This is a genomic window from Metabacillus idriensis (assembly GCF_050483325.1).
Lineage (GTDB): Bacteria > Bacillota > Bacilli > Bacillales > Bacillaceae > Bacillus_P > Bacillus_P idriensis_A.
Genome location: NZ_JBCMYF010000031.1, coordinates 57,672 through 115,342, shown reverse-complemented (window position 1 = coordinate 115,342; position 57,671 = coordinate 57,672). Strand labels below are relative to the sequence as shown.

Below are 57,671 nucleotides of genomic sequence, written 5' to 3'. Positions count from 1 at the left end.
GGAAAACCTGCAATACACACAAATCATTCCTTATACTGACCGCATGGATTATCTGTCTGCGATGACGAACAATTATGTCATCTGTCATGCTGTGGAAACGATGACAGGCATTCAGGTGCCGGAGCGGGGAGAGTATTTGCGGGTCATTGCGATGGAGCTTGGACGAGTCGCAAGCCACCTTGTCTGGTGGGGCACCTATTTGCTTGATATCGGGGCAGTCAGTCCATTTTTATATGCTTTCCGCGAGCGGGAAATGATTATTAATCTGCTGACGGAGCTTTCAGGAGCGAGGCTGACCTTCAATTACATGCGGGTCGGCGGCGTGAAGTGGGATGCGCCGGAGGGCTGGATTGATAAAGTGGCAGAATTCATTCCTTATATGCGAGAGCAGCTGAAAGGCTATCACGATCTCGTATCAGGAAATGAAATCTTTTTAAACCGTGTAAAAGGAGTCGGCATTTACACGAAAGAAGAGGCGCTTGCTTACTCCTTAAGCGGGGCAAACCTGCGCTGCACAGGCGTGAAATGGGACCTGCGGAAGGATGAACCGTATTCGATTTACGACCGGTTTGATTTTGACGTTCCTGTCAGGACAAAGGGTGATGCCTTTGCCCGCTACGAATGCCGGATGGAAGAAATCGAGGAATCTTTGAAAATCTTAGAGCAGGCAGTAGAACAATTCCCGGCTGATGGACCGATCATCGCAAAAGTGCCGAAAATCATTAAAGCACCTAAAGGAGAGGCGTATGTCCGAATTGAATCTCCGCGCGGTGAAATCGGCTGCTATATTGCAAGTGAAGGGAAAAAAGAGCCGTACCGTCTGAAATTCAGACGCCCATCCTTTTACAATCTGCAGATCCTGCCAAAGCTTCTGGAAGGAGAGAACATGTCAAATCTCATTACCATTCTCGGGGCCATCGACATCGTACTTGGGGAGGTGGACGGCTGATGGTGGAGGGCCTGCTTCAATCATCGCCGGGGATAGGCAACTTTGCAATCTTCTTTGGGCTTGCAACAGCCTTCCTGTTCGTTGTCCTCGGCTTCGTCACCTACGGCATCCTGGCAGAGCGCAAAGTCATGGGATTCATGCAGGGGCGCATCGGCCCCAACCAGGTTGGGGGCAGATGGGGTCTTCTGCAGACAGTGGCAGACGTTTTAAAGCTTCTGATAAAAGAAGACACGATTCCGAAGCTAGCTGACAGACCGCTGTTTATTCTCGCTCCTGTCATTGCGTTTGCTCCGGCATTCATCGTCTTATCGACGATTCCATTTACAGATGCCTTTCAGTTTGCTGATCTCGGTGTCGGCCTGCTGTTCTACATTGCCATATCGGGCTTAACAACGATCGGCATTGTTACAGGAGGCTGGGCTTCAAATAACAAATACTCGCTGCTCGGCGGCATGCGGGCAGCAGCTCAAATGATTTCCTATGAAATCCCGCTGGTTATGTCAGTTATCGGAGTTGTCCTGTTATCAGGCAGCCTGAACTTAAATACGATTGTAGACGCTCAAGAGGACGTCTGGTTTATCTTCCTCCAGCCGATCGGGTTTCTCATTTTCCTGATTGCCTCGGTGGCAGAGCTGAACCGAACACCGTTTGACTTGCCAGAAGCAGAGTCTGAGCTCGTTGCCGGTTACCATGTCGAGTACTCCGGCTTCCGCTGGGCATTCTTCATGCTTTCGGAATACGTGTACTTTTTCGCAATGGCATCCTTAACAACGGTTCTCTTTTTAGGGGGATGGCATCCGGTTGCCTTTCTCGATTTCATTCCGGGAGCAATCTGGTTCGGCCTCAAATTCTGTGTGGTCATCTTCATCCTCATCTGGTTCCGGGTCACGTTCCCGCGGATCCGCGCTGATCAGCTGATGGAATTCGGCTGGAAAGTGCTGCTTCCGGTGGCGCTCGCTAACATTTTTATCACGGCAATTGTGAAGGAGATTTTCTTTAAATAGGAGGCAGCTGGAAAAAAGAAAGTAAATCCGCCGATCCGGCAAGTAAATGAAAGATTTTGGCTAGTAAAAGAGGCATTCTGGACAGTATTTAACCTGAATTGGAAAGTAAACTTCAAAATTTTCAGCGTCGGCCAAGTTCAAAGATTAAATACCCAAAACCGTCTTCGAGAAAAGTGCCTAGATTGCATGTGGATTTAGGAGACAGCTGGAAAAAAGAAAGTAAAACCGCCAATCCGGCAAGTAAAACCGGAATTCCCGCTAGTAAAAGAGGCATTCCGGCAAGTATTCGGCCAATATCGGCAAGTAAACGCGAAAAATACCCGCCGCAGCCCGGCCAAAAGCCGGCACACCGGCACATTCTTCACAAATTAAAGGGGTGAGAGCATGCGAGGCTTAGCAAAAGGTTTAACGTATACCCTGAACAGCTTGACGAAGAAAAAAGTGACATATGATTACCCGAATGATGCTCTGGCGCTGCCTGACAGGTTCCGCGGCATTCAGAAGTTTTATCCGGAAAAGTGCATTGTCTGCAATCAGTGCGCGAATATCTGTCCGACGGATTGCATCGAGCTGACAGGGAAGAAGCATCCGGATCCGGCGAAAAAAGGGAAAATCATTGATACGTACGATATTAACTTTGAAATTTGCATCTTATGCGATCTTTGCACAGAGGTTTGCCCGACAGAAGCCATCGTGATGACGAATAACTTTGAGCTTGCGGAGTACAGCCGCGATCAGCTTTTTAAGAATCTCGAGTGGCTGGATGAAAATGATGAGAACATCAGGGAGGAGAATAAGGTGTGAGTATAACCGGAGAGTATGTAGCCTTTATCGGGCTCGCCATGGTGGCAATCGGGGGCGGCATTCTCATGCTGAATGTGACAAAAGTGGTTCACATGGTCGTATCACTGGTGTTTACGTTCGTGAGTATTGCCGGATTATATATTCTTCTTTCCGCCGAATTTGTTGCAGCTGTCCAAATCTTAATCTACTCGGGCGCGATCACGATCATCATGCTGTTCGGCATTATGCTTACACGTCATGAGGACGAGGAGCAGCCCGCAGCGGGGACCGGAAGAAAGCTCATAACGTTTCTTGGAATAGCTGCGTTTGCGCTCGTTATGTATCTTGGAATCTATGATTTGCAGCTCGGTGAGCCGACTGCCAATCTGCATGTGAAAAATACAGAGCAAATCGGAATTTCCCTTTATTCGCATTATGTCATTCCATTTGAGCTCACATCGGTTCTTTTGCTTGTGGCACTCGTTGGAGCAATCATTCTGGCGAAAAAAGATGAGAATGAGGAGGACAAAAAATGAGCTCGATTCCATTATCCGCTTTCCTTGTTCTCGCACTGATTCTTTTTTGCATCGGCTTATACGGGGCGCTGACGAAACGAAATACGGTCATCGTGCTTATTTCAATTGAGCTGATGCTGAATGCTGCCAACATTAATTTGGTTGCCTTCAGTAAATACGGGGTTGTTCCTGATATTACCGGACAGGTTTTTTCACTCTTTACGATCACGATCGCAGCAGCAGAGGCAGCCGTTGGACTTGCCATCCTGTTTGCCCTGTACCGCAACCGGAGATCCGTCAATATTGATGACTACAATTCTATGAAGCACTAAAACCTCTAAACAAGAAGGGGATGGAATACAATGATGCCATATGCCTGGATGATCCCGCTGTTCCCGCTTGTCTCATTTCTCGTGCTGCTTCTGTTCGGCAAACGCCTGAGGGAGGGAAGCGCGTATGTCGGAAGCGTGCTAATGCTTCTCGCATTTGCGGGCTCGCTCGCTGTATTATTCGAACGGTTTACACAGCCAACCTATAAAGCGGAAACCGCGTGGCTCACAATTGGCGATTTTGAACTGACAGCGGGCTTTGAAATCAATCAATTAAATGCCTTGATGCTGGTGATCGTTTCGCTTGTAAGCTTAGCAGTACATATTTATTCAAAAGGGTATATGCATGGAGACGTACGTTTTCCTGTTTTTTATGCGTATCTCGGTTTATTTACCTTCAGCATGCTCGGGCTTGTCATGACGACAAACCTGCTTCAGCTCTATATCTTCTGGGAACTCGTCGGAGTCGGTTCTTTCTTATTGATCGGTTTCTATTTTTATAAAGAAGAAGCAAAGGCAGCTGCTAAAAAAGCCTTTATCATGACCCGGATCGGGGATGTCGGTCTGTTCATCGGGATGCTCCTCCTCTTTTGGCAGGTCGGAAGCTTCGAATATGATCAGATCTTTGCGAGTGTGGCAGATGGCAAAGTACCTCTTGATATGATTACCTTGATCAGCCTCTTGATCTTCATCGGGGCAATTGGAAAGTCAGGTCAATTTCCGCTTCATTCCTGGCTGCCGGATGCGATGGAAGGCCCGACTCCTGTCTCCGCCCTTATCCATGCGGCGACAATGGTTGCGGCCGGTGTTTATTTAGTTGCTCTCATGTATCCGCTATTTGCCGCCAGTGAAACGGCCCTCCTGGCGGTAGCAACAATCGGAGCGTTCACCGCTATTTTCGCTGCAAGCATCGGACTTGTGCAAAAAGACATCAAACGCGTGCTTGCGTATTCGACTGTCAGTCAGCTTGGCTACATGATGCTGGCACTTGGTTCCGCAGGCTATGCCGCGGGTGTTTTTCATTTAATGACACATGCTTTTTTTAAAGCTCTGCTGTTTCTTGCGGCGGGCAGTGTGATTCACGCTGTTCATACACAAAACATCGATGAGATGGGCGGATTGTGGGAAAAACTGAAATTCACTGGTCCGCTGTTTCTGATTGGAACGCTTGCCATAAGCGGAGTCCCGCTCTTCTCGGGCTTTTTCAGTAAAGATGAAATTCTGATCGCAGCCTGGACACATGGAAATCCTGCCCTTTTCCTGCTCGCGCTCATCGCCGCCTTTTTCACTGCTTTTTATATGTTCAGGCTCTTCTTCCTTGTCTTCACGGGGAGGCCGAAAACAGAGCTTTCAAGTGTTAAAGAATCACCGTCCAATATGCTGATTCCAATGAGTATCCTTGCCGTTCTCGCCATTTTCTCAGGCTACAGCAACACGCCTTGGTTCGGCACGTTTCTTGGTGATTGGCTGACAGAAGGAGCGCCTCAGCTTGGCCACGGTCATATTGAAGGACCGCAGTGGATTATGTTCGCAGCAACCGCCGTCTCACTGCTTGGCATCTTGCTTGCTTACATGATGTACAGCAAACAATCCATTTCAGCTGAAAAAATAAGATCGCGGGTGCCAATGATTCATTTGGTGCTTAAAAATAAATATTACATCGATGACCTTTATGGAATGACAGTCATCTGGCTTACGAACACAATCAGCGTTTTTTGCAAATACCTTGAAAAATTCCTGGTTGAGGGAGCTGTAAAAGGTGTGGCGGGCATTGTCCGCTCAGCCGGCGCCTTCGGTTCGAAAATGCAGAACGGCCAGGTGCAGATGTATGGGACCGTGGCCTTTGTCGGACTTGCGATTTTACTCGTTCTATATGCGGTGACAGGGGGGAACTTTTTATGACATCCATTCTGCTTACAGCCCTGGTTTTCTCGCCTGTCCTTGGCATCATCGTTCTTGCTTTTATGAAAAAAGATCAGGAAACCTCGTTAAAACTGGTCGGTTTCTTGGCGACTCTGCCTGCTGTCCTTTTATCAGGCATTATGTTTGCGCAATATCAGCTCGGCAGCGACCTTGCGCGCTTTGCCGAAAAACAGAAATGGATGGCGTTTGGCCAATACAGCGACATGCAGCCTGGTGTGTTTACAGTAGATTACGAGCTTGCACTGGATGGTTTTTCGCTGATTATGGTGCTGCTCACATCGATTCTTGCGGCTCTCGCGGCTGCGGCCTCTGTTTCTATTAAGAAGAACTGGAAAAGCTATTTTATGCTGCTGCTTCTTCTGGAAGTCGGCATGCTCGGCGTCTTCATGGCACAGAATCTGATTCTTTTCTTCATCTTCTTTGAAATCACGCTGATTCCGATGTATTTCCTCATCGGAAAATGGGGATTTATGGCCCGCGAAAAAGCAGCCTATCAATTTTTGCTTTATAACGGATTTGGGTCAGCCATCCTGCTGATTGTCATTATCCTGCTCTTTTCAAAAACAGGGACAACAAATATCGATTTGCTTGGCCAATTGCTGAATACACCGGACGTTCAGCTGATCGGGCCGATCTCAAACGATTTTAAGCTTGGATTGCTGATTGCCCTCATCGTGGCATTTGGCGTGAAGCTTCCGATTTTCCCGCTGCATACGTGGATGCTGCGCGTGCATGTTCAGGCGCCGCCGCCAATTGTGATGCTGCATTCAGGCATTCTTTTAAAAATTGGAGCATTCGGTTTAATTAAATTCGGACTTGGCTTATTCCCGAACGAGTTTTCAAAGCTAAGTACGATCCTGATTGTGCTTGGGCTTGTGAATCTTCTGTACGGAGCCTTCTTGGCGCTCATTCAGAATGAGTTGAGAATGGTGCTTGCTTACTCAAGTATTTCGCATATGGGAATCGTGCTCATCGGACTTGGCGCTTTAAACGAAGCGGGAATACAGGGGGCGATTTTCCAGGTAGTTTCACACGGACTGATATCTGCACTCTTGTTTTTCTTAGTGGGAGTGCTGCTGGAACGAACGCAAACAACACAGCTGGATCAGCTTTCAGGCTTAGCGAAAGCCATGCCGCTCGCTGCGGGATTTCTGCTCGCAGGAGCAATGGCATCCCTTGGTTTACCGGGAATGTCAGGCTTCATCAGTGAATTGACGGCATTCATGGGGGTTTTCGATCAGCATCCGGAGCTTGGGGCAATTGGAACAATCGGCATCATTTTGACTGCTGCCTATCTGCTTAGGGCTGCCCTCTCAATTACCTTTGGAGCCGAAAAAAAATCAGAGCACACTCACTATGATATGAAGTGGTACGAGATTTTACCTGTAACAATTTTGATGTTCTTCATTATTTTGATTGGCGTCTATCCGAATGGACTTTCCGTTCCGCTTAAACTGACAATCGAAACCATCATGAATGGGATAGGGGGGTGATGAACAATGGATATGGAAACCTTGCTCAGCTATAAATGGAGTGTGATGACACCGGAGTTCATCATTCTCGGAACAGCGCTGCTGCTGTCGGTAATGGATCTTTTCATGAAAGAAGGAAAAAGCCGAAAGTGGCTCGGCTGGATTGGTTTTGCAGGCATTGCAGGTGCATTAGTAAGTCTTGTTTTTATGATTGGCGCTAAAGATACAATGATCCTTTATGATACTTTTGTCCTGGATTCCTTTGCAAAAGCGTTCAAATTTATTTTATTGCTGGGAGCAGCGTTTATTTTCCTGCTGGCCATCGATTATGAACCGCGCGAAGGCCTGAAGGAGCGGGGAGAATTCTATTACCTGCTGCTCGCAGCGCTTCTTGGAGCCATGATGATGGCATCAAGCCGGGATTTAATCACTTTATTTGTCGGCCTTGAACTGCTGTCCATTTCTTCCTATATACTCGCAGGCTTGCGCAAAAAAAATCTGAAATCAAACGAATCAGCGCTGAAATATGTGATTAATGGCGGGATCTCAACAGCCATTACGCTTTTTGGGATGAGCTATATTTACGGTCTGACGGGAACCACAAGTCTGACAGAGATGATTCCGCAGCTGAATGCCTTAACAGAGTCAGGCTATCTCTATATTGCCGGACTATCATTCCTGCTCGTTTTTGTCGGATTATCCTTTAAGATTGCAACGGTCCCTTTCCACATGTGGGCACCGGATGTGTACGAGGGAGCACCTACACCTGTTACCGCTTTTCTGAGCGCTGTTTCTAAAACAGCCGGGTTTATTATTATCCTTAGATTATGCTTGTCTGTCTTCGGCAACATTCCAGATGAAGATGGCATGCAGTCGATTCTAGTTGTCTATCAAGGTTTTATCGCCATTTTGGCTGCAATCACGATGATTGCAGGGAATACGGTCGCCTTAAGGCAGAAGAACATCAAACGTCTGCTTGCTTATTCATCCATTGCACATGCCGGCTATGTGCTTGTCGGTTTTGTATCATTCGGCGGCTACTTTTACTTTGACGCCATCTGGTTCTATTTATTATCGTACGTCATCATGAATCTTGGCGCTTTTGCGATAGTGCAGGCAGTAGGCAGAAAAACAGGCTCTCTGGATGTCACAGCCTTTGCCGGTTTGTATCACCGTTCTCCGCTCGCGGCAATCGCCATCTCTATCTTTATCTTATCTCTTGCCGGTCTTCCAGGAACGGCAGGCTTTATCGGGAAAATCACGATTTTCATGAATGCATTCACAAACAGCACGCCGCAGATCGTTCTTGCTTCAATCATGATTGCGACAACCGTCATCTCGTACTTTTATTACTTCGGCATCCTCACCCAGGTCTTTTTCAGAAAAAAAGAAACCGAGGAGCCGTTTAAATGGAGTGCGCCGCTTTTGATCGTGACGGTCATCTGCATGATTGCAACCGTTCTGCTTGGAATCTTCCCGGGTGCGGCCTTTGATTTTCTGAACTTGAATATTTCATAAATTTGCCACTAATCTTTACAAAAAATCCATCAAAGTGAGAGCAGAATTTTATATAATGGAAGAGGTGTAAAAGCCTCTTCTTTTTTTGTTTTCGTAAAAAGTGCTATGCTTGCTTTAAGAATAGCTACATATAGGAGTTGTTAAACCTATGCTTGATTTTAATCAGCAAGCATTGCTTGGCCTTTTGTCTCATCTTGTATTCATTCCGGTTACTTGGTGGGCACTGCAGGCGCTGCATATTGAAAAAGCGATGAAAAAAGGAAAAGTCATGCAAGCGCGTGCGCTGCTGATCCTGCTGACGATCGCCATCTCAGGCGCTGTTAGCAACTTTTTTCTTGATTATTTAATATGGTCCCGCCAGCTGCCTTTTTTATTTTAACGAACTTTTCAGTCAGCAAAAGGCACCGCTTTTGTTATTTATGGAGGAATAAATTGTTTTGCGCATCTGTGTCCAGCTTCAGCGCCTAGCTCCTCGGCCAGAACGGCTCCGCCATAAAAGTCAAAACCGGACTTTTCTGCCGGACCTTATCTGTCTGTCGGAGCGGGCCTTGGCGCTTAAGCTTTTCTTATTTGAACGTTTAACTAATAAAGAACAGGGGAATATGACCTACAGATTACCACAGGACAGCATGAACTTGTCTAACAATGACGACTTTTTCCACGTATACGCCCTTCTCAAACGGTAACAATGTTACTAAGGAGAGGATGTGGGGTACGGTGAAGAAAGTCAGTCTGGCAATTATTATCTTTTTATTATTTCTTACAGGTGCGGTTGTTGCCCAAGCTATTGGGTCGGACAAGAAAGAAGCTGAAATTGGAACGATTGTAGAAGGCATGGAAGCACAGGGAATTGATGTTAAAAAGTGGTCGATGTATTCAAAAAAAATGATTTCCGCTGAGGATCAATCTTTTGAAGAATTAACGAAACTTTTACAAACTCAATTTCGTCATTATAAGTGGTCGAATGACCGTGCGGATGGCAAGCTGCATAAAGTATCTGGAATCTTATTTAATGAAAAGACGGGATTTACAGAAAAGATTCAAATTCAGTCAACCGACACAAACGGACAAAAACAATCGTATATCTTGTATGAGCTCAGCGGGGAAGGTTCAGGGAAAAATTGGACGCAGCTATTTGAGTATGCGCAAGCTCATAGTTTCGACATTTTTCATGAAAATCCTACAATTTTCACTTGTGTAAATGGACAGCTTGATGATAAGATGAGTAGTGTTTTGCAATTGAAAGTTAATGGTTTGCTTAAACAATTTAACGCGGTGCCAGTTGAACAGCTTAAAGAAGAATCGTTCATCTCAGTATCCGCACGTACGTCAGATTGGGATCAGCTGATTCCAACAGATGAAGGCAGCATGAATATTCAAATTGCGCTCAGAGGCGCAGGATTGGGCGGTAATACTAGCGTTACAGTAGGAACACCAATCATAACGTCTGAATATTAATATATAGAAATTGGGACGCGGAGGGGAAGACCTTGGAAAAAATCATCGTCCGCGGCGGTCGTAAGTTAAACGGTACTGTTAAAGTAGAAGGTGCTAAAAATGCCGTTTTACCAGTAATCGCTGCATCTTTATTAGCCAGTGAACAAAAAAGCATAATTTGTGATGTGCCTACGCTCTCCGATGTGTATACAATCAATGAAGTGCTGCGCCATTTAGGTGCAGAAGTACACTTTGAAAATAACCAAGTGTTTGTAGATGCATCTAAAGAGCTAAATATGGAAGCTCCTTTCGAATATGTACGCAAAATGCGTGCTTCTGTTTTAGTTATGGGTCCATTACTTGCCAGAAATGGCCGTGCACGTGTGGCATTGCCAGGCGGCTGTGCGATTGGATCACGTCCAATTGATCAACATTTAAAAGGCTTCGAAGCAATGGGAGCTACCATTAAGGTTGGGAACGGATTTATCGACGCTGAAGTATCTGGAAGACTTCGCGGGGCAAAAATCTATTTAGATTTCCCAAGCGTTGGAGCAACTGAAAATATCATCATGGCTGCGGCTCTTGCAGAAGGCACGACGATCTTAGAGAACGTAGCAAAAGAACCGGAAATCGTTGACCTTGCCAATTACATTAATGCAATGGGCGGCAAAGTACGCGGAGCCGGAACAGGCACAATTCGCATTGAAGGTGTAGAAACACTTAAAGGCGTTAAACATCATATCATTCCTGACCGCATTGAAGCTGGAACGTTCATGGTTGCAGCAGCTATTACAGGCGGAAATGTATTGGTTCGCGGCGCTGTGCCGGAACACTTAACTTCTTTGATCGCAAAAATGGAAGAAATGGGCGTTCAGATTTCTGAAGAAGAAGACGGACTTCGCGTCATCGGACCAGAAAAACTGAAATCCATCGACATTAAAACAATGCCTCATCCAGGCTTCCCGACAGACATGCAATCTCAAATGATGGCATTGCTGTTGAGAGCTGAAGGCACTTCCATGATTACGGAAACTGTTTTCGAAAACCGCTTCATGCACGTGGAAGAATTCCGCCGCATGAATGGGGATATTAAAATTGAGGGCCGTTCAGTTATCATCAATGGTCCAGTTAATATGCAAGGTGCAGAAGTGGCAGCAACAGACTTGCGCGCTGGAGCAGCACTTGTTCTTGCAGGTTTAGTTGCAGACGGCTACACTCGTGTAACAGAGCTTAAGCACGTTGACCGCGGATACGTTGACTTCCACGGCAAACTTGCTGGAATTGGTGCTGACATCGAACGCATCACTGAAGAGAGCACTGTTAAATCCGAGCAGGCTGTAAGCGACATGAACGCATAAAATACGTACATTCTAAGAAGTTGGAGTCCTCGGATTCCAGCTTTTTTTTATTTGGTGATTTTGCTCACCGGCGAGAGATGTCAAAGCTGTACAGCCGATTCCGCTTTTCTTGTAAAAGAAAAATACTTTATTAGTGTGGCTGTTTCCACTATGATTTATACATTGGATATTCTGTTTTTTGCATAAAATAAACAGCAATTGACGACGATGAATGCGAGGGAGGGTTTTTATGAAATTCTTGACGGCATTATTCTTAATCATCGCATTTTCATTGTTCTCGTTTACGAGTGATTTATTGTCATTGCTGACGGGAGATTATATCGGACTCACCATTCGCCGTGATCCTGATTTTTCAGACTTATTGATCTATCATGATATAGCCCTGCACAGTAAGTTCTATGTTGTTACTAAAATTGGGCACGCCTTATTCTTTCTATTTTTTACGATGATCATGACATACATGTACAGGATGCGCACAGCCATCTTATGGGCGGTGTTCCTCGCTGTCTCATCAGAAATCCTCCAGCTGTATACAATGCGCAGCGGCAGGATTGTGGATATGATCTATGACCTGACAGGAACGTTAGCAGGAATGATTCTGCTGAAACTCATTTCAGCTTATTCAAAACACGGGCAAATTGTCGAAGGAAATCGGCAGAAAATGTAGAAATAGACAGTGGAAGCAAAAGGGAATTCTTCAGATTAAAGAGTTTTTCAGTCATAAATGGTTGTCCACCTCCATAGTATTGAGTAGAGACGGTAAACGACATATCGGATATGGAGGCTCTTAGATGAAATCTTGGAAACCAATACTTTTAGTTCTTGCCGGATTATTTCTCATCATATTAATGATCCCAACCCTGTTAGTCGCCCCTTTTATGAATCAGACCAAGGGGGAGCTATCAGAAGACCTTCAAGCCAAAAAGGATGAACAAGTCATGCTCGCAAAATCAATTATCGATGTACCTGTGTACCGCAGCGGTTCGGAAAAAATTGAAAACATTCCATTAGAAGAATACGTTATCGGTGTCGTTGCCTCTGAAATGCCGGCAGATTTTGAAGAGGAAGCGCTGAAGGCGCAGGCGCTGGCGGCCCGGACGTATATCGTAAAACAGTTAATGAGTGAACAAACGATAAGTGTCCCGGCTGGTGCAGTCGTCAGTGATACGACATCCCATCAGGTGTTTAAAAGTGATGCCGAGCTGAAAAAGCAGTGGGGCAAGGACTATGATTGGAAAATCAAAAAGGTGTACAATGCAGTTGCCACCACACAAGGTCAAATCTTAACATATGAAAACAAACCAATTGAAGCCTCCTTCTTCTCAACCAGCAACGGTTACACGGAAAACTCAGATGAATACTGGACAGCATCCCTGCCTTATTTAAAGAGCGTAGAAAGCCCATGGGATGAAGAATCTCCCAAATACTATGACCAAATCGCCATCAAAGTGAGCGATTTCGAGAAAAAACTTGGAGTTAAACTTGATTCAGACGGGGAAGTAGGAAAAGTCATTGAACGTACCTCAGGCAAACGAGTAGCCCAAGTCGACATCAACGGCAAAAAACTGAACGGCCGCGAAATCCGTGAAAAGCTGGGCCTCCGCTCAAGCGACTTCACCTGGAAGCTCAAAGGCGATCAAATTCTCATCACCACAAAAGGCTTCGGCCACGGCGTCGGCATGAGCCAATACGGAGCCAACTTCATGGCCCAGGACGGAAAAAAATACAAAGACATCGTCAGCTACTATTACCAGGGAGCACAAGTGGCGAATGTCGAACCGTTTGTTACACAGTTTACGGCACGGAATTAAAAGGGGAGCGCAGGAAAGCTATTTCCTGCGCTTTCTCTTGTACATATGTTTTTTGCTTGCAACCGATTAAGGATTTTCGCCGGTTTTTAAGAAAAGGCTTGATTAATTGAATTCGTTTTCATATTATAGAGTTAAAGGTAATTATATATATTTAAAGATCACTACGTTATGATAAATATAAAAACATCACAATAAAAGGAGAGAATAAAATGAAGTATTTTTTAGACAGCGCTATTACAAAGGAAATCAAGTATGCATATGAAAATTGGGCAATTGATGGAGTTACAACAAATCCAAAACACATTATGAACAGCGGAAAATCATTCTTAACAATTTTAGATGAACTTGCAGGTGAATTTGGTGATATTAAAAATTTCCCTATTTCAGTTGAGATTAACCCACACTTAGATAACGCGCAGGAAATGGTCTCTGAAGGGAAAAAAATTGCAGCCCGTTCCTCTAACTTTGTTGTAAAAATCCCTTGCACAGAACCTGGATTAATCGCCGCGAAAGAATTAAAAAAAGAAGGCATCTCAACGAATGTTACACTCGTTTTTTCTCCTTCTCAGGCGATACAAACTGCTAGAATTGGCGCCACTTTTGTTTCACCATTTGTAGGATGGAAAGAAAATAGCGGTGAAGATACTGCTCAATATATCCAGGATATTTCGAATATCTATAAAACGTACGAGTTTGAGACGGAAATTATTGTAGCGGCTTTGCGCAATGGCAAGCAGATTGTTGATGCTGCGAAAGCGGGTGCGGATATTGTCACATGCGGATTTGATGTGTACAGAAGCAGTTTTGATCATGCATTTACTGATTATGGCCTGAATGTTTTCAGAAATGCCTGGGACAACACAAAAACGGAAGTATCTGCTGCAAAAGCTTAATGCAAGATAGATTAAAACTTTTCGATAAATAATATGAGTTGATTTTTCCAAAGTAAAGATAGTGATGATTAGTGGGTAAAGGGGATACAAAATGTCAAAAACCAAAGTTTTATATGTACCGATTGGCAGAAAAACGTTCGATCTTGAAGCAGGAGAAAATGTTCGTTTGAAGAGTATGAGCTGGTTAAATGATAACTGTCAAACTGTCGTTGCGCCAGAAGGAATCATCACGTCAGTTGAAGAACTCGATGCCTTCTTACTTTCAATAAAGGAAAACAAATTTGATACGGTCTTATATCAAAGTGTGACATTCGCAGATGGAGAATTTGTGATTAAAGTATTAGAGTATTTTAAACAGCCGATGATTGTTTGGTCTGTCCGTGAACCAAGTGTTGGCGGAAGACTTCGATTAAATTCACTTACAGGTGGAAACAGCACCAGCAATGTACTGCGAAATCAAAATCATCCTTTTGCATTTGTATTTGGAAATCCAGGGGAAGAACGCTTGGAGAAAAGGTTGACTGAGCAATTGGATGTAATGCGTGTTATGACTTTGCTTGGAGAAATGAAAATTGGTGTAGTAGGTGATTATCCGCCTGGATTCTTTTTCTCTGATGCAGATGAAGAAAAACTTCAGCAAGCACTTGGTGTGAAGCTGTTGAAAATGGATCTGCATGATGCTTTTAAAAAATGTACTGAACTTAAAGAAGAAGAGTGGATTGGGCAAATTGAACGTGCTGAACAACAAGTAATTGGGTTGAATCGCGAAGATGAAACCGTAAAAAAATTCGCTCAGTTTTCAGCCTATATTCAAAAACAAGTTAGGCAAGAAAACCTTCAGTCATTGGCAATGCGATGCTGGCCAGACTTTTTCACTGATTTAGGAGCAGCACCTTGTTCTACACTTTCTCATCTTACAGAAGAAGGAATGGTCACATCCTGTGAATCGGATATACATGGATCGATTTCTATGTATATCCTGTCTGAACTGACTAGTGGCAGTGCTCCATACTTAGGAGATTTGGTACATGTAGATGAGGAGAAGAACTCCGTTGTATTTTGGCATTGCGGAGCTGGGGCATACTCACTGGCCAGTCCTTCTACCGGTGCAACAGCAGGAGTTCATCCAAATCGAAAAATAGGATTTGCAATGGATTTTGGATTAAAAGCAGGGGAATTAACAATCTTTCGTGTAAGCAGCACACCAGAAGGCTATCGCCTTTTAGTCATGAAAGGAGATGCGCTGGATGTTGAACAGCCATTCAGCGGAACATCAGTAGAGGTTCAATTATCAACTGATGTGACTAGCACTCTATATGAACTGATGCATGCAGGTTATGAACCTCATTTTGCATTAGTGTATGGAGATGTCACTAATCAATTGATTGAACTTGGCCGAATGCTTGGTATAGAAACAAACGTATATGTTTAAGGATCACCTGTTGCTGTTTGATAAGAAATCTATCTTATCTTAAGAAGAAAATCTTGCTCACATAGAATCAAAGAACGGCGTGTTTAAAGGCGGTAATAAGATATGAATAGTACCATCGATTTTGATAAAGATCTTTCTCTTTATTTACAAGTAAAACAAATACTGCTCAAAAGAATCCAAGAAAAAGTCTGGCCTGCAAACACGTTAATCCCGACTGAACAGGAGTTAATAGAAGAATTTAATGTAAGCAGGACCACTTTACGCCAAGCGATATCAATTCTTGTCCAAGATGGCTTATTGGAGAAAAAACAAGGCAGAGGGACGATTGTAAAACCTCAATTGCTGGTCAGTCATTTAGGGGCATTAAAAGGTTTTGCAGAAGAAGCAATAGAAAAAGGGCTAACTCCCAGGTCAAAGTTAATCCGTGCTGAATTCAAGCAGCATGTTTATTTTGAAAAATCTATGCTGCAATTACAGGAAGACGAAGAAGTGTTACTAATAGAAAGAATTCGTTTTGCAGATGATCGGCCAATTGCGATTGAATGTTCTTATTGGCCGTCGGATATCGGTAAAATGATTCTGAAACATGATTTAAATACGGCAAAGTTCTATGAAATCTTAGAAGAAAATGAAATTTATTTAAAAAGAGCAAATGAACAAATCACTGCAATTAATGCCACGCTTAATGAAGCAGATTTATTAGGCGTTCGGGGCGGAGAAGCCCTATTGAAGATGACAAGACTAAGTTTTGGCTTTGATGACAAGCCGATTGAATTTACTTCAACCAAGTACCACAGTGATCAATACCATTATAATATTGATCTTAAAAGATAATGGTTAAAAAAATATGAGGGAGTGGACAACTTGACAACGATAGCTCTGGAAAAACAATATGGATTGTATATAAATGGTGAATGGAAGAGTACAGAAGAAACGATGGATGTATTAAATAAATATACACAAGAAATAGCATCCAAAATTTCAAAAGCTGATAAAACTCATGTGGACGATGCAGTTAAAAGTTCAAAGCTTGCACTTGAAAAATCTTTTCATCCGACGGAACGCTATCATGTATTAATGAAAGCTGCTCAATTATTAATCGAGCGAACGGAAGAATTTGCCCGTATTTTAACGGTAGAGGTTGGAAAGCCGATCGGCGAATCCCGCGGCGAAGTGGAACGCGCAGCGCTAACACTGCAAATTTCTGCAGAAGAAGCCAAAAGAATACATGGTGAAGGAATTCCAGTAGAATCTGCACCAGGGTCCGAAAATAGAATGGCATTTACTTTGCGTGTTCCTGTAGGTGTAATCGCAGCTATTACCCCATTCAATGCTCCACTCAATTTGGTATGCCATAAGATTGGTCCTGCGCTCGCTGCCGGCAACAGTGTCGTCTTAAAGCCTGCTGAAGTTACACCAATTACAGCATTAATGTTAGCTTCTGTCTTCGAAGAAGCAGGTCTTCCTTCAGGCCGGCTTCAAGTTTTGACTGGAGAAGGTGCTGAAATCGGAAACTGGCTTCTGGAGAACAAAGATGTCTCAATGTTTACTTTTACAGGCAGTCCTGGTGTTGGTGAGTATATTCGTTCAAAAGCAGGTTTACGTAAAGTTGCATTGGAGCTTGGCAATAACTCTGCAACAATTGTTCATAAGGATGCAGATCTTGAACAAGCAGCCTCATTAATTACACAAAAAAGCTTTAACAATGCGGGACAGGTCTGCATATCTGTACAGCGTGTGTATGTTCATGAAGAAGTTTACGAACAGTTTTTATTAAAATTAAAAGAAAAAACAGAAAAACTAACCGTGGGCAATCCTCTTGATGAGAATACAGATATCGGACCATTAATCCGTCTTCGTGAAGCAGAACGTGTAGACTCCTGGGTCAAAGAAGCTGTCCAGCAGGGTGCAAAAGTTGAAACTGGCGGCAAAAGAGAGGGAGCTTCCTATTATCCTACAATTCTTACGAATGTAAATGATGATATGAAAGTTTGCCGAAGTGAAGTATTTGGTCCAGTCGTATCAGTGGCCGTATATAACGATGTCAATGAAGTAATTGCCAGAGTGAATGATTCTGATTATGGATTACAGGCAGGTTTGTTTACAAATGATCTCAAGTTTGCAATGAAAGCTGCGCGCGAAATTGAAGTAGGCGGCCTAATTGTTAATGATGCATCAGCCTATAGAGTAGATCACATGCCTTATGGCGGAGTGAAAAACAGCGGTACTGGAAAAGAAGGACCTAAATACGCAATTGAAGAAATGACAGAAGAAAAAATTATTGTCATGAATTTATAAGAGTCATATAATGCCCTGGTTAATTATTTTCCAGGGCTTTTATATCATTAAAAATTGAAGGTGGAAATTTTGGGATTTTTAAGTGTGCTGCTTCCTGTCTTTGGAGTTTTTGTCTTAGGGTTTATTGGTCAAAAGAAATTTCATTTTGATACTAGAGGAATCTCAACAATGGCCTTGTACTTAATGTCTCCTTTTCTTGTCTTTCGGACATTTTATACCACAACTTTTAATCTAGAATACTTGTCTTTTGTTTTATATACATTTGGCCTTTGTTTTTGTTTAATTCTTGTTGGATATATCCTTTCTTTTATGTGGAAATATTCGAATACAGAAAGATGCGGATTTATACTTTCTTCCTCATTTATGAATAATGGAAATTATGGCACACCTGTTGTCTTGCTGATTTTTGGAACAATCGGACTTAATTATGGAATTATTCTTATGGTGATTCAACAGCTTGTTATGTGCACAGTCGGCGTTTACTTTGCAGCAAAAGGAAATCCTGAATCGAATGGAATAAAATCAGCCATTAACGCGGTCCTGCGTGTCCCGATTCTATATGCTGCAATTGTAGGGTTTATATGTCAGGTCTTGAATATCACTTTATCAAAATCAATAGTAACGGCTGTAGACTTAGTAGCAGATGCTGCTATACCAACTATCATGATTGCTTTGGGAATGCAATTGGCTACGCTTTCGATAAAAAAATTAGAAATAGAGAGAATGTCTCTGGGGTTAATTGTCAAATTAGCGATTTCACCAATCATTGCGTTTGGAATTGCCTATTTATTGCCTGTCGATGAGATGGTCAAACAAATTATGGTTATTATGGCAGCTATGCCAACTGCTGCTAATACGACAATGTACGCTCTTCAATTTAATACAGAGCCCGATTTTGTATCAAGTGTAACTTTCATGAGTACTCTATTAAGTTTGGCAACCCTGCCAATTGTTTTCTTTCTCATATTATAAACAAGAAGGGTGATGAATGATGTTCAATACATTAAAACGGAACGCCAGGTGGATGCTTTTGTTTCCAGCGTTCATTACGCTTGTTGTCTTTTTAGCGAATTCTTCTAATGGAAGGGAATTGGCATCTTCGAATTATTTTCCTATTCTAATTGGCTGGATGGTTCCCTGTATCATTGCAGTTTGTGCACTAAGTGCTTGGAGGAATAGGAATCAAACGAATGAAGAGAGGTAATTAGCTCCTGTGTATATATCTATTTTTCAGGCAGGAATAGACCAACTTTATGATGGTGATACAGGAGGTCGATGTGTTGCGAAATATATACTGTCTCTCCATTTATTTTCTTTTTGTCCTTATCTTCATAAATGAATGGATTCAATTACCGGAGGATGTTTTTGTTTTTCTTTCTTCAGTCACTTTAATGAGCATGCTGATTTCATCCATTTTTATGATTAAAGGATTTCAATTTTATGTATCAGTTATTTCATTAATTTTTGGGCATGCAATCCTTTATTATTACGGATTTGGGTTCAAAACCTGGTATGGAAATCTTGCATCTGGTTTATCCATACCTGTCTTGTTCCTGGCCATTCCGATGATTACATTACCGCTAAAATATGGAAATTATTTTCGGTCGATCGAAGGATACATAAAATCAAAAAAAGCTAAACCTATTTCTATCTTTTTGTTTCTTTCCATCCTTCATCTGACTTTGACCATTCCTTTAAATATTGGATCAATACCTGCACAGCAAAAACTAATTGAAAAAATCAATTTTCCTAAAGACTTTTTAGTGCGCATATATACTGCAGGATATTCCTCATATATGGTTTTTTCACCCTTTGATCCTGTAGTTAACATGGTGCTTATCTGGACTGCAATTAGTTATACGGATTATTTTTTCAGTGCACTAATCATGGTAATTTTCATATTTACGGTAACAGCCATCATTTTAAGACTGGACAAGAAGCTGAAAGATAATCTTGCAAACTTATTGCCGGATCGTGGGCGTGAAGGATCAAACGAAATGAGAAATATTTCTCACCTGCTGATTCATATTTCTTTCATGATTATACTGGCGGTCTTTTGCGCAGAAATTCTGCCTCTATCCAATCAAATTTATGTGGTTGCTGTCATTGTCATTTTATATTCATTTGTCTGGTGTTTTTTAATAGGTGCTGCAAGAAAAATGATTGGAGAACTGAAATCCTATAATAAAAGTCTGCTTCAATATAAAACGCTGATTCCATTTCTTCTTTCTTCAAGTTTTTTTGCAAATTGTGCCTCTAATACACCGTTAAAAGAAGAGATGGGGAAGGCAGCCATTTATTTTCATGATATCCCTGTATATTTCATTATTTTTTTCATTCTTCTTATCACTTCTCTGCTAAGTCTTTGCGGCATCCATATGATAATCACGATTCCGTTATTTGCAATGACGATTGTTCCAGCGGACATTGGTTTATCAAGTATAGGTTTCGCTATTACACTGCTTACTGGCTGGTATGTTTCGATGAGCATCTCACCCTTGGTGCCGTTTGGAGTAGCAGTTGCTGAGGTCATCCGAATTTCACCTGTTCAAGTAACTTTGAGATACAATCTTATTTACTGCCTAATCGTGCTTTTTTTTGCACCGTTAGTCATCACAATCATTAATTTTGCAACTATTCAATAAATGTAAAAAAAGACTTGATTAATTGAGGACGTTTTCATATTATATAACTAAAGGTAGCTACATATAATTAAAGATTACTACGTTATGATAAATACCTAAACGTTACAACAAAAGGAGAGGATAAAATGAAGTATTTTTTAGACAGTGCTATTACAAAGGAAATTCATTACGCATACGAAAATTGGGCAATTGATGGGGTTACAACAAATCCAAAACACATCATGAACAGCGGAAAATCATTCTTAACTATCGTGGATGAACTTGCTTGCGAATTTGGTGAAATTAAACATTTTCCTATTTCAGTTGAGATTAACCCACACTTAGATAACGCTCGGGAAATGGTCTCTGAAGGGAAAAAAATTGCAGCCCGTTCCTCTAACTTTGTTGTGAAAATCCCTTGCACGGAACCTGGATTAATCGCCGCGAAAGAATTAAAAAAAGAAGGCATATCAACCAATGTTACACTCGTTTTTTCTCCTTCTCAGGCGATACAAACTGCTAGAATTGGTGCCACTTTTGTTTCACCATTTGTAGGATGGAAAGAAAATAGCGGTGAAGATACTGCTCAATACATCCAGGATATTTCGAATATCTATAAAACGTACAAGTTTGAGACGGAAATTATTGTAGCGGCTTTACGCAATGGCAAACAGATTGTTGATGCTGCAAAAGCTGGTGCGGATATTGTCACATGCGGATTTGATGTATATAGAAGCAGCTTTGATCATGCATTTACAGATTATGGCCTGAATGTTTTCAGAAATGCCTGGGATCAAACGAAAATAGAAGAAGCTGTTTCAAAATAATGCTTAATCATCAAGGAGAGATAAGTGATGTCTAATTTTGAAAAGCTGAAAGAAAAAAATAAGCATCTTTCATTTTATGAAGTAAACGATGAGTCCTTTCGAACCTACGGCAGGGTCATAGATAATTATTCTTTCAGGGAGCTTGAGGAATACATGGAAACAACAGCAATTCCTGTTGATGGCAATCAATATGTCGCCTCAGTCCCGCAATTGGAAAAAACATCTATATGTGATGTACTTACTAATAATTTCTATGGAAAAATGCCCGTACAGATAGGATACTGTAACGGGAGCAACTCAACATTAAATGGTTTGGAATATCATAAAGGAAGCGAAATTAATGTTGCAGTTACAGACTTCGTGCTATTATTGGGAAAGGTTCAGGATATAAGCAATAATACCTACGAATCTGGACGAGTTGCCGCATTTTTTGTTCCAAAAGGAACAGCGATTGAATTATATGGGACAACTCTTCATTTTGCTCCTTGTAAAGTTGAAGATGAAGGCTTTAAAGCGATTGTCATCCTTCCGGCAGGTACGAATGAAAAGCTGGAATTTGAAACCAAAAAAACATCAAGTGAAGACGAATTATTATTTATGAAGAATAAGTGGCTCATTGCCCATCCGGATCGTGAAGCCCTTATTCAAAAAGGGGCTTATCCTGGAATAATCGGTGAAAATGTAAGGGTTTACTATTAGGAGATTAGGAGGGAAACTATGGGAGATCAGAACATGTTATTCACTTTACTGTCAAGTATTGTGATTATGGCCATATTAGGGGTTTGGACTTACAAGAAAACAAAAGGGGCTAATTCAACAACAGAAGGATATTTCCTGGCAGGACGCGGTTTATCTGGAGGGTTTATTGCCGGTGCACTTATACTGACAAATTTATCAGCAGAGCAAATGATTGGATTAAATGGTCAGGCGTATGGAGCAAATATGACGAATATGGCATGGGAAGTTACAGCTATCTTGGCCATCGTCATTATGACATTAATTTTGTTGCCTCGTTATTTAGGGGGCGCCTTTACAACATTGCCTCAGTTTTTAAGAGATCGATTTGATGAAGGGGTAAGAAGATTAGCTGTCATCCTCTTCATGTTAGGGTATGTTCTAGTTACCATTCCATCTACTTTATACTCAGGTGCCTTAGCAGTGCTGAAACTGTTTGATATTCCTTCTTTATTCAGTCTTTCTTACACAGAGTCCGTATGGCTCATGGTATGGGTGATCGGAATTATAGGTGCACTGTTTGCTACTTTCGGAGGTATGAAAGCGATTGCAGTTTCCGATACGTTTATCGGAGTTGGTTTATTAGTAGTGGGTACACTGATTCCTGTGATAGGGCTGTTCCAATTAGGGGACGGAAGCATCATGGAAGGATTGAAAACCATTACAACTACGAATCCTGAAAAGTTAAATGCCGTTGGATCAAGTACAGATGCTGTTCCTTTTCTGACGATCTTTACCGGAATGATTTGGGCTAACCTGTTTTATTGGGGGACTAACCAATACGCAATTCAGAGAACACTTGGTGCGGCTAATTTAGCTGAAGGGCAAAAAGGTGTTTTATACACTGGGTTTTTCAAATTATTAGTTCCGATCTTAATGATGCTTCCAGGTATTGTTGCGTTTCATCTATACGGTGGAAACCTTGAATCCATCGATTTAGCTTTCCCGACATTAGTTGCGAATGTTTTGCCATGGTATTTGCAGGGATTATTCCTGGTCGTTTTATTAGGTGCTGTTTTTAGCACATTCAACGCCTTAATCAATTCCGCTGCAACTATGTTTGCTTTAGACGTAGTTCAGCCGCTTATGCCAAACATCACAGATAAAAAACTGCTTGGCTTAAGCAAATGGTTTGCGATTGTATTATCTATTATTAGTTTTTGTGTCTCTCCGCTCTTGATGTATGCACCAGACGGCTTATGGGAGCTGATTAGAAGATTTACAGGCTTCTTTAATATCCCAATCATAGCCATCGTTTTAATAGGCATCTTTGCACGAAAAGTACCAGCCATTGCTGCGAAAATCGTTGTTTTCTTCCATGTCATCACTTACTACATGTTAATTTGGGGCACGGATCAATTATTTGGCTTCAAAGTCGAAATTAACTTCATTCATATCTATGCCATTCTCTTCTTCACGGAGATTGCAATGATGCTGATTATTGGCAAAATAGCACCGGCTAAAGAATGGAGATTTACACCAAAGCCGAAAATCGAAATGAAGCCATGGAAATTTGCATTGCCGGTGGCTGTGATTTTAATAGGGTTAATGTTTGAGTTTTATATCGTTTTCTCACCTATAGGATTAGCATATGCAGACGGCATTGTTTCACCTTATTTCTTCCCGGCATTTATTGGGTTAGCAGTTATTACAGGAATTGTGGCGTATATTTCAGTAAAAAAATACAACAAAAAATACAGCCGCTACATTGAGAAGCAATTAGTGCCTCATGAGGATCTTTCAACAAACATTTCTGAAAAGGGAAAAACCGCATCAGGCTGAAAATAAGTAGGGGGAATCGCTAATGCAATCAGTTTTAAAGGCATCAAAATTAATGATTGAATCGATAGATAACGGATTTGAAGTGATATTCAACGAAAAGGTCCTGCTGCGTCATACATTGGAAAGTCCAATGTTATTTATAGGACGGGGCCAAGACAGTATGGACATGTACAGGGGTAATTTTGAAATAAAAGATTACTTAATTGAAAGATCGCCACTGCTTTATGCAGACATTTCTCAGCGCGATAATGAGTATACGGTAGCTTTTTCAAAATTCGCGAGTATCGACCCTGTTATGACATTGCTGATAAAAGAAGAAGATGGCCGGCTGACGGTTGAATACCAAACAGCTGATGAAAGTATAAATCGTATGTGGCTGCGTACACCTGCAGATTCAGATGAAAAAGTGTATGGCTGCGGAGAGCAGCTTTCACACTTTAACTTGCGCGGTAAAAATTTCCCTTTGTGGACATCTGAACCAGGTGTTGGCAGAAATAAAAAAACGTATGTAACCTGGCAGGCAGACGTATTAGATAAAGCGGGCGGAGATTACTACCATACGAATTTTCCGCAGCCTACCTTTGTTTCCAGTAAAAAATATTACTGTCATACAGATACAACAGCCTATGCAGATTTTGATTTCCGCAATCCGCATTTTCACGAGTTGCAATTTTGGGAAATACCGAAAAAAACATTATTTGAAACTGCTGACTCTTTTATAGAGCTAGTAGGGAAAATATCAAATCTGCTTGGCCGTCAGCCGGAATTGCCAGATTGGATCTATAATGGTGTGATTCTTGGCATCCAGGGAGGAACAGAGATCACAGAAAGTAAGATTAATAAAGCGATCGAAAAAGGGATGGCTATTTCCGGTGTATGGTGTCAGGATTGGCAAGGAAAGCGCATTACATCCTTTGGCAAAAGGTTAATGTGGAATTGGAAATGGAATGAAAAAGAATACCCGGAGTTAGATAAGAAGATACCTGAATGGAAGAAAAAAGAAATTAGATTCCTAGGTTATATTAACCCTTATGTTGCAGTAGAAGGGGATCTATTTGAAGAAGCGGAAGAAAAAGGGTACTTGGCACTTAATGATCAAGGGAGTACTTATCTAGTTGATTTTGGAGAATTTTACTGCGGAGTCGTTGATTTTACAAATGAAGATGCATTTATTTGGTATAAAGAAGTGATAAAGGAGAATTTGATCCAATTTGGTTTAGACGGTTGGATGGCTGATTTCGGAGAGTATTTGCCTATTGATGTTGTGTTAAGCAATGGGGCTGATCCGAAAAAAATGCATAACGCCTGGCCAACGTTATGGGCTAAGGTAAATTATGAAGCCCTTGTGGAGACTGGAAAATTAGGAGAAATTCTGTATTTCATGCGTGCCGGATATACTGGTATTCAAAAATATTGCACGATGCTTTGGGGCGGAGATCAGAGCGTAGACTTTTCGCTTGATGATGGACTCGCATCTGTCATTCCTGCAGCGCTCTCATCCGGAATGATTGGCTGCGGACTGCATCATAGCGATATTGGGGGCTACACAAGCCTGCACGGAAATAAACGATCAAAGGAATTGCTGATGAGATGGGCCGACATGGGTGCGTTTACTCCAATGATGAGAACTCATGAAGGAAATCGTCCTGCTGATTGCTTCCAGTATGATGATGATAATGAATCATTAGAACATCTTTCCAGAATGTCGAATGTGTATACTGCACTTAGTCCATATACAAAATCGCTTGTTAAAGAAAATGCCGAACATGGCATTCCTGTACAGCGTCCTTTATTCATGCATTATGAACAGGATGAAAAAGCGTATGATATTCAATATCAATATTTATACGGCAAGGACTTGCTGGTTGCTCCTGTGCACCAGGAAAACCAAACGGATTGGGAGGTCTACTTGCCGGATGATGAGTGGATTCATCTTTGGAGCGGAGAAGAATATAAAGGCGGGACAGTGACAATCCCAGCACCAATCGGCTATCCTCCAGTCTTTTACCGTAAGAGTTCAACTTGGAAAGAATTATTTACTCAGATCTCGTCAATCTAAACCAATATTGAGAAATGATAGACTGTTGAAAAGTATTTCAACAGTCTTTTTTAGATTTATAGATAAGACATAATACCAATCCCTGAAAACCTGAAGATGTAAGCAGGCTTTACATTGTTTTCCGTTCCGAAGTAAGATAAGAATAGTGTTAGCGAACCTTGAAGGGAGCTTTAATGAATGGAACATAACGTAGATCCTCATAAAGATCTTTCATTATACTTACAAGTTAAAAACATTTTAATAAAACGGATTCAGGAAAAAGTGTGGCCTGCTCACACATTAATACCCACTGAACAAGAATTAATGAAAGAATTTAACGTCAGCCGAACTACTTTGCGGCAGGCAATTTCAATCCTTGTCCAAGATGGATTGCTTGAAAAAAAACAAGGAAAAGGCACAATGGTTAAAGCCCAGGAGCTTGCTGGCGGGGGAAGATTAAAAGGCTTCGCAGAAGAAGCTGCCGAAAAAGGGTTAACCCCTAAATCAAAGTTAATTCGAGCAGAATTCAGAAGTGATTTATATCATGAAAAATCGATGCTGGAATTATTGGAAGAAGAGGAGATATTAATGATTGAACGGATTCGATTTGCAGATAAAGTACCTATTGCAATTGAACGTTCGTGCTGGCCCGCATACATAGGGGAAATATTGATGAAGCATGATTTAGATACCGCAAAATTTTATGAAATACTGGAAGCAGACAATATCACGCTAAAATACGCAAAAGATCAAATCGCTGCAATTAATGCAACTATACACGAAGCGGATTTACTCGGAATCCGCGGGGGAGAAGCTTTGCTGAAAATTAAAAGGGTAAGCTTTGGTTTTGATGACCGGCCATTAGAATATACGATTACCAAATATCATGGAGAGAAATATCATTTTGATCTTGAACTTACCAGATAATTTGATAAAAAATAGACCGGTGCTTAGAATCTAAAACTGAATCAGAGAAAAAACGAGCCAGAACTTTCCAGGCTCGTTTTTTCGTTATTCCGCTACTCTCTTCCCCACAATCACCAAATCACGCTCTATCCCGTCAAGTTCTGCAACACGAGGCATGTTAGCCCACTGTTCAAAGCCAAAGCGCTTGAACAGACGCAGACTTGCTTCGTTGTGCCCGAAAACAAAGCCAAGCAGTGTTTTAATCTTAAGCTGCGGGCATGCATCAATCGCCGCCTGCATGAATGTGGTACCGATTCCTTTGCCGCGCACGTTTTGATCAATATAAATGCTGACTTCTGCAGTATATTGATAGGCAGCTCTGCCGTAGAACGATTCAAAGCTCAGCCAGGCGACAATCTGATCGCCGTCTTCCATAACCCAAAGCGGACGCTGATCGGTGTGCTGCAGAAACCACCCTTCACGGTCTGCGACGGAAACAGGAGTTAAGTCTGCAGTAACCGCTCTGCTTTCAATTGTCGAGTTGTAAATTTCAACGATAGCAGGCAAGTCGCCAATTACGGCTTTTCGAATAGGTAAACTCATCTTTGATCACTCCGCATCATTTAACTTTTGAAAAATAGAGGTAATAAATGAAGGGCGCTTTGCAAAATACGTCACCTTCATAAGATAGAAAGACACAAGTACTCCTATCGTATCCTTCACTAAATCAATTACTGTAGCAGACCGGTACGGAACAAAGTATTGATGAATTTCATCTGTGGCCCCGTATAAAATAGATACCGCGGCTGCAAAAATACTTGCTTTCCCGGTCCAGCTTTGATGAGCGGCAAAGGCCAGGGCAATCAGCCAATAGAGAATGCCGAATTCAATCAAGTGAAGCGATTCCTTCATTAAGCGGTCAAATGAAAAAGGAGTTTTGATAATCGCATCTGCCGGCATGCTTGATAGAATCCATATGAGAATCATATAAAGAATGGGTGCCAGTGTCAGCATCCATTTAGAAAAAGATTTCTTCATGACCCGTGCTCCTTCAGGTTGCTGATGGAACATAGTATACCATGAGTGAAATGAAATTTTTAGAATCCATACATAATTTTATAATGGGAAGCAGAAAATAAGTTTTTAACTTTTTTTGATAGAGGTGTATATATTTTCAGAATTTTGTTCAGAATGATTGCTGAGGTGATGATAGAATGAGAGAGGAAGAAACTAAACGTACTTCTCAAAACTCGAAAATGCAACAATTCTTCAGAAAGCGTTGGGTATTCCCAGCAATCTACTTAGTAAGTGCAGCATTGATTTTGACAGCCGTGTTATGGTATCAGGCTTTAGGCAATGGAGATTCAGCAAATGATCCGATTGACCAAGGAACATCTTATCAAGATGAGCCAACGCAAGAAGTGAACTCGGCTGTAGAAAACTTCGCAATGCCGGCAGCTGATTCAGACGCAGTATCCGTTATCCGCAAGTTCTATGAAAAAGATGCATCAGCAGCAGAGCAAGAAGCAGCACTCGTTTCCTATAATAATACGTACGAGCCTAGCAAAGGAATTGACTTGGCAAAAGAAGATGGTCAGGAATTCGAAGTTGCAGCTTCACTAAGCGGAACTGTTACGAAAGCTGAAAAAGATCCATTACTTGGAAATGTCATTGAAATCGAGCACGCAGATGGCGTAACAACTGTTTACCAATCTTTAGCAACAATGCTTGTTGCAGCTGGTGACGATGTTGAACAAAATGAAATCATAGGACAAGCTGGACAAAGCCTGATCCAAGAAGAAGATGGTGTACATGTTCACTTTGAAATCCGCAAAGACGGCACTGCAGTGAATCCATTAGATTTCATGGACAAACCTCTTACTTCATTAAACGACGTGAATGTTGAAAAAGAAGCGCCTGTTAAAGAAGAAGAGCCGGCTAAAGAAGAAGAGCCAGCTAAAGAAGATGAAAAAGGTGCTGAAGAAGAAAAAGGCACTGAAGAAGAAAAAGAAGACGCTGAAAAAGGCACTGAAGATGAAAAGGGTGCTGAAGAAGACAAAGAAAAAGAAGATGCTGGTAAAGAAGGCAAAGAGAAAGGCAATTCTGAAGAAAACCAATCTCAAGCTTCAGACAGCACAAAAAACGCTTAATAAGCAACACCATATAGATTGTCTATCCAATAGGGATAGACTATTTTTTTTTTGTTAAAAAATGCAGAAAGTCGACAAATTTCTCGGGAAATAGTTAAAGCAGCGAAACATGATAGTGGATAAAATTTTATCCGAAGTTGAATTCTCTGACAATTTTTTGAATGTATGGTCCCGTTTTTCGCCTTTAAAACGGCAATTAATAAAAAAATTCGCACAAATCCCTTGTCCCTCTTGACTTTTTAGCATATATCTTCACCCAAGCTAATAAAATGTTACAAACCTAACAAAGAGAGTGTATGAGGTGAGGGATCGTGAATATTTTTCGTAAACGCAGCAATGATGCTATTATACATTCAGCTAAGCGTTCAATGGCTGCTGTAACTATGTATGCGAGTCTCATTTCACACTTCTCACATCCATTTTAGGGAGGTCGAGTGGTGTGCACGATTACATCAAAGAACGTACTATCAAGATTGGAAAGTATATCGTGGAGACGAGGAAAACTGTTCGCGTGATTGCGAAGGAATTTGGCGTTTCTAAAAGTACTGTCCATAAAGATTTGACTGAAAGACTGCCTGAAATCAATCCAGAGCTTGCGAATGAAGTAAAAGAAATCCTTGATTATCATAAATCGATACGCCATTTAAGAGGCGGGGAAGCGACGAAGCTTAAGTATCGGAAGGAGGATATCCTTCAAGAAGAACCCGTAAAATAAAGAAATCCCATGGCTTTTTCTGCATGGGTGTCTAGCGCCAGCGCTCAGGCTCAACGGCCAGATAAGGATCCGCAAGTATGGGCAAAAAGCGCCTTTACTGGCGGATTCTTATCTTTCTGTCGGGGCTTAACATGTTGGTTGCGCATTTCTTGGTGTCCAGCTCCATCTCCCTCGGCGAGAACGAAAAACTCCAATTAAATTGAAAACCTCATCAGTTCGGTATTGGCTCCTCGGTCAGAACAGTCGATTCCGCTTTTCTTAGTGTCCAGCTCCACCTCCTAGCCCCTCGGCCAGAACAAATCCGTCTGTCGGGCCTGAACAGTCGGCTCCGCTTTTCTAGGTGTCTAGCTCCATCGCCCAACTCCTCGGCCAGAACGGCTCATCCAGCAAAGGCAAAAAGCGCCTTCACTGGCTGATCCTTATCTGTCATGCCTGCGCTAAACGGGCGATTCCGCTTTTCTATATTTCGACAAATCCCAACATGAACTTTTACAATTTCATACTATTTTTAGTAATTTATGATACAATATGAAATTAGGGCACAAAGTAGGAATTGCTGGGATCAGATTGCAAGGAGGATATGGAAAGAATGTTTGCAAGGGATATAGGAATTGACCTTGGTACTGCAAATGTACTAATTCACGTAAAAGGTAAAGGCATCGTTTTAAACGAGCCGTCTGTAGTTGCACTAAATAAGAACACGGGCAAGGTTCTTGCTGTTGGAGAAGAAGCAAGAAAAATGGTAGGACGTACTCCTGGGAATATTGTTGCGATTCGTCCTTTGAAAGACGGAGTCATCGCTGATTTTGAAGTAACAGAAGCAATGCTGAAGCATTTCATCAATAAACTGAATGTTAAGGGATTATTGACGAAACCGCGGATGCTCATCTGCTGTCCGACGAATATCACCTCTGTTGAGCAAAAAGCCATTAAAGAAGCTGCTGAAAAAAGCGGCGGAAAACACGTTTATCTTGAAGAAGAACCAAAGGTCGCTGCCATTGGCGCCGGCATGGACATTTTTCAGCCGAGCGGAAATATGGTTGTGGATATTGGCGGTGGAACGACAGATGTCGCAGTTCTTTCAATGGGCGATATTGTCACAGCCTCTTCTATTAAGATGGCTGGGGACAAGTTCGATATGGAAATCTTAAATTACATCAAAAAAGAGTACAAGCTCTTAATTGGTGAACGTACGGCTGAGGATATTAAAGTGCAAGTAGCGACAGTGTTCCCAGGCGCACGCAATGAAGAAATTGCCATTCGCGGCAGAGACATGGTATCAGGCCTGCCTCGTACCATTACCGTTAATTCTGAAGAAGTAGAAGGCGCACTGCGTGAATCAGTAGCCCTTATCGTTCAAACTGCCAAAAGCGTGCTCGAGCGCACTCCGCCTGAACTTTCTGCGGACATCATTGACCGAGGCATTATCTTAACAGGCGGCGGAGCCCTCCTGAACGGCCTTGATCAGTTAATGGCAGAAGAATTAAAAGTTCCTGTCTTAATCGCAGAAAACCCGATGGACTGTGTAGCAATCGGCACAGGCATCATGCTTGATAACGTCGATCGCCTTAATAGACGCAAATTCGGATAATTTATGGGAAAACATCAGTTTTTGGACTGGTGTTTTTTTTCTTTCTCTAAACCTTTCGCCAATCCAGCCGATTTTAAGAGTGTACCTTCGATTTTTTTATGAAATTTACAAAATTAAACGGTTCTGTTCCCAATAGTCAGATATAATGAAAATAGAAAATATTGTCGAAAAAAAGAGAGAGTGCTCTCTTATGAGGTGAAAGAATGCTGCGAGGTTTTTATACAGCGACTGCGGGGATGCTTGCCCAGCAGCGCAGAACAGAAATGCTGTCCAATAATATAGCCAATGCGAATACACCGGGATATAAATCGGATCAGGCCTCACTTAAGGCGTTTCCGGAAATGCTCTTGAAAAGAGTTGAAAGGAATAATGCGCTTTCTCCTGCTACACAAGAAGTAGGAAAGCTAAATACTGGCGTGTATCTGCAGGAAATGATTCCTCAATTTACTCAAGGCGACCTCCGTGAAACAGGTCTCTCAAGCGATGTAGCCCTAGTAGAAGAGCTGGTTCCATACAACGCGGAGACGAATGAGAAAGGTGCGTTGCTCTTTGCTGTGCAGACCCCGGCGAATGAAGTGCGCTACACACGTAATGGACAGTTTACCAGAAATGAAAACGGTGAGCTCACCCTTGCAGGGAATGCTGTCCTTGGAACGAATGGCCAGCCGATTACACTTGCTTCTGATCAATTTGAAATCACACCTGACGGAACGGTTAGAGTGGACGGGGCAGAGCAGGCTCAAATTGAAATTGTCTTTGCAGGTGATACAAGAACGCTGATCAAAGAAGGAAATGGCCTTTTCCGAACGGATGAACAATTGCAGACTGCAGTAGGAAATCCTGATATTTCGTACCAGTTGAAACAAGGCTATGTGGAAGGTTCAAATGTGGACGTTTCAAAAACATATACTGAAATGATGACAGCCTACCGCGCTTTTGAAGCAAACCAGAAAGTGCTGCAGGCATACGATAGAAGCATGGACAAAGCCGTGAATGAAATCGGCAGAGTAAGATAAGAGGGGGATTAGGCATGCTGCGTTCAATGATCACGGCTACTAATACATTAGGTCAGCTGCAAAAACAGCTTGATCTGATTGGTAATAACATGGCAAACATCGATACACAAGGCTACAAACGTACTCAAACAGGATTCTCGGAGCTTCTTAATCAGCAAGTCAATAATGCAGGGCTTAATGATGATCCTGCTGGACGGTCCACGGCTCTTGGCGTTCGGCCAGGAGTTGGAGCGGTGCTTACAGGACAAACTGTATATACCCAAGGCAGCATCAAGGTAACAGACCGGGAGCTGGACATTGCCCTGACAAAGCCGGGCCAATTTCTGCAAATAGAAGCAGGCGGTGAGGTGCAGTATACACGAGATGGCGCTCTTTACTTAAATCCTGCCGAGAATGGCCGGCTGCAGCTTGTCACAGCTGAAGGTCACGCTGTTCTTGATGAAAATCAAAACCCGATTTTCTTTGATGATGCGTTTGAAAATTTGAAGGTAACCGCAGATGGCAGAATATCCGCAATTCCGGGCAATCAGTCTTTCCAATTAGGAATTGTTGGAGTAAATCAGCAATCTATGCTTGAAAAACAGGGCGGAAATCGGTACGCTTTAAATGAGAACGCGCCAAACGGAACGATTGAATTTTTGAACCGTGATCAAATGGGCATCCAGCAAGGTGCACTCGAAATGTCAAATGTGGATCTTTCAAAAGAAATGACCGAGCTAATGACAGCTCAGCGGTCATATCAACTCAACTCAAAATCAATCACCATGGGCGATCAAATGCTCGGGCTAATCAATAGTGTGAGATAAACGAAGGGGTTTTTTACAGTGAGTACAAACGAACAGTCTCGTGAAGAAGTGAAAAAAACAAACAAAACAGATGAAACCGCCAGGCAAAAAATCAGAATCAGGCTTATTCCGATCTGGCTGCGTCTTGTTTTATTGCTTCTATTCATGGCCATTGCGGCAGTGTGCGGTGCAATGATTGGCTACGGTGTACTCGGTGACGGAAAGCCGGCAGATGTCTTCGATAAACAAACATGGCAGCACGTCTTTGACCTGGTGGAAAAAGAATCCGAAAAATAAGGAGGGCTAAGCCCTCCTTTTTGTGTATAATAGAACTAATAGGTTGTACTAGGAGGAGGTACTAAAATGTTAGACATCAATCAAATCAAAGAAATCATTCCGCACCGCTATCCATTCCTGCTCATCGATAAAATCCTTGAAGTGGACGAAGGCAAGCGCGCAATCGGACTAAAAAACGTAACGGCAAACGAAGAGTTCTTCAACGGCCATTTCCCGGAGTACCCAGTCATGCCAGGCGTCTTAATCGTTGAAGCACTCGCTCAAGTCGGCGCTGTTGCCATGCTGATCAAAGAAGAAAACCGCGGCCGCCTTGCCTTCTTCGCAGGCATCGACAACTGCCGCTTCAAAAAACAAGTAACACCAGGCGACCAGCTCCGCCTCGAAGTCGAAATCATCCGCCTGCGCGGCTCACTCGGCAAAGGCAAAGGCATTGCCACAGTAAACGGTGAAGTTGTATGTGAAACCGAATTGATGTTTGCTTTGGGTGAGAAGAAAGAATAGATATTTCTAGACGATCCTTTTGGGGTCGTTTTTTTGTTGCTGGTTTTTAGGAGGTATCTGGTAAAAAGAAAGTATTGCCTGCAAACCGGCAAGTATTTTCCCAGTTCCGGCTAGTAAAAGAGGCATTCCGGTAAGTAAAAACCCTGTTTTGGAAAGTAAAACAGATTCATCGCAGGATCCGCATTGGAATAGCAAATCAGAGCATTCCATCTAGGAGGTATCTGGTAAAAAGAAAGTATTCCCTCCAACCCGGCAAGTATTTCTCCGATTCCCGCTAGTAAAAGAGGCATTCCGGCAAGTAAAAACCCTGTTTTGGAAAGTAAAACTGAATCGTCGCAGAATCCGCATTTGAAATAGCAAAGAGCACTCCATCTAGGAGGTATCTGGAAAAAAGAAAGAATTCCCTCCAACCCGGCAAGTATTTCCCCGATTCCCGCTAGTAAAAGAAACATTCCGGCAAGTAAAATCTCCGTTTTGGAAAGTAAAACTGAATCGTCGCAGAATCCGCATTTGAAATAGCAAAGAGCACTCCATCTAGGAGGTATCTGGAAAAAAGAAAGTATTCCCTCCAACCCGGCAAGTATTTCCCTGGTTCCCGCTAGTAAAACAAACATTCCGGCAAGTAAAAACCCCGTTTTGGAAAGTAAATCAATATCACCGCAGAATCCGACCAGAAACCACAAATCTAGTTCCATCTCAAGTAATAGAAAAAACCTAAATTGCCAAGTGCACTTAGAAAAAACAATTATTCAGGTGTAAAAATCTATTTTGCCTATCTGGAAAGGAGTTTAAAAACAATTAGAGAAATAATCAGAGAAAAAACACGAAGGAGTGATCATTTGATAAAAAAAGAACTGAAAGTATCAATTAAAATTCAAAAACTGCAAGCCTTACTTAGGCGGCTGCCTCTGCATCATTTGATGAGAACCAAAATTGAAGAGGAGTACGCAAAAAGTATGGCAGGGTATCGTGGTGAGCTGTCGATGGATTATCATTTGCGCCCGTTATTTAATAAAGAGTTTCTTGTTCTGCACGATATAAGACTGTTGAGCGAGCAGTATTTTCAGATGGATATTATTATCCTCACGAAACGCTATGTTTTAATACTTGAAGTGAAAAATATGAGTGGAACACTTTGCTTCGATCAGACATTCAAGCAGCTTATTCGAACAATAAATGGGCGGGAAGAAGCGTTTCCTGATCCGATTATTCAAGTTAGGCGCCAGCAGAAGAGTCTCCGAAAATGGCTGTCTGACTACAATTTCCCCGAACTGCCAATCCATTCTTTTATTGTCATCAGCAATCCCACCGCGATACTTAAAACAATTCCAGCCTACTCAGAAACCGTTTTGAAAAAAGTGATACATGCAGCCTCTCTTCAAGAAAAGATTGAATCACTTGCTTTTCGTTATAAAGATGATCTGATAACGGTTAAGGACTTAAATAAGCTATCAAGGCTCCTCATCAAACACCACACACCATATGATCCAGATCTTCTTAACCAATTTCAGCTAAACAGGTCAGAGTTAATAATGGGTGTTCATTGTACCCAATGCTCTGCGGTCCCAATGATGAAAATTAGCGGCAGCTGGGTTTGCAGGAAATGCATGTTCACTGCAAAAGAAGCGTATCTAGAATCTTTAAATGATTACGCACTGCTGCTTGGTCCGACTATTACAAATAAAGAGATGAGGCAATTTTTAAAAATATCCTCATTAAGCTCCGCATCAAAATTACTTTCAGCACTTGACCTCCCATACACTGGCACTTTCAAAAACCGCAAATACCATCTCCCGTCCTTAAATTAATACCAACACTACACAAGTATAATCCCAAAAACTCTGGGCACCCTAACCACGACCGAATAAGCGAGGTCCAATCCAGAAAGGGGCATATTCATGAACACTAAATGGTTACTTAAAATTTCAGGTACATTACTTGCAGCTATGCTGATAGCGGGCTGTGCGGATGATCAGGATCCTGCACCGCCAGAAGATAACAATATGGAAGAAGAAGTGCCGAATGATGAGACACCTCCTGCTGAGGATGAAACAGAGAAGGATATGGAGCAGGACATGGAAGAAGACATGCAGGAAGATGAGCACAAAATGGAAGACGACATGCAAAAAGACGAAAATGAGTTGGAAGAAGATAACAAGTAAAGAAAAAAGTCCGCTTACATTTGAGCGGACTTTTTCACGTGTAATTCTCTTTGTTCATTTAGTTTTTGTGTGAAAGCCTGCTTGAGGTCATCACCCTCCAGACCTTTTGTCAGCAGGTCTTCAAGCAGCTTTTCAGGCTCGTGCTTTGATTTTCGTGCAAGCATGCGCCCTTCAAATAAGACAGATATATGTTCTTCAAGGACCATGATGGATTTAATCTTCGCCTTGATCTCGGCGGGTTTGTTGGTTTTCTTGGAAATCGTCACATAAAGAGGCAGTTCTTGTTTCTCCTGAGAGAGCGATTCAAAGTATGAGCGGTGTTCCTCTTTTAAAAGAGCCTCAATCATCCAGTGATTTTCCCCGTCTTCTTTGTTGATGATCAGTCCGTCTGATAAGGGAATCTCTTCAAAACGAGCACCATTTTCTCCCTGTACTTCAATCGTCAGCCCTACGAGTCTAAACGTTTTCATAAATACCCTCCTTGGTCCAGTTTATTGTTCCTGTGCGGTTATTGTTACATTATACCATACAGGCATAGCGGGAGACCAAATCGAGGGATGAGCAGAATGGATCAATTCCCTAATTGAAAATAAGAGGGAAAAAGAGGAAACAGCAGGAATAATACAAAATATTACAATGAATAAGTAAAAATGCCTATATTTGAAGTTTTCCACAAACCATATAATTTGCTATGGTAAAATAGCAAACTTTAAGAAATGAGGCTGATCTATGGAGACGATTAAGTTAAAAACAATTTCGGTTAAAGATCTGCAGACAACTGGTGAAATGGTAAGAGAAAGTTTAGAAGACAAGCCATTATTATTAAGAGTAGGGGAGATTACTGCAGGAAAAACGAAGTATTACCACTTCCAAGTGAACAGGGAAGCATCAGTAGAAATATTATATGAAACAAAAGACAAGCATCAAATCGTACGAATTCTTTTTGATTTGCTGAAAAATGAAATGTCCATTCAATCATTCCTATGGACGGACGAAACCAAACGTTATGAAGAAACACCCATTCAAAATGAACTCATCGCATCACAATCATTTCAAGCTATTCTTCAAAGCATCACTTTTTCTGGCCTTGAACAGCAATCCTATTTATTTCAGTTACATAGAAAATAGCAGCATACAGAGTGAATCCTGCTAAATTCTCTTAGAAAAAACCAAAATCCTGTTAGGAAAATCACTTTTTCCAGCATGAAAACATCATTTTCAAGATTTTTCCTAATTCCAAATACCCGCTACAATAGCCTTGTAAGCTAATGAGAGGAGGAATTAGGTGATAAACTCAGTCACGCTGGTCGGAAGGTTAACAAAGGATCCTGAAATGCGCTACACAGCCGAAGGAGCGCCTGTCGCAAGCATCACACTGGCAGTGAGCCGAGCATTTAAAAACGCAGCGGGTGACATGGACACAGACTTCGTCAACTGCACCTTGTGGCGAAAAACAGCAGAAAACACCGCCAACTATTGCCGAAAGGGCTCAATCGTAGGCGTATCCGGACGCATCCAGACCCGCAACTACGAAAACTCAGAAGGCAGGCGCGTCTACGTCACAGAAGTCGTCGCAGACTCCGTTCGCTTCATGGGCGGAAAAACCCGTGAACTCGCAGTAACGGAAAAATAACAAACCCCTCTAAACCCCTCACAGAAACAGAATCAAGGAACTCCCCGTTTCCTCACTTAACTAGCCGGATTTTTCCGGCTGGTTCTTTCTTAAGACGGGATAAGTAGGATATAATAAAACAAAGAAAGGGAGGTATCAACTGATGAATGAAGAGATGGTAACCCGAATTCTCACTGGTATCGACGGGATAAGAGTAGATGTGTCTGAGATGAAAACAGACATAGCCGTACTAAAGCAAGATGTCTCAACCCTGAAAACAGACGTGACACAAGTAAAAGCGGATGTTTCGAATTTGAAAGCGGACGTCTCAAGTCTAAAATCCGACGTCTCAACCCTGAAAACAGACATGATAGAAGTGAAAGCGGATGTGTCGACTCTAAAAACAGATGTTACAAATTTGAAAACAAACGTTACAAGTCTAAAAACAGATATGTCAGAGATGCGATCTGAATTACTTAAAGAGATGGCCATTTTAGAAGGCAAGATCGATGATAACGAAGCAAAAAGCGAAACTAGAGACGTGGCGCTTCTCAAAGAAATGTCCTATCAGCGCATGGAACTCAAATACTTGAAGCAAAAATCAGCAGAGCACGAAATTGAAATTTTTAAATTACATGAGATGAATCAGCCTTAAAAGTGGGTTGATTTTTTTGTGTCCAATTAGGAGGTGAATGGAAAAAAGAAAGTATTTCCTCTAAACTGGCAAGTATTTCTCCCATTCCCGCTAGTAAAAGAGCCATTCTGGAAAGTAAAGCCCCCATTTTGGAAAGTAAACCAACTTCCGAACAGAATTTCCATACCAACAGCACCACCCAAACCCTCTAAATACCCAACTGCACATAAAAAAACCAGCCCAACCCTGGACTGGCCCTAACAAAAACCTATTTCCCGACCTTTTTACTAATCAACTCATACAGCTTCTTCCACTCTGCACTCATTGTTTCCTTTTTCACGCCGTCTTCTTTTTTCTTGCTCATGTCGTGCGCCTCCTAGCTCATGGAGAGGGTGAAGAGCTCTTCCAGTTCGTCTGTGGACAGCTCTGTGATCCAGCTCTCGCTTTGGATGATTTCATCATTCAAGGATTGCTTTTTATCCAGCATGCCATCAATCTTTTCTTCGATCGTACCGGTTGTAATCAGCTTATGCACATGGACAAATCGGTTTTGGCCAATGCGATATGCGCGGTCTGTTGCCTGATTCTCAACGGCCGGGTTCCACCAGCGGTCATAGTGAACGACATGGTTTGCAGCGGTTAAGTTCAATCCAGTTCCGCCAGCCTTCAAAGACAAGATCAAGATCGAATACTCTTTATTCTGGAACTGCTCCACCATCTTGTCGCGCGCCGCTTTTGCTACACTGCCGTTTAAGAACAAAACTTTCTCTCCAAATTCACGTTCCAGCAAGGATTGAATCATCTCACCCATGCCGATATACTGCGTGAAGATCAAACAGCTTTCATCTTGTTCACGTATCGCCGATACAAGCTCAAGCAGTTTCTCAATTTTATGAGAGCGTGTCGTCACGGACGCTGCACGTTCCTCTTTCAAATAAAGCGCAGGGTGATTACAGATCTGCTTAAGCTTCCCGAGCATCTTTAGAATCAGTGCCTTCCGCTGCATACCCGCAAGCTGTGATACCTGATCAAAGGTATCCTTCACCAGCTGTTCATACAACGAAGCCTGCTCAACTGTAAGCGGGATATACTCTTTCTGCTCCTGCTTCTCAGGCAGATTCAGCGCGACCTGTTCATCGCGCTTCGTCCGGCGCAGCAGGAACGGTTTAATCAGCTGCTGCAGGTTTCCTATAATGGCTGGATCCCGATCTTTCTCAATCGGAAGCACAAATCGCTTATGGAAACTATGCAGGCTGCCAAGAAATCCTGTATTGATAAAATCAAAAATCGACCACAGTTCCGTTAAGCGATTTTCCATCGGCGTTCCTGTCAGAGCGATATGATGATGGCCCTTCAGCTTCCTTATCGCTCTCGACTGTTTCGTGTGCGCATTTTTGATGTTCTGAGCTTCATCCAGACAAATCGCACTCCATGTAACGGAAGCAATCTCTTCATGATCCGCATGGGACAGGCCGTATGACGTCAAAACAATGTCCGTATCGGCCAGCGATACATGAAAATCTTCGCCTTTAGCCCGATTTGGACCGTAATGAAGATGAACGTTCAAGTCAGGTGCAAACTTCTCAATCTCCTTCTGCCAGTTGCCCAGCACCGAAGTTGGCGCAATAATAAGGAACGGCGCCTCACGTTTTTCGTGCTCCACAACATAGGCAAAATAAGCAATCATCTGTATCGTTTTCCCGAGCCCCATATCGTCCGCTAAGCAAGCGCCAAAATGGAACTTCCGCAGAAACAGCAGCCAGTCAACACCTTGCTGCTGATACGGACGGAGATCACCGTGAAAGGTCGAAGGAACATCATGCTTAGGTATATCGGTTATCTCTGTCAATTGACGGAGCATCGACTTCATCTGGCGGCTAAGCTCAATATGAATATTCGCAAACGCACGCGAATCAAGAACCTCATCCTCACTATCACGTGCATCAGCAAGCTCCTGCTGCAGAATATCGGAAAAGTGCAGCCCTTCTTTTTCGGCTTTTTTCAAAATCGACTGCACATGCTTAATAAATGCAGGATCCAGCTTAATCCACTGCCCTTTAAAATTCACAAGGCGGCGGTTATCATTCACCATCCCCATGAATTCTTCCTCGCTCATCTCAACACCATTCGTCGCAAAACGCCAGTTGAAATCGATCAGCGAGTTCATGCCGACAAAGGATTGTCCGCGCGGGGCCGACGACATCTTCGCCTTCAGCATCACTTTTGAATCGCGGACAACCTGCCACCAGGAAGGCAGGAGAATCTCAACGCCGGTGTTGACAAACGTTTCACTCGCACTTGTTAAAAAAAGCCACGCCTCATCCTCGGTAATATGTGTGTTGCCATTCTGAAAAGACAGCCAAGGAACAATTTCCTCAAAGCGCTGCTGCTCGCGTTCAATCCGGTTCATATATCCGCGCCATGGAGTCGGCAGATCCTTCAGTCCCTGAAAAAGATGAAATGAATCCGGGTTTTTCCGGTCCCGCAAAAACAGCTCAAGCTTCCAATCATCGCCATCATAATCCGGCTCATTTAATCGCAGCCCAATCGTAAACGGAGCATCGTCAATTAAGAAGCCGATCTTCTCAAGCCAGTCGCGCTCATCTAGAAAATGCCCCTCAAACTTCTCAGTAGCGGCATAAGCTTCCACAATGTCACTCCAAGCACGCTTCAGGTCTGAATTCCTCTCAATCAAATCGTTCACAGCCGCAGACAGCCAATCCGCCGTAAATCCTTCAAGCTCACCGTCAGTATCGCGCCACCCAAACGCACCATTCTTCCAACGTTCGAAATCAGGCATAAACTCGCCGTTCACGATACAATCATAGATCGCCTCCGCTGCATCAATCAGGGGGACAGCATCGCCGCTATACTCAATATCAGCAAGCGAATTTGTCGTATCTTTTCCAATCAGCTCAACCATCATCCACGGAGACAGCAGAACAGAAGGGACGCCGATGTAGCTCACATCTTCAAGCAGCGATCCAAAGAAAGAGGATTCATGCCATGTGAACAAGTAGCGCCGCATATGATTCGTTCCGAGCGTTTTCTCATCCTTCGTCGTGCACCATACGTAAAAGTGAAAATTCTCGATTTGTTCCGTATGGACGGAGATCTTCAAATCATTCAGCATGAATCAACTTTCCTCTCTTCAGCTCCTCTTGAAAAGCACGCAGGCGCCGGTGCTCATGTGAAAGCTTTTCAAGATAGATGTCAAATTGTGTCTCATTCTTTATCTTCTTATATAAAGTGCGGGCCTTCTTCAAATACCTTACTGCAAGCTTATAGTTGGTTCTTGTCCGCAAAGCGATCTCCTGGCGTATCGCATGGTGATATATTGTCAGCAGTGACTCTGGACTTTCCTTTTCTATCATCTTTAACAAATCGCGGTCAATCTCATACAGTTCAAACCCAAGCAGCAAATGCAACTCTGCCCACGTTCTGAATTGCTTTTTGTTCACGAGAAAATGATGATACTCCGCATAGCTGAAAGGAAGCAGATTTCGGCAGGCATTTTCATACAGCCGCTCGTCCTTGGTCTGATTAGAATAATCAGAAAGCATATCAAGGAAAAAACGAACCGAACGGCGTTTTTCTTCATATGGAATGTCACTGTTTAAAAAAGCATCCGATTTCCCAAGCAAATACGTAAACCACTTCGAAGCACGCTTCCAATTTTTCCGGGAAACAAGATCGCCGACCCAATCGTACAAAATCGGAAACGCTCCATCATTAAACACCTTCATCTTCTCAAATAAAGCATCGTCATCCCCCTGCAGAAAATCCATATGAATCAAAGCAAGACGATATTCAGGCACATCCCGTTCACTTAATTGCTCATTCAGCCAGTCAACTTCATTCTCGATCCACTTCTTTCGATTAAGCAGGCCGATCCAAAGCGCGCGGTAAATGCTGATCCGTTCAAACTGTAAATAACTGCTGACATCAAGCAGCTGATGAAAAACCTCGATGCTTTCCTCCAAAAGAGAATCCAGAGAGAAAGGCAAAGCGAACTTCCGCATCTCCCGCAGTTCGTATGTAATCGATTCAATACACTCTTCAAAATAAGAATGATAAACATGGTGTAACAAATGATCATTTGGTTTCGTCTCATTAAGTAGACGAAGCATGTAGAACAATGTCGCCAGGTTTGCATGGATGAGATAAAACCGTCTGAGGTCCGCATCTTTCGGAGCCTTCTTCTTCAGCACGGGATAATAATGGTTGTACAAGCTCTGAATTTGCTGAATGTTCCGCGGCCGATTCTGAGCCCACCGCTTGTATTCAAACTCAAAAAACGACAGCCAGCTTGAAAGCGAATCATCTTTCCAGCTCACAGGCGGAATCATCTGACTTGCAGGCTTCAGCTGGGCAAGAATCGCCTGCTGCGTCTTGGCATTCCAAGCGTCCAAATATGTACCAACTCGTTCGACGCTTGCATATAAATAAAGAAAGGAAGCCACAACATGACGGCAGGGAAAGGCTGCAGGACAAGAACATGAGCTCATCGTAAAAAAATCAAGCTCAAGCACAACCCGAACAGGCGTCACATCCTGCACATTGGCACTCACTGTGTGTCCATCTATCTTAATGTTGTACACGCTGCCCTGCCGATATAGCATCAGCCCTTTTTTCACAAGATTGCGATCGTCTTCCAACTCAGGCGAAAGCTGATCCTGCAGCTCTTCACCCGCATGCAGAATCAACTCTTTATCCAGATCATGCTGAAGCATGGCACACCGCTCCTTTATAAAGTGATTAGAAAGTATAGTATTGTTGCGCATCTAGTCCTGTTCCATCATCTGTGAATCGGAGCTGAACGGGCGCTTTTGCTTTTCATAGTCAATTCTTTCATTATAACTGATAATGAACAAAGGATAAAACGGAAAGGGAAATTTCGGCAGTGAGGTTTAGGCTCGAGAAAATTCGGGGACATAAAAGATAGTTCGACACGAACCATATAAATAGTTGCCAGTCGACAGAAAACGCAGTATAATCTGCTTGTTGTATAAAATTGTAAAATAACAAGAAAGGAAAATTTGTAGAATGAAAGAAAACAGCCTTAAACAAGAAGAACTTCTGCAAATTTTAATGAACGCCTACCAAAAAGGCGAGCATTCAAATGAAATTACCACCAAAGAACTGCTGGATGAGCTGATTCTTCAATTTAGAAAAGTATACGCATCTTAATAGATTAACACCGAAAGAAGTCCGCAACATAAAATATGCGGACTTTTTTCGTCACCATATGACTAAAGTTCTATTAAACTATTAATAACTCCCTCCGATATTATTAACATAAACATTTAGACAAATATCGACAGTGTTCGAGGGGGATTTATTCAAATGAGTCATTGGATTACACCAGAAGAAATGGAAAGAAAAAGAGAGCTGAAAAAGCGCGTGCTGACAGTCTCCATTCCACTTTTGACAATTTTATGCACAGCACTTGTAACCGTTTTAATTAACGGACTATAATACGTTATGAGATTCGCTTTTTTGCGGGTCTCTTTTTTGCGTTTGAAAAATATTTACACACAATTTACAAATCCTTGTTATAATTGTCATTATTGTTTCGAAAAAGCTAATAAATGACAAAAAATAAGAAATTTATCACTTTTACTGTAAAAATTTGTAGCTATAGACTTGCTCTTTTATTATAATAAGCTTTGTGTTTTTTTATTACATAACTTAAACGGAGGTCAACATGGAAGAAACAATCAGTTTGAAAGAACTGTTTCAAACCTTAAAGAAACGTCTTTCTCTCATTATTATTATCACGGCAATCGCCGCAGCCACCAGCGGAATCATTAGTTACTTTATTCTAACTCCCATCTATCAATCTTCTACCCAAATTCTCGTGAACCAAGCAAAAAGTGATCAGCAGGCATTCAACCCTGGGGAAGTGCAAACTAATCTCCAGTTGATTAATACTTACAACGTGATTATTAAAAGCCCTGCGATTTTAGATAAGGTTATTAAACAATTAGATTTAAACATGAGCAGTGGTCAACTTAACAGCAATGTAACTGTTGGCAGTGAGCAAGACTCACAAGTCGTAAATATTTCTGTGCAAGATGAAGATCCAAAACAGGCTGCTGAGATTGCTAACACAATTGCAACAGTCTTTCAAAAGGATATTGCATCTATCATGAACGTAGATAACGTAAGTGTCCTATCTAAAGCAGAACTCGGAACGGATCCTTCTCCAATTAAGCCAAAACCAATCATGAATATTGCTATAGCACTAGTAGTAGGACTAATGGCGGGTGTAGGTTTAGCCTTTCTTTTTGAATACATGGATAACACCATTAAAACAGAGCAAGACATCGAAAAATACCTTGGTTTGCCTGTGTTAGGTGCTATTAATAGAATCGATATGGAACAGGAATTAAAAGACCAAAAAGCTGCGAATAGCAACGTTAATAGAACAAGAGGTGAGACCATTGGCTCGTAAAGACCGCAAACAAATCTTTCAGCTTCAAAGCAGAAGCTTGGTATCTATGCTTACACCGAGGTCACCTATAGCAGAACAGTACCGGACGATTCGGACAAACATTCAGTTTTCAACAGTAGATGAAGAAATCACATCTATGATTGTAACTTCTGCAGGACCAGGTGAGGGGAAATCCACAACCGCGGCAAACTTAGCCGTTGTATTCGCCCAGCAAGGGAAAAAAGTTCTTTTTATTGATGGAGACTTAAGAAAACCTACAGCTCACTATACCTTTAAGGTAGATAATCATGTAGGTTTAACCAATGTCTTAACAAAACAGACCAGCTTAGCTCAAGCTGCTAAATATTCAGATCAAGAAAACCTCTATCTTCTTACAAGCGGCCCGATTCCGCCAAATCCAGCTGAGCTGCTGGCTTCAAAAGGAATGAGGCAGCTGATTGAGGATGCAAAAAGAGAATATGATCTTATCCTATTTGATACTCCGCCAGTTTTAGTTGTGACAGATGCACAAATCCTGTCAAATGCTGTAGATGGTGTTGTTCTTGTAGTCAGCAGCGGAAAAACGGAACTTGAATCAGCTAAAAAGGCAAAAGATGCCTTAGATCAAGCTCAAGCTAAAATTCTTGGAACGGTCCTTAACAACAAAAAACAGCAGGATCAACAGTACTATTATTACGCTGCAAAATAAAAGATAATTCGACAAAATACACCTCTTTTGAACTAGTTCCATTTATGGTACTATCTCAAAGTGTTTATTAAAAAGCATAGGTATTAAGAGTCTTAATGCCTATGCACCTCTAACTGGGCGGTGGTTTCTATGATTGATATCCATTCACATATTTTACCTGGTGTAGACGATGGGGCTGCAACTAATGAAGAAGCGATTCAAATTGCGAAAGCTGCAGTTAAAGAAGGCATCACCACAATCATTGCCACACCCCATCATCAAAACGGAAAATACATAAACTCTAAGCTTAGCATTCTTGAAAACGTTGAAGCACTAAACACTCTACTTCGAAATGAACACATTCCACTAACCATTTTGCCTGGGCAGGAAACAAGAATTCATGGAGATCTGATGAATGAATTAGAAACCGACGTCATTCTGCCGCTCAACAATACCAACTACGTCTTTATTGAGCTCCCATCTGGACAAGTACCCAGATACACCGAGCAAATGTTATTTGATATCCAGCTCAAGGGTCTCACGCCAGTCATCGTCCATCCTGAACGAAATTCAGAAATTATTGAAAATCCTGATCTTTTATACAAGCTTGTCAGTAAAGGGGCATTAACTCAAATTACATCATCAAGCCTTACAGGTCATTTCGGGAAAAACATCAAAAAGTTCACTCTGCAGCTAGTAGAAGCACAGCTTACCCATTTCCTCGCATCGGATGTTCACAGCTTAAAAAACCGTCCGTTTAGATTGGCTGATGGATACGTTGTTCTTAATAAAGAATTTGGAACACAAGCTGAATACATGTTTAAAGAAAATGCTGAACTATTGGTGCAAAACTTAGCGGCGTACAGAATGGATCCAACGAGAATTAAGAAAAAGAAATTTTTGGGAATATTTTAAGAGGAAACTTGGTGATGCCTCCTCCACCATTATCAAGGGAGGCACTCGGCTGCATTGTGGGTGAGAGACCTTAGACGCCTGTCGTCAAAGGTGTGGTGTGAGGGTGGGTTCGATGCCTAACTTTATTAAAAATAAAGATAGTTAACGAAAGATTGTTACGGTGAGAATGCTTTTCCGTTAACTATTTTAATTACAAATGATAAGAAAAAGGTGAATGTAATGAAAATTGCAGTTGTAGGAACGGGTTATGTAGGTCTTGTGACTGGAACTTGCCTTTCTGAGATTGGTCATACGGTTACTTGTATTGATATCGACCAAAGAAAAGTAGACAAGATGAAAGCGGGATTCTCTCCTATTTATGAACCGGGTCTTGATGAATTGATGCTGAAAAACATTAACGAAAAGAGACTGGATTTTACAACAAATCACGAAGAAGGGTTTAACGGAGCTGATGTCATTTACATAGCTGTAGGGACACCTGAAAAAGAGGATGGTTCAGCAAACCTAAAATATGTTGAGTATGTAGCAAAAGATATTGCTTCAAACGTAAAACAAGATGTTGTAGTAGTTACTAAAAGCACCGTACCTGTTGGTACAAATGATTGGATTAAAGAAGTGATTGAAAATAATTTGGTTCATGATGTAAAAGTTGAGATTGTCTCGAATCCCGAATTCTTGCGGGAAGGTTCTGCTATTTATGACTCCTTTAATGGCGATCGTATTGTCATCGGTTCAAGTTCAGAAAAGGCTGCAACTGTATTAGAAGAAATCAACAAACCATTCGGACTTCCCATCTTCATAACGGACATTCGAAGCGCTGAAATGATTAAATATGCAGCAAATGCTTTCCTTGCAACAAAAATCAGCTTTATTAATGAGATTTCAAACATCTGTGAAAAATTGAATGCTAACGTTGAAGACGTAGCCAATGGCATGGGTCAAGACAGCAGAATTGGTTCTCAGTTCCTAAATGCAGGCATTGGATATGGCGGTTCATGTTTCCCAAAGGATACGAAGGCTCTAATACAAATCGCAGGTAATGTGGAGTATGACTTTGATCTATTAAAAGGCGTTGTGCGTGTTAATCAAAAACAACAAGAAATTCTGTTAAGTAAACTTGAAGAAAGATTTGAAGTTCTAACAGAAAAGAAAGTTGCGATTCTTGGCTTAGCATTCAAGCCAAATACAGATGACATGAGAGAAGCTGCTTCAATCGTCATCACTAAACATTTAATTGAAAAAGGCGCTAACGTTTTCGCATATGATCCTGTTGCAACAGTAAATGCAAAAGAAATCCTGGATCCCAAAGTGAATTATTCTTCAAATGTAACTGAAGCCTTAATGGATGCAGATGCTGCAATGATTCTTACAGAGTGGAATGAATTTAAAGACTTGGATTTGAACGTATTCCAAGAGCAAATGAAATCACCTATTATCTTTGATGGCCGTAATTGCTATGACCTTGAGGTTGTTAAGAACCACAACCTTGAGTATCACTCAATGGGAAGAAAAACAATAAATACGGTGAAACTAACTGCTGTTAATTAAATAAAAGGGGCGTTTTAATTGAAAAAAGTAAGAAAGGCTATTATTCCAGCTGCGGGCTTAGGAACTCGTTTTTTACCTGCTACAAAGGCGATGCCAAAAGAAATGCTTCCGATTGTCGATAAGCCGACAATTCAATATATCATTGAAGAAGCCATTGAATCTGGAATTGAAGACCTTATTATTGTAACAGGCAAAGGAAAAAGGGCAATCGAAGATCATTTTGATCACAACTTTGAACTTGAACAAAATCTTATAGAAAAAGAAAAGTATGACTTGCTTGAAAAAGTCAAACATTCATCAGGAATTAACCTTCATTACATTCGTCAAAAAGAACCAAAAGGTCTTGGGCATGCCGTATGGTGCGCGCGTAAATTTATCGGGAGCGAACCGTTTGCAGTATTACTAGGGGACGATATTGTACAAGCTGAAACCCCATGCCTAAAGCAATTAATTAACGAATATGACAATACTGGTTCGTCTGTAATCGGTGTTCAGACGGTTGGAAATGATCAAACGCACCGTTATGGGATTATTGATCCTTTAACTAAAGAAGGCAAGCTTTATCAAGTAAACCGGTTTGTAGAAAAGCCAAAGCAGGGTACTGCTCCTTCAAACCTGGCAATTATGGGACGCTATGTCTTAACTCCGGAGATATTTGCACTCTTAGAAAATCAGGAAACAGGTGCCGGCGGAGAAATTCAGTTGACAGACGCTATTCAGAAATTAAACGAACAGCAGCATGTCTATGCTTATGATTTTGCCGGAAAGCGTTATGATGTGGGTGAAAAATTCGGCTTCATCCAGACGACCATAGAATTTGCCCTGCAACATGATGATCTTAAAACAGAACTGATTGAACTCATGAAAAAGCTAGTTGAACAGGAAAGCCTAAAATTATCGAATTAAGGAAGTGGCGCGGAATGTCAGAGTGGGCAAAGGAAAGAACGGCACAGCCCCCGCATCATCAGGCAGTAGTTGATTTCGGTACAACAACTTCTACCTACAAACTTGTAAAGCGCTCTATGGACGTTACAGGAGCACTTCTGGGAATTATACTTTTAAGTCTTTTATTTATTGTTGTAGCGATAGCGATTAAGCTGGAAGATCCAAAAGGCCCTGTTTTTTTTACTCAGAAACGAGTAGGGAAAAATGGAGTAGAGTTTAATATGTTTAAATTCAGGTCAATGGTAAGCGATGCGGAAGAGAGACTGAAAGATTTGCTTTCTTTAAATGAAGTAACCGGTGCGATGTTCAAGATGAAAAACGATCCGAGAATTACTAAGGTTGGAAAGTTCATCAGGAAAACAAGCATCGATGAATTGCCGCAGCTGTTTAATGTTCTAAAGGGTGACATGAGTCTGGTCGGACCCCGTCCTCCTCTTCCGAGAGAGGTCGCTGAGTATTCTGATTATGATAAACAGCGGTTATTGGTTACACCGGGTTGCACAGGAGTATGGCAAGTAAGCGCCAGAAACAGTGTAGGTTTTCATGAAATGGTTGAGATGGATCTTTATTACATTAAACATCAGTCGGTCATGACGGATGTAAAAATTCTATGCAAAACAGTCATTGTCCTATTTGGATCGAAAAATGCATTTTAAGGCAGGGTGAAACTTATATGGAAAAACACGCTAAAATTTACGTGGCTGGTCACAGAGGCTTAGTAGGATCAGCCATTTTAAGAAAACTTCAATCTGAAGGATATACAAACTTAGTCTACAAAACCAGCAGTGAATTAGACCTGCGTGATCCAAAGCAAGTTTACGCTTTCTTTGAAAAGGAAAATATCGATTATGTTTTCCTCGCAGCAGCGAAAGTTGGGGGCATTGTAGCAAACAATGAATATCCTGCAGATTTTATTAGAGATAACTTAATGATTCAGACAAACGTGATTGATGCTGCTAATAAAAACAATGTTGAAAAGCTTCTTTTCTTAGGAAGCACATGTATCTATCCAAAATTAGCACCACAGCCGCTTAAAGAACATTATCTATTAACAGGTGAGCTGGAGCCCACAAATGAACCATATGCAATTGCTAAAATTGCTGGTATTAAAATGTGCCAATCGTACAACCGTCAGTATGGCACTAAATATATCTCTGCAATGCCTACTAATCTTTATGGTGAAAATGATAACTTTGATTTACATACATCACATGTTCTTCCGGCTCTTATTAGAAAGTTCCATGAAGCGAAAGAAAACAAGGCGGATTTTGTTGAAGTTTGGGGAACAGGATCACCAAAAAGAGAATTCTTATATTCAGATGACCTTGCAGATGCTTGTCTTTTCTTAATGAACAACTATGAAGGCGATGACATTGTAAACATTGGAGTTGGAGAAGATCTTCCGATTGGTGAACTTGCAGCAAAAGTGAAAACCGTAGTTGGGTTTGAAGGCGAAATTCGGTTCGATACATCTAAACCTGACGGTACGCCACGAAAGCTAGTAGATGTATCCCGTATTAACAGCTTAGGGTGGAAAGCAACTACATCCCTCGATGTGGGATTACAAAAAGCGTACACATGGTTTTTACAAAACGAACTGATTAAACAATAAAGAACACACACTTGGAGGCAATCATGAAAAAGGCACTAATCACAGGCGTAACAGGACAAGACGGATCATACTTGGCAGAATTTCTGCTTGAAAAAGGCTATGAAGTACACGGATTAATTCGCCGCAGCTCTTCATACAACCAAGAGCGTTTAGAGGATCTCTTAACAGAAGAGGGAGCAAACGCGTTCTTAAACCATTCAAATTTTAACCTTCACTACGGTGATGTTACTGATGCATTAAACGTAACCCGTATTATCGGTGAAATCAAACCAAACGAAATTTATAATCTTGCAGCACAATCTCACGTACGTGTTTCCTTTGACATGCCTGGATACACACTAGATGTTGATGCTAAAGGTACACTCAACATCCTTGAAGCTGTACGTATTTTAGGTCTAACAGATAAAACACGCGTCTATCAAGCGTCTACTTCTGAATTATACGGAAAAGTACAGGAAGTACCACAAAAAGAAACAACACCTTTCTACCCGCGTTCTCCATACGGGGTTGCTAAAATTTACGGCTTCTGGATTACGAAGAATTACCGTGAATCTTACAATATGTTCGCAGTAAACGGTATTCTGTTTAACCACGAGTCAGAACGCCGCGGAGAAACGTTCGTTACAAGAAAAATCACTTTAGCAGCCTCTCGTATTGCCCAAGGCAAGCAAAACAAATTGCTGCTTGGAAATTTAGAATCTCTACGTGACTGGGGTTATGCAAAAGATTACGTTGAGTGCATGTGGTTAATCTTACAGCACGATAAACCAGAAGATTTTGTTATCGCTACAGGGGAAATGCATACTGTGCGTGAATTTGTAGAGCTAGCATTCGAGCACACGGGCATTGAGATTGAATGGAAAGGTGAAGGTGTGGAAGAGAAAGGAATTAACAAAACTACCGGTGAGGTTATTGTAGAAATTGATCCAGCATTTTTCCGTCCTGCTGAAGTTGACCAGTTATTGGGGGATCCAACAAAAGCAAAAACATTATTAGGATGGAATCCTAATAAGACTTCTTTTAACAAGTTAGTAAAAATTATGGTCGAGGCTGATATGAAGAAGGTTGAGAGTGAGAACAAAGTTAAGGTAATGTTCAATTAATCACTTTGTTAAAAGAAGTTTAGAAAGCGATTGTTAATATGATAAAAAAATTATACAGCTATGCAGGCTTAATAATGTTATTTGCACTATTAAGTCGGTTATTTGGATTTTTTAGAGAACTACAGATTAGTTATTATTACGGGACAACTCTTTCAGCGGATATGTTTTATATTGTTTCATCTATTCCACTAGTTTTATATACTAGTTTTGCAATAGCCTATTCCAATGCTTTTCTTCCTAACTATCACAAGTCTAAAGATGATGAAAAAGATAGTTTTTTATTTTCAAGTACTGTTTTAATCTTCTTGATAAGTATTATAGTTAGTATGGTAATGTTTTTATTTCCAACCTTTATACTAAAAACTATTGCACCAGGTATAGATAAAGATATCATTAGCCAATATGTTCAAGCAGTAAGGATAGTCTCAATACAGGTATTCTTTATAGGTTTTAATGGCTTATTTAATGGTTTATTAAATGCTAGGGGGAAGTATTTTATTCCCTCTTTATTCAATATGTTATTTACTTTGATGGTAACTCTAACTTTATATATATTACATTCTCAAACAATGAATATTGTCTTTTGGGGCATAACTGTAGTTTACGTTATTCAATTTCTTGTGCAGTTAGCTCTAATTAGTAAGAATTTATTGAACATTGATAAATATCGGATTAACTTTAGTATGATAAAAATTCAGTTTTATGAAACAATGTACATCTTTTCAGGATCTTCGCTATCTCAAGTAAATTATTTTATAGATAGGGCTCTTGCTTCCACAATATATATAGGAGCTTTGTCAACTGTAAATTATGTGCACAAGTTAAATGGGTTTCTAATAGGTCTAATAGGGTTATTAATCTCAAATTTATTATTTCCTATTATTTCTAAAAAAATTAATGAAATTGATGCTAGAGAAATTAATGAAAAAAATAATGTACTTCAGAATATAGATAAATTTGTTTATATTATCATGGCTGTTATTATACCTATCACATTAATATTGTCCATCTTCAGTGAGGAAATTGTATCTAGGTTGTTTGGAAACGGAGAATTTAGTAATAAAGATGTGTTAAATGTTTCAGAGGCATTTTCGATCTTGATTTTAGGAACAGGTTTTTATATTTTAAAGGATTTATATAGCTACTCTCTATATGCAATTAACAAAAGTAAAATAGTACTCATGATTAGTCTTTGTTCAGTTTTGGTAAATATATTTTTTAACTATATCCTAGTAAATAATTATGGTGTTAATGGTTTAATGAGTGCATCATTAATTTCTTACATTGTAGCTGCATCTATAAGCTTGTGGGCAATAAATAAACATAACTTACATCTGTTTTCTGTAAGAAGACATATAATTCTGTTAGTAAGCTTACTTGTTCCACTTTTAATTGGTATATTTCTTTGAATCAAAAAAGTTAACGTATAACTATGCAAACTAACAAGGAGAATCATAAATTATGATTGATAAGATAAGAAATCGTATAAAAAAAATATATTTGACAAATCCTAACCGTTATAATGCCCAATTTTTAGATATGAATGAAACTAATAATGATATTAGAGGAGCAATACAAAACAAAACCCCATTTTTCGCTTCGAGATTGGGTTCAGTGGAGTTATCAGCACTTAATATATATTATAAAAAAAAGGAATGGCCGAATTCCATTAAACAACAGATGAGTAATAATGCCGGATTTTTCCCAACAGATAATAAAAACTTAATGAAGTTTTGTAACCTTTATATCAATGAGATACCTTGTATAGACTTATTAGGTGTTTGGTATAACGAAGGCGAAAGCGAATTGTTTAATCAATATAATTCTAGAGGAGTAATAACTGAATTAAAAAATTTAGAACCTTATTATTCTTCTAATCCATGGTCAGCAGCTTTAAAGGGGAAAAATGTTTTAATTATCCATCCATTTGCAGAAACGATTAGGGATCAATATAAAAATCGTCAATATATTTTTGATAATAAGAATATACTCCCGGAATTTAACCTGATTACTTTAAAATCTGTTCAGACAATATCCAATAACAAAACTGGATTTGAGGATTGGTTCTCCGCTTTAAAATATATGAAAGATCAAATAAAGGATATTAATTTCGATGTGGCTATCATAGGTGCTGGAGCATATGGTTTACCACTAGGTGCTTATATAAAAGAATTGAATAAAGTAGCTATCCATTTAGGGGGATCTACTCAAATATTATTTGGAATTAAGGGTTCTCGTTGGGACAACCATCCAATTATCAGTGGATTTTACAACCAGTATTGGTGTAGGCCTTATGAATCGGAAAGACCAGAAGGATTCAAAAATGTCGAAAAAGGGTGCTACTGGTAATATAATCAAATACCTTAACAATATAAATATTCTATATATCTTCCCTAAAAGGGAGAAATTCAATAAAGGAAGAATTTTGCATGAATGAAATTACTTCTACTTCTATAAATAAAAATTTAATATATGTTTTGAATAATTTTGTATTGGTATTAATTCATATTTTGTTAATGATTGATTTTATAATGATTGATCTTAATGTACCAATCATTTTAGAATTTGGCTTACTTTTATTGATTTTAATAAATATAAAAAAACTCATGTGTTACAAAGTGAATAAAGCAGATGGAATTATTATAATAATAATGTCGTTCATTTTGTGTATGCTTTTACTGTATCGGTACCTTATTACAAGTGTTTCATTTGTAGAAATAAGGTATCTAATTATAAGCGTACTAATTATTTTGCTTTTTAGTACTATAGATGTTTCTAAAAAGGTTTGGGATAAAATAAGTTTAATCACTCTTTTTACTGGAATAATACTAATACTAATGAATTATAACTCATCAATGATTGGCGCTTATTTTTATGCGGAAAAGAATGCATTTGCTCCAATTTTGCTAATCTCGACTATCTGGATAATTGGTACTTTTACCACGAGATCAAAATTTTTTACAATAATTTTCTTGATTCTATCACTTTTTAGTTTAGCAATTCTTCAGTCGCGCTTAAACTTAATCACTCTTATTATTGTAGTGGTCTTATTATTAGTGTACTTATCTACAAAGAATATGACACAAAAAAATTTAGTATGGGTAATATCTTCGTTTTTTTTAATCTCAATTTTATTATACTTATTCTTTACCTCAGAGATATTTTCTGAAGTAGTCTTACGTCAAAATTATTTAATGTATGTTCAAGGTAATAGTCTTCTCGATAAAATAACATCAGGAAGGATTACATCATTTAATAATAATCTTAAATATTTTCAAGAATCTCCGCTTTTTGGCACCTTTTTTAATCAGTATTATATAAATAATGACCCCAATTCTTCAGTAGGTATACATTCCATATGGGTGAGGTTCTTGTCTTATGGCGGTATATTGTTATTTATTCCATTTTTTATAATTGTTTTTATTTTGGTGAAAAAAGTAAAAAAAGAGTCGAAAATTAACATAGTCACGAGTAGCTTATTAATAGTAGGGTTGGTTAATTCATTTGGAGAGCCATTTGCCCCATTTGGACCGCTATCATCTTATTTTTTATTTTGGGCTATGCTTGGTTTTGCGTTAAAGGAGAAGATATGAGAAGCGTATATAGGATAATAAGAGATGATATAAATCATTATTCGCAAAATCAAAAAGGGATAGGTAAAATCATTGTAATTTTTTATTACCAAGGACTTTTAGGTTTAATTTTATATCGCTTCTTAAACTATTTATTTTTGCAATCAAAAGAAAAATTTTTTTTGAAAATTATATACAATATTTTATTTTTAATATTATATATTCCATTTAAAAATAGAACAGGTTTAGAGTTACATCCAGAGGCAAATATTGGGCGGAATTTATATATTCCTCATGGGAACTCTGTAGTTTTAAATAAAAAAGTTTTAATCGGCAATGGTGTTACTATTCATCAAAATACAACTCTAGGGATAAATTATAGAACTGAAGAAGCTCCTACTATATCTGATAATGTGTTCATTGGAACAAATTGTAGCATTATTGGCGGAATTCGTGTAGGAAAGAACGCTACAGTTCTGTCTAATTCAGCTGTTGTAAAAGATGTTGATGATTATGGCATAGTAGGTGGCGTTCCAGCTGCTAAAATAAATAAAAATATGTAGTGTTAGATTATATAAAATTATAAGGAGCTTCACAAATGAGTACTAGTGCCCCGGTTGTAGTGTTCGGATACAATAGACCAAATGATTTATATAATTTGTTAGATGCTCTTAGCAAATGCAAGGGTATTGAGAATACAGATGTGTATATATACATAGATGGTCCTAGAAAATCCATAGATAATGAGTTGGTTAATAAATCAATACGTGTTGCTTACGAAATTGAGGGATTTAAATCTAAAAAGGTAGTAATTAGTAAGATAAACAAGGGTTTAGCTGCATCTATTATCGACGGTGTATCTACTATTTTAAAGCAGTATAAGAAGATTATCGTTTTAGAGGACGATCTTATTCTAAATAATGAATTTCTTGTTATTATGAATAGAATGTTAGATTGTTATAAAAACGACCCTAAAATTTGGTCTATAAGTGGATATTCATTTCCTATCGATGTATCTGATATAAAGCAGGATTGGTATTCTGTAACTAGATCTTCATCATGGGGGTGGGCAACCTGGGAAGATAGATGGAGCACTATTGATTGGGATATAAATAGCTTGTTAAATAATAATAAAAATAAGATTCCAAAACTTTTTAGAGAGATAAAGGACTCTAAAATGATGATTTATAATTATTTAAATGGGTTTATCAATTCATGGGCTTTACGTTGGACACTTAACCAGTTTTTCCAGAATAAAGTATCGTTATCACCTAAGTACTCAATTGTGAAGAATAATGGTTTTTCTAGCAATGCCACTCATGGAAGTATGAGGTCAGATTATAATGAAAACTATCGCCCTGAATTTACTCCCATAAGTGTTGATTATGTAGAAGATGAAAAAATAAAAAAGAGATTTGCAAATTATACAAAACCAACATTAATTAATTATTTTTCTTACATGTTAAAGAAATTCAAACTATATTATTTTGCTAGGGAAGCGGTAAGGAAATGGAAGAGATAATTGTTATAAATGCTGTTACTGCTCGATATGGTGGACAAGAGGTGGTATTAAAGCACTTTTTAAATTTTGCAAAAAAACAGGCTAACTATAACTTCATTTTTTTTGTAAATCATAATTTTGATTTCTGGAAATGGAGTGAATATTCAAACATACAATTAATTCCTATAAAAAATGATTCTTTTGTTTCAAGGTTGAAATGGGACATTTATGAATTAAATAAGAGGGTAAAATCTTTAAATAATAAAGTAATTTATGCAATATCTCTACAAAACACAGGTTTTTATTTAAAAAATGTAAAAAAAGGAGTCCTCTTACATAATATAATACCATTTCAAGATAAAAGATGGTCTTTATTTAATAAAGAGGAACGTAGATTTTGGTTTTTAAGGAGTATTTATAAAAAGTTCCAAAAAATGTCGATAAAGAACAATACTGAAATTTTTGTCCAAACAGAGCACATGCGGAATGTTTTAAAAAACGATTTTCCTAAAAATGCAATATTACTTATAAATCATAATGATCAAGATATTGATTTAATCAAAAGTGAGTTCAAAAATAAAGATAAACAAGTAATTTATTTTTATCCATCTGATGATTATAGTTACAAGAATCACAAGATGCTTATTGATGCCGTATCAATTATTCTAGGGAAGGGAATCATACCTAATTTTAAAGTAATATTCACTTTAAGTGAAGATTCTTGGGTTTTTAAATATTGTAGTGATAAAAAAGTTGGTGATTATTTTAATTTTATTGGACGTATTGATAATGCAAAAGTATTACAACTATATAATGAAACAACACTCATCTTCCTTAGCGAAATGGAATCCTTAGGATTACCAATAGTTGAAGCAAAAAGTTTTCATTGTAATATCATCACATTTGCAACGCCGTATGCATTAGAACTACTTGGAGATTATTCAACTTGTAAATTTCTTGCCTATGATAAAAATGATTATGATTTTAATGTTAGACAAGTAATAAGTGCAATCATGAAAGTGGAAAAAAAAGTTATCCCTTTTATTCCTACCATTTTAAATTAAATATGTATATGGAGAAGTTATATTGAAAAAAATTACATTTGTTATTAATTACTTTTATCCTGACTTAGCTTCTACAGGCCAAATAATGACTGAACTTTGTCAAGACTTACAAAATGATTTTTATATTACAGTTATCGCAGCACAACCTGGATATGCTGGTGAAAAAAAAATCAGTTTAAAATTATTTGAA

The 57,671-nt window shown here is 40.3% G+C and carries 59 protein-coding genes (2 of these 59 cut by a window edge); 53 read left to right on the top strand and 6 right to left on the bottom strand.

The window, feature by feature from the left end; translation table 11 throughout:
• The 24 genes from ABEQ24_RS17880 to ABEQ24_RS17765 form a co-directional block, all read left to right on the top strand.
• On the top strand, positions 1-949 hold the 3' portion of the coding sequence (locus ABEQ24_RS17880; protein WP_430008061.1) for an NADH-quinone oxidoreductase subunit D. The gene continues 152 nt to the left of window position 1, outside the view; only the last 949 of its 1,101 coding nucleotides appear in the window; its start codon lies beyond the left edge, outside the window; the stop codon is at positions 947-949.
• A complete protein-coding gene (gene nuoH, locus ABEQ24_RS17875) occupies positions 949-1,953 on the top strand; it encodes an NADH-quinone oxidoreductase subunit NuoH (RefSeq protein WP_430008060.1) in 1,005 nt (334 codons plus the stop codon). Before ABEQ24_RS17880 ends, nuoH begins: the two co-directional genes overlap by 1 nt.
• A gap of 384 nt (positions 1,954-2,337) precedes the next feature.
• Positions 2,338-2,757, top strand: a complete 420-nt coding sequence (gene nuoI, locus ABEQ24_RS17870; RefSeq protein WP_430008059.1) for an NADH-quinone oxidoreductase subunit NuoI — start codon at positions 2,338-2,340, stop codon at positions 2,755-2,757.
• On the top strand, positions 2,754-3,272 hold the full coding sequence (locus ABEQ24_RS17865; protein WP_430008058.1) for an NADH-quinone oxidoreductase subunit J: 519 nt from the start codon (positions 2,754-2,756) through the stop codon (positions 3,270-3,272). Before nuoI ends, ABEQ24_RS17865 begins: the two co-directional genes overlap by 4 nt.
• On the top strand, positions 3,269-3,583 hold the full coding sequence (gene nuoK / locus ABEQ24_RS17860; RefSeq protein WP_070875394.1) for an NADH-quinone oxidoreductase subunit NuoK: 315 nt from the start codon (positions 3,269-3,271) through the stop codon (positions 3,581-3,583). Before ABEQ24_RS17865 ends, nuoK begins: the two co-directional genes overlap by 4 nt.
• A 30-nt stretch (positions 3,584-3,613) precedes the next feature.
• Positions 3,614-5,482 carry an NADH-quinone oxidoreductase subunit L gene (nuoL, locus tag ABEQ24_RS17855; protein ID WP_430008057.1) on the top strand — a complete coding sequence of 623 codons (1,869 nt, stop codon included), beginning with the start codon at positions 3,614-3,616 and terminating at the stop codon, positions 5,480-5,482.
• Complete coding sequence (locus tag ABEQ24_RS17850; protein ID WP_430008056.1) at positions 5,479-6,996, top strand: complex I subunit 4 family protein; 1,518 nt, start codon at positions 5,479-5,481, stop codon at positions 6,994-6,996. Before nuoL ends, ABEQ24_RS17850 begins: the two co-directional genes overlap by 4 nt.
• Positions 6,997-7,002: 6 nt before the next feature.
• Positions 7,003-8,493, top strand: coding sequence for an NADH-quinone oxidoreductase subunit NuoN (gene nuoN, locus ABEQ24_RS17845; RefSeq protein ID WP_430008055.1), 1,491 nt, complete (start codon positions 7,003-7,005; stop codon positions 8,491-8,493).
• A gap of 148 nt (positions 8,494-8,641) precedes the next feature.
• Positions 8,642-8,872 (top strand): DUF1146 family protein, encoded by a 231-nt coding sequence (locus tag ABEQ24_RS17840; RefSeq protein ID WP_070875390.1) that lies wholly within the window; start codon positions 8,642-8,644, stop codon positions 8,870-8,872.
• Between the two features lie 338 nt (positions 8,873-9,210).
• Entirely contained in the window at positions 9,211-9,951 is a 741-nt protein-coding gene (locus ABEQ24_RS17835) for a YwmB family TATA-box binding protein (RefSeq protein ID WP_430008054.1), read from the top strand.
• 32 nt (positions 9,952-9,983) lie between these two features.
• Complete coding sequence (gene murA, locus ABEQ24_RS17830) at positions 9,984-11,288, top strand: UDP-N-acetylglucosamine 1-carboxyvinyltransferase (RefSeq protein ID WP_070875388.1); 1,305 nt, start codon at positions 9,984-9,986, stop codon at positions 11,286-11,288.
• Positions 11,289-11,517: 229 nt separating this feature from the next.
• Complete coding sequence (locus tag ABEQ24_RS17825) at positions 11,518-11,955, top strand: VanZ family protein (RefSeq protein WP_430008053.1); 438 nt, start codon at positions 11,518-11,520, stop codon at positions 11,953-11,955.
• A 124-nt stretch (positions 11,956-12,079) separates the two neighbouring features.
• On the top strand, positions 12,080-13,099 hold the full coding sequence (gene spoIID, locus ABEQ24_RS17820; RefSeq protein ID WP_430008052.1) for a stage II sporulation protein D: 1,020 nt from the start codon (positions 12,080-12,082) through the stop codon (positions 13,097-13,099).
• A 209-nt stretch (positions 13,100-13,308) separates the two neighbouring features.
• On the top strand, positions 13,309-13,992 hold the full coding sequence (locus ABEQ24_RS17815) for a transaldolase family protein (RefSeq protein ID WP_430008051.1): 684 nt from the start codon (positions 13,309-13,311) through the stop codon (positions 13,990-13,992).
• A 91-nt stretch (positions 13,993-14,083) separates the two neighbouring features.
• Positions 14,084-15,424: a sulfoquinovose isomerase gene (sftI, locus tag ABEQ24_RS17810; RefSeq protein ID WP_430008050.1), complete on the top strand. Its 1,341-nt coding sequence runs from the start codon at positions 14,084-14,086 to the stop codon at positions 15,422-15,424.
• A 102-nt stretch (positions 15,425-15,526) separates the two neighbouring features.
• Positions 15,527-16,258 (top strand): GntR family transcriptional regulator, encoded by a 732-nt coding sequence (locus tag ABEQ24_RS17805; protein WP_430008049.1) that lies wholly within the window; start codon positions 15,527-15,529, stop codon positions 16,256-16,258.
• Positions 16,259-16,288: 30 nt separating this feature from the next.
• Positions 16,289-17,722, top strand: a complete 1,434-nt coding sequence (locus ABEQ24_RS17800; protein WP_430008048.1) for an aldehyde dehydrogenase family protein — start codon at positions 16,289-16,291, stop codon at positions 17,720-17,722.
• 69 nt (positions 17,723-17,791) lie between these two features.
• A complete protein-coding gene (locus ABEQ24_RS17795) occupies positions 17,792-18,694 on the top strand; it encodes an AEC family transporter (protein WP_430008047.1) in 903 nt (300 codons plus the stop codon).
• 308 nt (positions 18,695-19,002) lie between these two features.
• Positions 19,003-20,367, top strand: a complete 1,365-nt coding sequence (locus ABEQ24_RS17790) for a hypothetical protein (protein WP_430008046.1) — start codon at positions 19,003-19,005, stop codon at positions 20,365-20,367.
• A gap of 125 nt (positions 20,368-20,492) precedes the next feature.
• Positions 20,493-21,173 carry a transaldolase family protein gene (locus ABEQ24_RS17785; RefSeq protein WP_430008045.1) on the top strand — a complete coding sequence of 227 codons (681 nt, stop codon included), beginning with the start codon at positions 20,493-20,495 and terminating at the stop codon, positions 21,171-21,173.
• A gap of 27 nt (positions 21,174-21,200) precedes the next feature.
• Positions 21,201-21,872 carry a DUF4867 family protein gene (locus ABEQ24_RS17780; protein ID WP_430008044.1) on the top strand — a complete coding sequence of 224 codons (672 nt, stop codon included), beginning with the start codon at positions 21,201-21,203 and terminating at the stop codon, positions 21,870-21,872.
• Between the two features lie 18 nt (positions 21,873-21,890).
• Positions 21,891-23,690, top strand: a complete 1,800-nt coding sequence (locus ABEQ24_RS17775) for a solute:sodium symporter family transporter (RefSeq protein WP_430008043.1) — start codon at positions 21,891-21,893, stop codon at positions 23,688-23,690.
• Positions 23,691-23,712: 22 nt separating this feature from the next.
• Positions 23,713-25,749: an alpha-glucosidase gene (locus ABEQ24_RS17770; RefSeq protein ID WP_430008042.1), complete on the top strand. Its 2,037-nt coding sequence runs from the start codon at positions 23,713-23,715 to the stop codon at positions 25,747-25,749.
• A gap of 177 nt (positions 25,750-25,926) precedes the next feature.
• Positions 25,927-26,655: a GntR family transcriptional regulator gene (locus ABEQ24_RS17765; protein ID WP_430008041.1), complete on the top strand. Its 729-nt coding sequence runs from the start codon at positions 25,927-25,929 to the stop codon at positions 26,653-26,655.
• Positions 26,656-26,739: 84 nt separating this feature from the next.
• Here ABEQ24_RS17765 and ABEQ24_RS17760 read toward each other — a convergent pair whose 3' ends face one another.
• Positions 26,740-27,237: an N-acetyltransferase family protein gene (locus ABEQ24_RS17760; RefSeq protein WP_430008040.1), complete on the bottom strand. Its 498-nt coding sequence runs from the start codon at positions 27,235-27,237 to the stop codon at positions 26,740-26,742.
• 6 nt (positions 27,238-27,243) lie between these two features.
• Positions 27,244-27,672, bottom strand: coding sequence for a VanZ family protein (locus tag ABEQ24_RS17755; RefSeq protein WP_430008039.1), 429 nt, complete (start codon positions 27,670-27,672; stop codon positions 27,244-27,246).
• A 176-nt stretch (positions 27,673-27,848) separates the two neighbouring features.
• Here ABEQ24_RS17755 and ABEQ24_RS17750 point away from each other — a divergent pair, with 176 nt between their 5' ends.
• The 7 genes from ABEQ24_RS17750 to fabZ all read left to right on the top strand — a co-directional run bounded on the left by ABEQ24_RS17750 (position 27,849) and on the right by fabZ (position 33,689).
• Positions 27,849-28,784: a peptidoglycan DD-metalloendopeptidase family protein gene (locus ABEQ24_RS17750; protein WP_430008038.1), complete on the top strand. Its 936-nt coding sequence runs from the start codon at positions 27,849-27,851 to the stop codon at positions 28,782-28,784.
• Positions 28,785-29,223: 439 nt separating this feature from the next.
• A complete protein-coding gene (gene spoIIID, locus ABEQ24_RS17745) occupies positions 29,224-29,499 on the top strand; it encodes a sporulation transcriptional regulator SpoIIID (RefSeq protein WP_070875369.1) in 276 nt (91 codons plus the stop codon).
• 589 nt (positions 29,500-30,088) lie between these two features.
• Positions 30,089-31,090 carry a rod shape-determining protein gene (locus ABEQ24_RS17740; RefSeq protein ID WP_430008037.1) on the top strand — a complete coding sequence of 334 codons (1,002 nt, stop codon included), beginning with the start codon at positions 30,089-30,091 and terminating at the stop codon, positions 31,088-31,090.
• Between the two features lie 203 nt (positions 31,091-31,293).
• Positions 31,294-32,106 (top strand): flagellar hook-basal body protein, encoded by an 813-nt coding sequence (locus ABEQ24_RS17735; protein ID WP_430008036.1) that lies wholly within the window; start codon positions 31,294-31,296, stop codon positions 32,104-32,106.
• A 14-nt stretch (positions 32,107-32,120) separates the two neighbouring features.
• A complete protein-coding gene (locus tag ABEQ24_RS17730; RefSeq protein ID WP_430008035.1) occupies positions 32,121-32,912 on the top strand; it encodes a flagellar hook-basal body protein in 792 nt (263 codons plus the stop codon).
• Between the two features lie 18 nt (positions 32,913-32,930).
• On the top strand, positions 32,931-33,188 hold the full coding sequence (locus ABEQ24_RS17725) for a DNA-directed RNA polymerase subunit beta (RefSeq protein ID WP_430008034.1): 258 nt from the start codon (positions 32,931-32,933) through the stop codon (positions 33,186-33,188).
• 66 nt (positions 33,189-33,254) lie between these two features.
• Positions 33,255-33,689, top strand: coding sequence for a 3-hydroxyacyl-ACP dehydratase FabZ (gene fabZ / locus ABEQ24_RS17720; protein ID WP_430008033.1), 435 nt, complete (start codon positions 33,255-33,257; stop codon positions 33,687-33,689).
• Positions 33,690-33,799: 110 nt separating this feature from the next.
• Here fabZ and ABEQ24_RS17715 read toward each other — a convergent pair whose 3' ends face one another.
• Positions 33,800-34,303: a hypothetical protein gene (locus ABEQ24_RS17715; protein WP_430008032.1), complete on the bottom strand. Its 504-nt coding sequence runs from the start codon at positions 34,301-34,303 to the stop codon at positions 33,800-33,802.
• 225 nt (positions 34,304-34,528) lie between these two features.
• On the opposite strand from ABEQ24_RS17715, the gene ABEQ24_RS17710 reads away from it, so the two are divergent.
• Together ABEQ24_RS17710 and ABEQ24_RS17705 are read left to right on the top strand one after the other, a co-directional pair.
• Complete coding sequence (locus tag ABEQ24_RS17710) at positions 34,529-35,497, top strand: nuclease-related domain-containing protein (RefSeq protein ID WP_430008031.1); 969 nt, start codon at positions 34,529-34,531, stop codon at positions 35,495-35,497.
• A 90-nt stretch (positions 35,498-35,587) separates the two neighbouring features.
• On the top strand, positions 35,588-35,851 hold the full coding sequence (locus ABEQ24_RS17705) for a hypothetical protein (protein WP_430008030.1): 264 nt from the start codon (positions 35,588-35,590) through the stop codon (positions 35,849-35,851).
• A 14-nt stretch (positions 35,852-35,865) separates the two neighbouring features.
• Here the strand turns inward: ABEQ24_RS17705 and ABEQ24_RS17700 are convergent, their stop codons facing one another.
• Positions 35,866-36,321 carry a YwpF family protein gene (locus tag ABEQ24_RS17700; RefSeq protein WP_430008029.1) on the bottom strand — a complete coding sequence of 152 codons (456 nt, stop codon included), beginning with the start codon at positions 36,319-36,321 and terminating at the stop codon, positions 35,866-35,868.
• Between the two features lie 259 nt (positions 36,322-36,580).
• Here ABEQ24_RS17700 and ABEQ24_RS17695 point away from each other — a divergent pair, with 259 nt between their 5' ends.
• From ABEQ24_RS17695 to ABEQ24_RS17685, 3 genes are all read left to right on the top strand, one after another.
• Positions 36,581-36,979, top strand: a complete 399-nt coding sequence (locus tag ABEQ24_RS17695; protein WP_430008028.1) for a hypothetical protein — start codon at positions 36,581-36,583, stop codon at positions 36,977-36,979.
• A 157-nt stretch (positions 36,980-37,136) separates the two neighbouring features.
• Entirely contained in the window at positions 37,137-37,484 is a 348-nt protein-coding gene (gene ssb, locus ABEQ24_RS17690; RefSeq protein WP_430008027.1) for a single-stranded DNA-binding protein, read from the top strand.
• Positions 37,485-37,626: 142 nt separating this feature from the next.
• The gene (locus ABEQ24_RS17685) at positions 37,627-38,118 is read left to right on the top strand and encodes a hypothetical protein (RefSeq protein WP_430008026.1); all 492 of its coding nucleotides are present in this window, start codon (positions 37,627-37,629) and stop codon (positions 38,116-38,118) included.
• Between the two features lie 355 nt (positions 38,119-38,473).
• Here ABEQ24_RS17685 and ABEQ24_RS17680 read toward each other — a convergent pair whose 3' ends face one another.
• Positions 38,474-41,230: a DEAD/DEAH box helicase gene (locus ABEQ24_RS17680; protein WP_430008025.1), complete on the bottom strand. Its 2,757-nt coding sequence runs from the start codon at positions 41,228-41,230 to the stop codon at positions 38,474-38,476.
• Complete coding sequence (locus ABEQ24_RS17675; RefSeq protein WP_430008024.1) at positions 41,220-42,830, bottom strand: SWIM zinc finger family protein; 1,611 nt, start codon at positions 42,828-42,830, stop codon at positions 41,220-41,222. The genes ABEQ24_RS17680 and ABEQ24_RS17675 overlap by 11 nt, the downstream gene beginning before the upstream one ends.
• Before the next feature lie 313 nt (positions 42,831-43,143).
• Here ABEQ24_RS17675 and ABEQ24_RS17670 point away from each other — a divergent pair, with 313 nt between their 5' ends.
• The 17 genes from ABEQ24_RS17670 to ABEQ24_RS17590 form a co-directional block, all read left to right on the top strand.
• Entirely contained in the window at positions 43,144-43,287 is a 144-nt protein-coding gene (locus ABEQ24_RS17670) for a hypothetical protein (RefSeq protein WP_430008023.1), read from the top strand.
• A gap of 156 nt (positions 43,288-43,443) precedes the next feature.
• Positions 43,444-43,575, top strand: coding sequence for a hypothetical protein (locus ABEQ24_RS17665; protein WP_430008022.1), 132 nt, complete (start codon positions 43,444-43,446; stop codon positions 43,573-43,575).
• A gap of 229 nt (positions 43,576-43,804) precedes the next feature.
• The gene (locus ABEQ24_RS17660) at positions 43,805-44,554 is read left to right on the top strand and encodes a YveK family protein (RefSeq protein WP_430008021.1); all 750 of its coding nucleotides are present in this window, start codon (positions 43,805-43,807) and stop codon (positions 44,552-44,554) included.
• Positions 44,544-45,242: a CpsD/CapB family tyrosine-protein kinase gene (locus ABEQ24_RS17655; RefSeq protein ID WP_430008020.1), complete on the top strand. Its 699-nt coding sequence runs from the start codon at positions 44,544-44,546 to the stop codon at positions 45,240-45,242. Before ABEQ24_RS17660 ends, ABEQ24_RS17655 begins: the two co-directional genes overlap by 11 nt.
• Positions 45,243-45,371: 129 nt before the next feature.
• Positions 45,372-46,136 carry a tyrosine-protein phosphatase gene (locus tag ABEQ24_RS17650; RefSeq protein ID WP_430008019.1) on the top strand — a complete coding sequence of 255 codons (765 nt, stop codon included), beginning with the start codon at positions 45,372-45,374 and terminating at the stop codon, positions 46,134-46,136.
• A gap of 219 nt (positions 46,137-46,355) precedes the next feature.
• Positions 46,356-47,684: a UDP-glucose dehydrogenase family protein gene (locus ABEQ24_RS17645; protein WP_430008018.1), complete on the top strand. Its 1,329-nt coding sequence runs from the start codon at positions 46,356-46,358 to the stop codon at positions 47,682-47,684.
• Between the two features lie 18 nt (positions 47,685-47,702).
• Entirely contained in the window at positions 47,703-48,590 is an 888-nt protein-coding gene (gene galU / locus ABEQ24_RS17640; RefSeq protein WP_430008017.1) for a UTP--glucose-1-phosphate uridylyltransferase GalU, read from the top strand.
• 14 nt (positions 48,591-48,604) lie between these two features.
• Complete coding sequence (locus tag ABEQ24_RS17635) at positions 48,605-49,285, top strand: sugar transferase (protein ID WP_430008016.1); 681 nt, start codon at positions 48,605-48,607, stop codon at positions 49,283-49,285.
• Positions 49,286-49,302: 17 nt separating this feature from the next.
• Positions 49,303-50,241 carry a GDP-L-fucose synthase gene (gene fcl, locus ABEQ24_RS17630; protein ID WP_430008015.1) on the top strand — a complete coding sequence of 313 codons (939 nt, stop codon included), beginning with the start codon at positions 49,303-49,305 and terminating at the stop codon, positions 50,239-50,241.
• A gap of 23 nt (positions 50,242-50,264) precedes the next feature.
• Positions 50,265-51,344, top strand: coding sequence for a GDP-mannose 4,6-dehydratase (gene gmd, locus ABEQ24_RS17625; RefSeq protein WP_430008014.1), 1,080 nt, complete (start codon positions 50,265-50,267; stop codon positions 51,342-51,344).
• A gap of 38 nt (positions 51,345-51,382) precedes the next feature.
• Positions 51,383-52,753, top strand: coding sequence for a lipid II flippase MurJ (locus tag ABEQ24_RS17620; RefSeq protein WP_430008013.1), 1,371 nt, complete (start codon positions 51,383-51,385; stop codon positions 52,751-52,753).
• A gap of 52 nt (positions 52,754-52,805) precedes the next feature.
• Positions 52,806-53,693 carry a hypothetical protein gene (locus ABEQ24_RS17615; RefSeq protein ID WP_430008012.1) on the top strand — a complete coding sequence of 296 codons (888 nt, stop codon included), beginning with the start codon at positions 52,806-52,808 and terminating at the stop codon, positions 53,691-53,693.
• Between the two features lie 80 nt (positions 53,694-53,773).
• On the top strand, positions 53,774-54,937 hold the full coding sequence (locus ABEQ24_RS17610) for an O-antigen ligase family protein (protein ID WP_430008011.1): 1,164 nt from the start codon (positions 53,774-53,776) through the stop codon (positions 54,935-54,937).
• Positions 54,934-55,479, top strand: a complete 546-nt coding sequence (locus tag ABEQ24_RS17605; RefSeq protein ID WP_430008010.1) for a serine O-acetyltransferase — start codon at positions 54,934-54,936, stop codon at positions 55,477-55,479. The genes ABEQ24_RS17610 and ABEQ24_RS17605 overlap by 4 nt, the downstream gene beginning before the upstream one ends.
• 35 nt (positions 55,480-55,514) lie before the next feature.
• On the top strand, positions 55,515-56,438 hold the full coding sequence (locus tag ABEQ24_RS17600; protein WP_430008009.1) for a hypothetical protein: 924 nt from the start codon (positions 55,515-55,517) through the stop codon (positions 56,436-56,438).
• On the top strand, positions 56,426-57,481 hold the full coding sequence (locus ABEQ24_RS17595; RefSeq protein WP_430008008.1) for a glycosyltransferase: 1,056 nt from the start codon (positions 56,426-56,428) through the stop codon (positions 57,479-57,481). The genes ABEQ24_RS17600 and ABEQ24_RS17595 overlap by 13 nt, the downstream gene beginning before the upstream one ends.
• A gap of 22 nt (positions 57,482-57,503) precedes the next feature.
• Positions 57,504-57,671: the 5' end (the start) of a glycosyltransferase family 4 protein gene (locus ABEQ24_RS17590; protein WP_430008007.1), read on the top strand. Its footprint extends 1,074 nt past the window's final position; 168 of the gene's 1,242 nt are visible here — the first part of the coding sequence; it begins with the start codon at positions 57,504-57,506; its stop codon lies off the right edge, out of view.

Excerpts from the sequence above, each read along its gene's own strand:
- nuoH (WP_430008060.1), top strand. The coding sequence starts at position 949 with ATGGTGGAGGGCCTGCTTCAATCATCGCCGGGGATAGGCAACTTTGCA.
- nuoI (WP_430008059.1), top strand. The coding sequence starts at position 2,338 with ATGCGAGGCTTAGCAAAAGGTTTAACGTATACCCTGAACAGCTTGACG.
- nuoK (WP_070875394.1), top strand. The coding sequence starts at position 3,269 with ATGAGCTCGATTCCATTATCCGCTTTCCTTGTTCTCGCACTGATTCTT.
- nuoL (WP_430008057.1), top strand. The coding sequence starts at position 3,614 with ATGATGCCATATGCCTGGATGATCCCGCTGTTCCCGCTTGTCTCATTT.
- ABEQ24_RS17850 (WP_430008056.1), top strand. The coding sequence starts at position 5,479 with ATGACATCCATTCTGCTTACAGCCCTGGTTTTCTCGCCTGTCCTTGGC.
- nuoN (WP_430008055.1), top strand. The coding sequence starts at position 7,003 with ATGGATATGGAAACCTTGCTCAGCTATAAATGGAGTGTGATGACACCG.
- ABEQ24_RS17840 (WP_070875390.1), top strand. The coding sequence starts at position 8,642 with ATGCTTGATTTTAATCAGCAAGCATTGCTTGGCCTTTTGTCTCATCTT.
- ABEQ24_RS17825 (WP_430008053.1), top strand. The coding sequence starts at position 11,518 with ATGAAATTCTTGACGGCATTATTCTTAATCATCGCATTTTCATTGTTC.
- spoIID (WP_430008052.1), top strand. The coding sequence starts at position 12,080 with ATGAAATCTTGGAAACCAATACTTTTAGTTCTTGCCGGATTATTTCTC.
- ABEQ24_RS17815 (WP_430008051.1), top strand. The coding sequence starts at position 13,309 with ATGAAGTATTTTTTAGACAGCGCTATTACAAAGGAAATCAAGTATGCA.
- sftI (WP_430008050.1), top strand. The coding sequence starts at position 14,084 with ATGTCAAAAACCAAAGTTTTATATGTACCGATTGGCAGAAAAACGTTC.
- ABEQ24_RS17805 (WP_430008049.1), top strand. The coding sequence starts at position 15,527 with ATGAATAGTACCATCGATTTTGATAAAGATCTTTCTCTTTATTTACAA.
- ABEQ24_RS17785 (WP_430008045.1), top strand. The coding sequence starts at position 20,493 with ATGAAGTATTTTTTAGACAGTGCTATTACAAAGGAAATTCATTACGCA.
- ABEQ24_RS17780 (WP_430008044.1), top strand. The coding sequence starts at position 21,201 with ATGTCTAATTTTGAAAAGCTGAAAGAAAAAAATAAGCATCTTTCATTT.
- ABEQ24_RS17775 (WP_430008043.1), top strand. The coding sequence starts at position 21,891 with ATGGGAGATCAGAACATGTTATTCACTTTACTGTCAAGTATTGTGATT.
- ABEQ24_RS17770 (WP_430008042.1), top strand. The coding sequence starts at position 23,713 with ATGCAATCAGTTTTAAAGGCATCAAAATTAATGATTGAATCGATAGAT.
- ABEQ24_RS17765 (WP_430008041.1), top strand. The coding sequence starts at position 25,927 with ATGGAACATAACGTAGATCCTCATAAAGATCTTTCATTATACTTACAA.
- ABEQ24_RS17760 (WP_430008040.1), bottom strand. The coding sequence starts at position 27,237 with ATGAGTTTACCTATTCGAAAAGCCGTAATTGGCGACTTGCCTGCTATC.
- ABEQ24_RS17755 (WP_430008039.1), bottom strand. The coding sequence starts at position 27,672 with ATGAAGAAATCTTTTTCTAAATGGATGCTGACACTGGCACCCATTCTT.
- ABEQ24_RS17750 (WP_430008038.1), top strand. The coding sequence starts at position 27,849 with ATGAGAGAGGAAGAAACTAAACGTACTTCTCAAAACTCGAAAATGCAA.
- ABEQ24_RS17740 (WP_430008037.1), top strand. The coding sequence starts at position 30,089 with ATGTTTGCAAGGGATATAGGAATTGACCTTGGTACTGCAAATGTACTA.
- ABEQ24_RS17735 (WP_430008036.1), top strand. The coding sequence starts at position 31,294 with ATGCTGCGAGGTTTTTATACAGCGACTGCGGGGATGCTTGCCCAGCAG.
- ABEQ24_RS17730 (WP_430008035.1), top strand. The coding sequence starts at position 32,121 with ATGCTGCGTTCAATGATCACGGCTACTAATACATTAGGTCAGCTGCAA.
- fabZ (WP_430008033.1), top strand. The coding sequence starts at position 33,255 with ATGTTAGACATCAATCAAATCAAAGAAATCATTCCGCACCGCTATCCA.
- ABEQ24_RS17715 (WP_430008032.1), bottom strand. The coding sequence starts at position 34,303 with ATGTTTGTTTTACTAGCGGGAACCAGGGAAATACTTGCCGGGTTGGAG.
- ABEQ24_RS17705 (WP_430008030.1), top strand. The coding sequence starts at position 35,588 with ATGAACACTAAATGGTTACTTAAAATTTCAGGTACATTACTTGCAGCT.
- ABEQ24_RS17700 (WP_430008029.1), bottom strand. The coding sequence starts at position 36,321 with ATGAAAACGTTTAGACTCGTAGGGCTGACGATTGAAGTACAGGGAGAA.
- ABEQ24_RS17695 (WP_430008028.1), top strand. The coding sequence starts at position 36,581 with ATGGAGACGATTAAGTTAAAAACAATTTCGGTTAAAGATCTGCAGACA.
- ABEQ24_RS17685 (WP_430008026.1), top strand. The coding sequence starts at position 37,627 with ATGAATGAAGAGATGGTAACCCGAATTCTCACTGGTATCGACGGGATA.
- ABEQ24_RS17680 (WP_430008025.1), bottom strand. The coding sequence starts at position 41,230 with ATGCTGAATGATTTGAAGATCTCCGTCCATACGGAACAAATCGAGAAT.
- ABEQ24_RS17675 (WP_430008024.1), bottom strand. The coding sequence starts at position 42,830 with ATGCTTCAGCATGATCTGGATAAAGAGTTGATTCTGCATGCGGGTGAA.
- ABEQ24_RS17670 (WP_430008023.1), top strand. The coding sequence starts at position 43,144 with ATGAAAGAAAACAGCCTTAAACAAGAAGAACTTCTGCAAATTTTAATG.
- ABEQ24_RS17665 (WP_430008022.1), top strand. The coding sequence starts at position 43,444 with ATGAGTCATTGGATTACACCAGAAGAAATGGAAAGAAAAAGAGAGCTG.
- ABEQ24_RS17660 (WP_430008021.1), top strand. The coding sequence starts at position 43,805 with ATGGAAGAAACAATCAGTTTGAAAGAACTGTTTCAAACCTTAAAGAAA.
- ABEQ24_RS17650 (WP_430008019.1), top strand. The coding sequence starts at position 45,372 with ATGATTGATATCCATTCACATATTTTACCTGGTGTAGACGATGGGGCT.
- ABEQ24_RS17645 (WP_430008018.1), top strand. The coding sequence starts at position 46,356 with ATGAAAATTGCAGTTGTAGGAACGGGTTATGTAGGTCTTGTGACTGGA.
- ABEQ24_RS17635 (WP_430008016.1), top strand. The coding sequence starts at position 48,605 with ATGTCAGAGTGGGCAAAGGAAAGAACGGCACAGCCCCCGCATCATCAG.
- fcl (WP_430008015.1), top strand. The coding sequence starts at position 49,303 with ATGGAAAAACACGCTAAAATTTACGTGGCTGGTCACAGAGGCTTAGTA.
- gmd (WP_430008014.1), top strand. The coding sequence starts at position 50,265 with ATGAAAAAGGCACTAATCACAGGCGTAACAGGACAAGACGGATCATAC.
- ABEQ24_RS17620 (WP_430008013.1), top strand. The coding sequence starts at position 51,383 with ATGATAAAAAAATTATACAGCTATGCAGGCTTAATAATGTTATTTGCA.
- ABEQ24_RS17615 (WP_430008012.1), top strand. The coding sequence starts at position 52,806 with ATGATTGATAAGATAAGAAATCGTATAAAAAAAATATATTTGACAAAT.
- ABEQ24_RS17610 (WP_430008011.1), top strand. The coding sequence starts at position 53,774 with ATGAATGAAATTACTTCTACTTCTATAAATAAAAATTTAATATATGTT.
- ABEQ24_RS17605 (WP_430008010.1), top strand. The coding sequence starts at position 54,934 with ATGAGAAGCGTATATAGGATAATAAGAGATGATATAAATCATTATTCG.
- ABEQ24_RS17600 (WP_430008009.1), top strand. The coding sequence starts at position 55,515 with ATGAGTACTAGTGCCCCGGTTGTAGTGTTCGGATACAATAGACCAAAT.
- ABEQ24_RS17595 (WP_430008008.1), top strand. The coding sequence starts at position 56,426 with ATGGAAGAGATAATTGTTATAAATGCTGTTACTGCTCGATATGGTGGA.